Below are 57671 nucleotides of genomic sequence, written 5' to 3' on the forward strand. Positions count from 1 at the left end.
GGCCAACATCGCCAGCATGTACGCCGTCTACCATGGCCCGCGCGGCCTGACACAGATCGCCAAACGCGTTCACCAGTTGACCGCGATCCTTGCCGAAGGCTTGAGTACGCTGGGTCTGAAGGCCGAGCAGGCATTCTTCTTCGACAGCCTGACCCTGAACACCGGCAGCAGGACCGCGGCGCTGCACGCAGCGGCTCGCGCCAGGCACATCAACCTGCGTGAAATCGACGACCAGCACCTGGGTCTGTCACTGGACGAAACCACCTCGCAGTCGGCAGTTGAAACGCTGTGGGAAATCTTCGCCAGCGACGGTCAGAACCTGCCCGACTTCACCGCACTGGCAGCCAGCGTCCCGTCGCGCCTGCCCGCTGCACTGCTGCGCCAGTCGGCAATCCTCAGCCACCCGGTGTTCAACCGCTACCACTCTGAAACCGAACTGATGCGCTACCTGCGCAAGCTGGCTGACAAGGACCTGGCGCTGGACCGCACCATGATTCCACTGGGCTCGTGCACCATGAAGCTCAACGCCGCCAGTGAAATGATCCCGGTGACCTGGGCCGAATTCGGCAACCTGCACCCGTTCGCCCCGGCCGAGCAGAGCGCCGGGTATCAACAATTGACCGACGAGCTGGAGGCCATGCTCTGTGCGGCCACCGGCTATGACGCAATCTCGCTGCAACCGAACGCCGGCTCCCAGGGTGAATATGCCGGCCTGCTGGCCATCCGCGCTTATCACCAGAGCCGTGGCGATGAGCATCGCGATATCTGCCTGATCCCTTCATCGGCACACGGCACCAACCCGGCCACAGCCAACATGGCCGGTATGCGTGTCGTGGTCACCGCCTGCGATGCACGTGGCAACGTCGATATCGAAGACCTGCGCGCCAAGGCCGTTCAACACCGCGACCAGCTTGCGGCGATCATGATCACCTACCCGTCAACCCACGGCGTGTTCGAAGAAGGCATCCGTGAAATCTGCGGTATCGTTCACGACAACGGTGGCCAGGTCTACATTGACGGCGCCAACATGAACGCCATGGTCGGCCTGTGCGCTCCGGGCAAATTCGGTGGCGATGTATCGCACCTCAACCTGCACAAGACCTTCTGCATTCCGCACGGCGGCGGTGGCCCAGGCGTTGGTCCGATCGGCGTCAAATCCCATCTCGCCCCGTTCATGCCGGGCCATGCACGCATGGAGCGCAAGGAAGGCGCAGTCTGCGCAGCCCCGTTCGGCAGCGCCAGCATCCTGCCAATCACCTGGATGTACATCCGCATGATGGGCGGCGAAGGCCTGAAACGCGCTTCGCAACTGGCGATCCTCAACGCCAACTACATTTCGCGCCGCCTGGAAGAGCACTACCCGGTGCTGTACACCGGCACCAACGGGCTGGTTGCCCACGAATGCATCCTTGACCTGCGCCCTATCAAGGACAGCAGCGGCATCAGCGTCGATGACGTGGCCAAGCGTCTGATCGACTTTGGCTTCCATGCCCCGACCATGTCGTTCCCGGTTGCCGGGACCTTGATGATCGAGCCGACCGAGAGCGAGTCCAGAGAAGAACTGGACCGTTTCTGCGACGCCATGATCAAGATCCGTGAAGAAATACGCGCGGTTGAAAACGGCACACTGGACAAAGACGACAACCCGTTGAAAAACGCACCGCACACCGCTGCGGAAATCGTCGGCCAGTGGAGCCATCCTTACAGCCGCGAACAGGCGGTGTATCCGGTTGATTCGTTGATCGAGAACAAGTACTGGCCTCCGGTCGGCCGTGTCGACAACGTCTTCGGCGACCGCAATCTGGTCTGTGCCTGCCCGTCCATCGAGAGCTATCAGGAAGCCTGATAGCCCGTGCTTTGGCATGCCTGTGCGCAGCTCGATGGTGAGTGCGCACAGGCGATGCCGTTCTGCATGGCCCGCTCAACAAGGAATTGAACATGTCCACAGAAACCCTGCTGACCACTCCTCTGCACGCCCTTCACCGCGAACTCGGCGCGAAGATGGTGCCCTTCGCCGGTTACGACATGCCCGTGCAATACCCGGCTGGCGTAATGAAAGAACATTTGCACACTCGCGCGCAGGCCGGCCTGTTCGATGTCTCGCACATGGGCCAGATTCGTCTTACCGGTACAGATGCTGCCAAGGCCCTTGAGGCCCTGGTGCCAGTGGACATCATTGACCTGCCAGTCGGCATGCAACGCTATGCGATGTTCACCAACGATGCTGGCGGCATTCTCGATGACCTGATGGTTGCCAATCTCGGCAGTGATCAACTGATGCTGGTGGTCAACGCGGCCTGCAAGAATCAGGACCTGGCGCACTTGCGCAAGCACCTGGCGGGGCATTGCACTATCGAACCGTTGTTCGAAGAGCGCGCCCTGCTCGCCCTGCAAGGTCCGGCCGCTGTCACGGTGCTGGCGCGCCTTGCGCCGGAAGTGGCGAAGATGACCTTCATGCAGTTCGCCAGCGTCAAGCTGCTGGACGTTCAATGCTATGTCAGCCGCTCGGGCTATACCGGCGAAGACGGCTATGAAATTTCAGTACCGGCCGAACAGGCTGAAGCCCTGGCGCGCCGCCTGCTGGAAGAACCGGAAGTTGCCCCGATCGGTTTGGGCGCACGTGATTCGCTGCGACTGGAAGCAGGTCTGTGCCTGTACGGTCATGACATGGACACCGACACCTCACCGGTGGAGGCCAGCCTGTTATGGGCTATTTCCAAAGTGCGTCGCGCCGACGGTGCACGTGCAGGCGGCTTCCCGGGAGCAGAGCAGGTCTTTGCCCAGCAACAGAACGGTGTCGCCAAAAAACGTGTCGGCCTGCTTCCCGAAGAACGCACGCCAGTGCGTGAGGGCACAGAAATCGTCAATGAACAGGGCGCTGTCATCGGCACTGTCTGCAGCGGCGGTTTTGGCCCGAGCCTGGCTGGCCCGCTGGCCATGGGTTATTTGAACAACGCTTACACCGCGCTGGATACACAGGTCTGGGCAATGGTGCGCGGCAAGAAAGTGCCCATGCGTGTTGCAAAAATGCCTTTCGTTGCACAACGTTACTTTCGCGGCTAAACAACGGCGTCAAAAAAACAGCAACACTTCGCTGTTGCGCAGGTGCTGTTACACATTACTGTTTCGGCCGTGTTTCAACCGAGTGAACAGTCTGTTGTATATGCCAAAAACGCACCTATAAAGTGCAAAATGTTATGACAGACCAGACACCGTGCACAGCAGGCAAACACGCCGGGCATAAGGCTCTCCCCCCCCGGAAACAGGGTACAAGGCAGGGGGGTTGTATTTGTAACGAGAGTTGGCGTAGAGTTTCCGGACTGTGTTTGCATGGGTCGCCGAATCTGGACCTGGGCAGTAGCTCTAGGTTTGCTACAACCCGTTCTACGTTTCTTACTTCCTGCAACCAGCCCCAGTGCTCTTTCGTGTGAAAGAGGCTGTAACCAATTCAAGTCAAGCGTCAAGGAAATAAGAAAATGGCTGATCGTCAGAGCGGTACCGTCAAGTGGTTCAACGATGAAAAAGGTTTTGGTTTTATCACTCCTGAGAGCGGGCCGGATCTGTTCGTACACTTCCGCGCCATTCAGGGTAACGGCTTCAAAAGCCTGAAAGAAGGCCAGAAAGTTACTTTCGTTGCCGTGCAGGGCCAAAAAGGCATGCAGGCTGACGAAGTTCAAGCCGAAGCCTGATACGACACACTCTCGTACGTACAGAAAGCCTCTGACAGCAATGTCAGAGGCTTTTTTATATGTGCGATTCCGCTCGGCAAGTACATGAGTACGCCCATGAAAAAGCCGACTCAAGGTCGGCTTTTTCACTGCGGCTACACGACGCTATCCGGCGCGGCGCAGCAGATACACACCGGCCAGCGCACAGGCTGCAGCAGGCATCAGCACGGCCAGCAACGGCGGGAAACCGAACAGCAGGCTGGACGGGCCGAGCAGGTCCTGAATGATGCGGAAGGTAAAGCCGACCACCACCCCCGTGAACACGCGCTGCCCCAGCGTAACCGAACGCAGCGGGCCGAAGATGAACGAGATTGCCATCAGCACCAGCGCTACTGTCACAGCCGGTTGCAATACCTTGGTCCAGAACGCCAGCCAGTAGCGGCCATTGCTCAAGCCCTGATCAGCCAGATAATGCGCGTAGTTCCAGAGACCGCTGATCGAAAGCGACTCGGGCGGCATGATCACTGTGCTCAGCAATTGCGGGCTCAACGCTACATCCCAGCGCTCGACCGGCGTATTGATGACCTCGGTACGGCCGTCATTGAAATGCGTGGTACTGACGTCCTTCAACTCCCAGTAATCGGTCTTGAAATTGGCCTCTTTGGCAAAGCTGGACGTCAGCATGTGGCGTTGATCGTCGAAACGGTAACGTGTCACGCCAAGCATCAGACCATTGGGCTGGACGGTGTTGATGTGGATGAATTCGTCACCCTGACGGTGCCAAAGACCATGCCTGGCGCTCTGCGCATCACCCGAGCCCTGAGCCAGCGAGCGAGCGGCCTGAGCCTGGTTCTCGGCGTAGGGAGCCACGTACTCGCCGACCAGTACACCAGCAACCATCAATAGCAGCATCGGCTTCATGACCGCCCAGACGATGCGCCCGATGGACACACCCGCTGCACGCATGATGGTCAGTTCGCTGCTGCTGGCCAGCGTACCCAGACCAATGAGGCAACCGATCAGGGCAGCCATTGGCAGCGTGTCGTAGACACGCCGCGGCGCGGTCAGCATGACGTAGCTGAGGGCATCCGCCAGTGTGTAGGTGTCACTGATATCACCCATCTCGTCGATGAACGCGAACAATGAAACCAGCCCCAGAATGATTCCCAGAACCGCAAGAATCGCCAGCAATACGCTTTTACCGATGTATCGATCAAGCTTGACCACGAGTCACCTCCGTGACGCTGCGACGACTCGCCATCTTCAGACGCAGAGGCTCCCAATAGAACAACAGCAGGCCAATGGACAGGTAGATGCCATGCACCCACCACATGCCAAGGCTTAGCGGCAGCTTGCCCTTCTCCAGCGAACTGCGCACCGAGATCAGAATGGCCAGATAAGACATGTACAGAAGGATCGCCGGCAAAAGTTTCAGGTAACGGCCCTGACGCGGATTGACGCGCGACAACGGAATAGCCATCAACGTGACGATGAACACCGACAGCGGCAGCGAAATACGCCATTGCAGCTCGGCGACAGAGCGCGGTGCCGGGTTGCCGATCAGTTCGCTGGTCGGAATGGCCTCACGGTCGGTGATTTCTTCACTGATTTCCGGTTTGGGCAGCATCGCCCCGTAGGTGTCGTACTTGATCACACGGTAATCAGCCGCACCAGGATTGCCATCGTAGCGGTAGCCGTTTTCGAGAATCAGGAAGCGACTGCCATTGGGCCTTACCTCCTGATGGCCCTTCTCTGCCACCAGCACGGTAATACCGTTGTCCTTGCTCTTGTCGCCGGACATGCGTTTTTCAGAGATGAACACACCAGCCAGTTGCGAGCGGTCTTCCGACAGTTCCTTGGTGTAAGTGATACGCGTACCGTCACGCAGCGCCTGAAAACGGCCCGGCACCAGCGTGTCGAACTCGGTCATGGCGTCTTGCTTGTTGATCAGCAGCGAAAACTGGGTAGCGCCCTGTGGAGCCAGACTGAAACTCAGCCAGGCGACCAACAGCCCGACCAGCGTGGCAGGCCCCATGGTGATGGCAAGCAGCCGCTGCTGACTCATGCCGGTGGCGGCCAGCACGGTCATTTCACTTTCCAGGTACAGGCGCCCGTAAGCCATGAGAATGCCGAGGAACAGGCCCAACGGCAGAATTACCTGCAGAAAGCCTGGCAGGCGGAAACCCATGATCAGGAACAGCACGCCCGGATCGAGCGCACCGGACGCGGCCTGCGCCAGGTACTTGATGAAGCGTCCGCTCATGATGAACACCAGCAGCACGGCGCTGACCGCGCTCAAGGTAAGCAGCACTTCTCGGGACAGATAACGGAAGACAATCAAACCAGACACTCCAGAGTTGTCAGGCTCAGGCAGCCAAACAGGGAAAAATTGTGAGCCACGGCAACCAGAGATTCACGCCGGCAAAAGGCGTGGGCATCAAAAAATATGCGGCATTATCCTGTGATTGTGTGTTTCTGTCACTGCGCACCGGGGATAGTTCGCACATACACGCAAAGCAGGCGGCTCTACGGGGTTGTCAGCAGTCGTGCAGCGGGGTCAAACTGCAAGGCTTACCGCGGGCATCTTCCTTGAAAACACTCAGGCCATCCCGCGTACATCATTCATATTGCGACTCTCATCGTCTACTCGGGGACCCCACATGGAATTGGTTGTTAAAAGCGTAAGCCCAGAAACCTTGAAAACCGCAACGCTGGTGGTCACCGTCGGCGAAAGCCGTGTACTGGTTGGTGCTGCCCAGGCTGTCGATATCCTCAGCGGCGGAGCCATCTCCCTCATTCTCAAGCGCGGTGATCTGGCGGGCAAGGTCGGTCAGAGCCTGCTGCTGCACAACCTGCCCAACATCAAGGCAGAGCGCGTTCTGCTGATCGGTACCGGCAAGGAAGGTGAACTGTCGGACCGCCAGCTGAAAAAAATCGTCGGTGCAACACTGACCTGCCTCAAAGGCTTGGGCGGCAGCGACGCTGCGATTGCGCTCGATGACCTGTCAGTGAAAAACCGCGACACCTACGGCACGGCTCGCTTGCTGGTCGAGGCCCTGGCGGATGGCGAATACGTCTTCGACCGCTTCAAGACCCAGAAAGCCGAAGTTCGCGCCCTGAAAAAAATCACCCTGCTGACCGACAAGGTACGCATAGCTGACATCGAGCGCGCTTCCACTCACGCCAAGGCTATCGCCACCGGCATGGCACTGACCCGCGACCTGGGCAATCTGCCACCTAACATCTGCCACCCGACCTACCTGGGCGAAGAAGCCAAGGCGCTGGGCAAGGCACACAAGAATCTGAAAGTGGAAGTTCACGACGAGAAGAAACTGGCCGAACTGGGCATGGGCTCTTTCCTCGCGGTGGCTCAGGGCAGCGCCCAGCCACCTCGCCTGATAGTCATGAACTATCAGGGTGCCAAAAAAGGTGATCAGCCCTTCGTGCTGGTCGGTAAAGGCATCACGTTCGACACCGGCGGCATCAGTATCAAGCCTGCCTCGGGCATGGACGAGATGAAGTTCGACATGTGCGGCGCTGCCAGCGTATTCGGTACCCTGCGCGCCGTACTGGAACTGAAACTGCCGATCAATCTGGTGTGTATTCTGGCCTGCGCCGAAAACATGCCGAGCGGCACCGCGACACGTCCCGGCGACATCGTCACTACCATGAGTGGCCAGACGGTCGAAATTCTCAACACCGACGCTGAAGGCCGTCTGGTGCTGTGCGATGCACTGACCTACGCCGAACGCTTCAAGCCACAGGCAGTCATCGACATCGCCACTCTCACCGGCGCGTGCGTGGTTGCGCTGGGCGGCCACACTTCCGGCCTGCTGGGCAACAACGACGCGCTGATCAATCAGTTGCTCGACGCTGGCAAACAGGCGGATGACCGTGCCTGGCAATTGCCGTTGTTCGATGAGTACCAGGAGCAGCTCGACAGCCCGTTCGCCGACATCGCCAATATCGGTGGCCCGAAAGGCGGCACCATCACGGCGGCCTGCTTCCTGTCGCGCTTCACCAAGGCCTATGACTGGGCTCACCTGGACATCGCTGGCACTGCGTGGCTGAGCGGCGGCAAGGAAAAAGGCGCCACCGGACGTCCGGTTCCGCTGCTGACCCAGTACCTGCTCGACCGCGCTGGCGTATAAAAAGACACCCTGGCGTGTCGGCTTCACGGTCGATACGCCACTGGTTCTGGAACCTGTATGACCCAAGTCGATTTTTACATCCTGCCCAGCGCCGATCCTGCCGCGCGCCTGGACTTTGCCTGCAAACTCACGGAAAAAGCCTGGCGTTTGGGCCACAAGGTCTATCTGCATTGCAGCGATGCAGCGCAGCGTGAAGACCTTGATGCCCGGCTCTGGCGCTTCAGGGGCGAAGTGTTTCTGCCCCACGGCGACGCCGAGAGCGACTCCGATGCCCCCGTGGTACTGGGCCTGGGTGACGACTCGGGCGCTCACGAGGACCTGTTGGTCAACCTCGACCTGAGCATTCCGACCTTCTTCAAACGCTTCGCCCGCGTGGCGGAAGTGGTTGTCGAAGACCCGGCCATACGTCTTGCTGCACGCGAGAGTTTCCGTTCCTACCGTGAACAGGGCTATCCTCCGCAAGGTCACCGACTGCAGCGCCTTTGAGGACATGATGGATACTTCAAAAAAAGCTGAATCCGCGCATTTGCTGAACGATCTGGAATCGATCCGCCAGTTGCTTGGCGATGACTCCGCACACTCCCCGCTGCCGAACGACCCGGCTCGTCCGGAAGGCCAGATTCCTCTGTTATTCGATGTGGTCGGCGCTCGCCCCGACGCGACTTATCAACAGGACTTCGACGAAGACGACATCCCGACGCTGACGCCTGATGTGCAAGCCGCACCTGTCGAGCAGCTTCAGACCGTTCAACAGCCTGCCCGGCCTCAAGCACTGCCGAACCCGGATGCCCTGCTGCATCTGGACAACGAATTGCGTGCCGCCGCGCAGTTGATCCTGCAGGACGTGATCGCCGACTTCGCCCCGCACATCGAGGCTGAAATCAAGCGTCGGCTGGAAGCGAGGCTGGAGCGGTTATTGGCGCAGCAGCAGAAGTGAACGTGTGATCAGGAGTCCGGAGTACACAGGCATACAGACGCTGTCAGGGAGAATTCAATAGGGAGCGAATATCTGCTACGTGCTGCTCCATTTTCCCCTTGAGATTAAGTTGGGTATACCAGGCTGCCATGAGCGTCTTGCGTCTAGCCTCATCCTTTTTTATATTTAGCAGTATTTCGGGAGACCCTTCGTGCTCCTTGAGCTTAATAGCCAATGCCTTCTTGAAATCGTCGTAATCGGTATTGGGTTTACCCGTGAATTTGTCAGAGAATGATTGCTCTGCACGCCAGGCCTCCTTGATTCGATCGATCGTTTTTTGACTGGCGTTCGCCGTGACTTTTTCAAACTGTACTTTGAAGTCTGCACTCTTGAATACACTCGGCAGAAAACCCGGTTCGTTTTCTATAGCGCTGCGAAGGTCCGACAGTACGTCTGGGTTACTGGCGTCTACAAAACGCTTATTTAACTGCGAGGCTATCAGCCCGGCTCCTCTCTCATTCAACGTATTAGACGCTCCACTCACTGCGGCCATATTTTTGAAAGACAGGTGCCTGAATATTCTGTCAAGCGCCAGGTCTGGTAACTTGTCGAGAAAAAGTATGTGGACCCCGACGTGTCCACCAGAATCACTTCTATTAACCGGGTCCCCCTGACAATACGCATATGCATTCAAGCCTCCCGGCCCAAATGGACTTAACGAGTCTGGCCGGTTGAAACGCATCAGCACCGGGTTGAACGCGCGGTAGCCGTTACCCAGCAGGTAATGCCCGGTCACAGGGTCCGCGCGCTCGCCGTTGAAGCCGGAAAAGGGGCCGCCCGGCAAGCGATGTCCGTAAGGGCTATAGCCCAGCGGCTGGTGCCCCTCCAAACTCAAAGCATGCAATACACTGCTTTGCAGGTCGGTGGCCAGAAGGTCCGTCCGGGCGACAGAGCCTTCAGTCTCATACTCCGCTAACAAAAGGTTTTCACCGTGAAATACACGACGGCGCGTTTCACCCTGTATCTCGACCGTCAAACGGTTCTTTTGATAGAACCGCGACACCGCCTCCTGCACCTCGGGATCGACGACGGCAACACGATCCAGCGCGTCATAGCGATATCGGCACAGTACGCGCCTGCTTCCCGAAGTCTTGTCCATGGCCGCATCCGTCCTGTGATCAATGCTTGAACACCGGATCATGCCCCTCTCCCCCCTCGCCGCCTACTGACAGATCTGCCAGTTGTGGCCCGGCACTTATGGCTTGTCGCTGGCCGTCAGGTCTATACTTACCGGTTTCCGAATCAATGCCACAGGTTCCCGCCGCGCATGGACAAGACTTACCAGCCGCACGCCATCGAAACTTCCTGGTACCAGACCTGGGAGTCCGAGAACTACTTCGCTCCGCAAGGCGTGGGTGACTCGTACACCATCATGATCCCGCCGCCGAACGTCACCGGCAGCCTGCACATGGGCCACGGTTTCAATAACGCGATCATGGACGCCCTGATCCGTTTCCGTCGCATGCAGGGCCGCAACACGCTGTGGCAACCGGGCACCGACCACGCCGGTATCGCCACGCAGATGCTGGTGGAGCGTCGTCTTGAAGCGCAAGGCGTGAGCCGTCATGAGCTGGGCCGCGAGAAGTTTCTCGACAAGATCTGGGAATGGAAAGCCGAGTCCGGCGGCAACATCAGCCGTCAGATCCGCCGTCTGGGCTCGTCCGTCGACTGGAGCCGCGAGCGCTTCACCATGGACGACGGCCTGTCCGACGCCGTGAAGGAAGCCTTCGTGCGCCTGCATGAAGACGGCCTCATTTACCGTGGCAAACGCTTGGTCAACTGGGACACCAAGCTGCACACCGCGATTTCCGACCTTGAAGTGGAGAACCACGACGAGAAAGGCCATCTGTGGAACCTGCGCTATCCGCTGGCCGACGGTGCAAAAACCGCCGAAGGTCTGAATTACCTGATCGTTGCCACCACTCGCCCGGAAACCATGCTCGGTGACGCCGCCGTTGCGGTGAACCCACAGGACGAGCGCTATAAGGCATTGATCGGCAAGTTCGTTGAATTGCCTCTGGTAGGCCGCCGCATCCCGATCATCGCGGATGATTACTGCGATCCCGAATTCGGCACCGGCTGCGTAAAAATCACCCCGGCCCACGATTTCAACGACTATGAAGTCGGCAAACGCCACAACCTGCCGCTGCTGAACATTTTCGACAAGAATGCCAACGTTCTCGCTGCTGCTCAGGTTTTCAACCTTGATGGCACGCTGAACAAAAGCGTCGACGGCAGCCTGCCTGCGGCCTACGCCGGGCTGGACCGTTTTGAAGCGCGCAAGCAGATCGTTGCTGCGTTCGACGCCGCCGGACTGCTGGTCAGCGTCGATGATCACGCCCTGAAGGTGCCGAAAGGCGACCGTTCCGGCACCATCATCGAGCCGTGGCTGACCGATCAGTGGTACGTCTCCACCAAGCCATTGGCCGAGCCTGCGATTGCCGCTGTCGAAGACGGCCGTATCGCGTTCGTGCCCAAGCAATACGAAAACATGTACTTCTCGTGGATGCGCGACATCCAGGACTGGTGCATCAGCCGTCAGCTCTGGTGGGGCCACCGCATTCCAGCCTGGTACGACGAATCCGGCAAGGTCTACGTCGGCCGCGACGAAGCCGAAGTTCGCGCGAAGAACAACCTTGGCCCGGAAGTCGCGCTGCAGCAGGACAATGACGTACTGGACACCTGGTTCAGCTCGGGCCTGTGGACCTTCTCCACGCTCGGCTGGCCGGAAAAGACCAAGGCACTGGAAACCTTCCACTCCACCGACGTGCTGGTCACCGGTTTCGACATCATTTTCTTCTGGGTCGCCCGGATGATCATGCTCACCATGCACTTGGTGAAGAACGAGGACGGCACGCCGCAGGTCCCGTTCAAGACTGTTTACGTGCACGGTCTGGTGCGTGACGGCCAAGGCCAGAAGATGTCCAAGTCCAAGGGCAACGTGCTTGACCCGCTGGACATCGTCGACGGTATCGACCTCGAAACGCTGGTAGAGAAACGCACCAGTGGTTTGATGCAGCCGCAACTGGCGAAAAAGATCGAGAAGCAGACCCGTCAGGAATTCGCCGAAGGCATCGCCAGCTATGGCACCGATGCCCTGCGCTTTACCTTCTGCTCGCTGGCGTCCACAGGTCGCGACATCAAGTTCGACATGGGCCGCGTCGAAGGCTATCGCAACTTCTGCAACAAGATCTGGAACGCTGCGCGCTACGTGCTGGACAAGGGCGAAGACTGCGGCCAGAACGGCGAAGCGGTCGAACTGTCGCTGGCTGATCGCTGGATAATCTCGCAGTTGCAACGCACCGAAGCCGAAGTGACCCGCCAACTGGATCAGTTCCGCTTCGACCTCGCTGCCCAAGCATTGTACGAGTTCATCTGGAACCAGTATTGCGACTGGTATCTGGAGCTGTCCAAGCCTGTGCTGTGGGATGAAACCGCACCGGTCGAACGTCAGCGTGGCACACGCCGTACACTGGTACGCGTGCTCGAAGTCGCGCTGCGCCTTGCGCACCCGTTCATGCCGTTCATCACCGAAGAAATCTGGCAGCGCCTCGCACCGCTGGCGGGCGCAGAAGGCAAGACCATCATGCTGCAGCCGTGGCCAGTGGCCAACGAAGCACGCATTGACCAGGCTGCCGAAGACGACATCGAATGGCTCAAGGGTCTGATGCTTGCCGTGCGCAACATCCGTGGCGAAATGAACATCGGCCCGGGCAAGCCGCTGCAACTGTTCCTCAAGAACGTCAGCGCCGAAGACCAGCGCCGCCTGAGCGAAAACGATTACCTGCTCAAGAAGCTCGCCAAGCTGGAATCGATGACCGTACTGACCGAGGGTGCAGAAGCGCCACTGTCGGCCACCGCGCTGGTAGGTGACATGGAAGTGCTGGTGCCGATGGCCGGGCTGATCGACAAAGGGGCCGAACTGGCGCGTCTGGACAAGGAAATCCAGCGCCTGCAAGGCGAAGTGCAACGCGTCGGCGGCAAGCTGTCCAACGCCGCCTTCGTCGACAAGGCACCGCCTGAAGTCATCGCTAAGGAACGCGCCAAGCTGACCGAAGCCGAACAGGCACTGGGCAAGCTGGCCGAGCAACACGCCCGCATCGCCAGCCTGTAAGGTGGCCAGAAAAGCCAGCCCGATTATGGGCTGGCTTTTTGTTATCTGAATTTCTGTACTCGACATCACGGCTGACCATCGAACCCATGACCGATACCCGCAAACCTCCGCGCAAAAAGCCTCAGCGGCCAGCCAAACCTGCTGCGCCGCGTGAAAAGGCCACCTTGCACCCGCGCAATCGTCATCAGGGTCGTTACGATTTTCCGAAGCTGATCAAATCCAGCCCCGAGCTGGCAGCGTTCGTGATCCTCAATCCGTATGGCAAGGAAAGCATCGACTTTGCCAATCCACAGGCGGTGCGGGTGTTCAATCGCGCGCTGCTCAAAGCGTTCTATGGCATCGCCCATTGGGACATTCCGGCCGATTACCTGTGCCCGCCCATTCCAGGGCGTGCGGACTACCTGCACTTCCTCGCCGACTTGCTGGCCGAGGACAATGAAGGCGTGATCCCACGCGGCGCATCCATCAAGGCGCTGGATATCGGCACCGGAGCCAATTGCATCTACCCGCTGCTGGGGCATAGCGACTATGGCTGGCAGTTCGTTGGGTCGGACATCGACAGCACGGCCATCGCGGCGGCTACCACGGTCATAAAAGCCAATGGCCTCAGCAAGGCCATCAGCGTGCGTCAGCAGGACAACCGCAAGCAGATCCTGCTCGGGTTACTCGACAGCAGCGAACGCTTCCACGTGAGCCTCTGCAACCCTCCTTTCCATGCCTCGCTGGATGAGGCGCAGCGTGGCAGCCAACGAAAATGGCGCGCACTGGGCAAGGCTGATCCCAAGCGCAAGCTGCCGGTTCTCAACTTCGGTGGGCAATCTCAGGAGCTGTGGTGCGAAGGCGGCGAGATCGGCTTCGTGACCCAATTGATCCAGGAAAGCGCCACATTGCCAAGCCAGGTGGTGTGGTTCAGCACCCTGGTGTCCAAGGCATCCAACCTGCCGCCGATCCAGAGCGCCCTGAAAAAAGCCGGCGCGCTTGAGGTGAAAGTGATCGAGATGGGCCAGGGCCAGAAACAAAGCCGCTTCGTGGCCTGGACCTTCCTCGACAAGTCACAGCGCACACCCCACTGATAGGGCTATCGTGCCGCATCGACTATCGTGCGGCGCCACGCCGACATGCCGTAATCTCGACTATCGTGCGACGCTCCGCGTCGGCATGCCGTTCTGGACGCTCTGCGTCCTCTCTTGAGTATGCAGTGCGGAACAGATCTGTGACGCGGAGCGTCACGCAAGGCATTCCCACGCTGGAGCGTGAGGAACGATAATCTCAACTATCGTACGACGCTCCGCCGACATGCCTTAACCTCGACTATCGTGCGACGCCGCGTCGGCAGGCCTTAGCCTCGACTATCGTGCGACGCTCCGCGTCGGCATGCCGTTCTGGACGCTCTGCGTCCTCTCTTGAGTATGCAGTGCAGCACAGATCTGTGACGCGGAGCGTCACGCAAGGCATTCCCACGCTGGAGCGTGAGGAACGATAATCTCAACTATCGTGCGACGCCGCGTCGGCAGGCCGTAAACTCGACTATCGTGCGACGCTCTGCGTCGGCATGCCGTTCTGGACGCTCTGCGTCCTCTCTTGAGTGTGCCGTGCAGCACAGATCTGTGATCAGACGCCCACAAAAAAGCCGTGCCCGGTTAACCGGTGCACGGCTTTTTCACAGCAAGCGGTTGCTTACTTGTTGATCGAGTCGGTCAGCACTTTGGCTGGAACGAACTTGATAACTTTCTTGGCAGCGATTTCGATGGCAGCGCCAGTCGAAGGGTTGCGGCCAGTGCGAGCCGGACGCTCTGCAACTTTCAGTTTGCCGATACCTGGCAAAGTGATTTCCACGCCGTTTTCCAATTGGTCGGCAACAATTTGGCCCAATTGCTCAAGAGCATTACGCGCGGTAGTTTTTGGCGCGTCGATAGCTTCAGCGATATCGGCGATCAATTGGTCTTTAGTAAGAGCCATGGTGGTGTTCCTTCCCTATCAAATTCATTTGGATTGCAGAGTGCAACGTCGGCCCGTGGCCAGGCAATGAACCTGGCCACCCGCTAGCAGCCACGATTAATCGCGAAAGTGTAGATACTGAAACCGGGCAATGGTTCGACCTACGTGTGCGCTAACTGCATGCTTGACGCGCTAAGTGCGCAAGACCGCGCAAAACTAGCACAGAGCCGGACAAATATCCGCCTCTACCTATCCTTTTGGTCAGGTTTTAATGCCAATTGCACAAAAAACATCCAGCAAACACGCCCTGCTGGCGAAAACCAGCCTGCCCGGGGCCAAGTGGCGCACGCGTGCGTTACACTTGCCGTCTTGCAACGAGCTGCACGCTCTTCACCTTTTTCAGCCGAGAAGCCCATGCCGATCCGTCATTGCATCGTCCACCTGATCGATAAAAAACCCGACGGTACGCCCGCTGTTCTCCATGCACGCGACTCCGAACTCGCTGAGTCCCAGGCCATCGAGAACATGCTGGCCGACCTCAACGAGAGCTACAACGCCAAACAAGGCAAGGCATGGGGCCTGTTCCATCCAGAATCCGGCGCACACCCGTTCAGCGGCTGGCTGAAAGAGTATCTGGACGGTGGCAACGACTTCACCGCGTTCTCGCGCACGGCGGTCGAGCATCTGCAGAAGCTGATGGAAGAATCCAATCTTTCCGTCGGTGGCCATGTGTTGTTCGCCCATTATCAGCAAGGCATGACCGACTACCTGGCCATCGCCCTGCTGCACCACAGCGAAGGTGTGGCAGTGAATGCCGAACTGGACGTCACCCCTTCGCGCCACCTGGACCTGGGCCAGTTGCACCTTGCTGCGCGGATCAACCTGTCGGAATGGCAGAACAACAAACAGTCCAAGCAATACATTTCGTTCATCAAGGGCAAGAACGGCAAGAAGGTTTCCGAGTACTTCCGAGACTTCATCGGTTGCCAGGAAGGCGTTGATGGCCCCGGCGAAACCCGCACCCTGCTCAAGGCCTTCAGTGACTTTGTTGAAAGTGAAGACCTGCCGGAGGAGTCAGCCCGCGAGAAGACCAAGACCCTGGTCGATTACGCCAGCAGCCAGAGCAAGATGGGCGAGCCGATGGGCCTGGAAGAACTGTCCGAACTGATCGACGAAGAGCGGCCACGGGCGTTTTACGATCACATCCGCAACAAGGATTACGGCCTGTCCCCGGAAATACCGGCGGATAAGCGCACCCTCAACCAGTTCCGCCGTTTCACGGGACGCGCCGAAGGACTGTCGATCAGCTTCGAGGCTCACCTGCTGGGTGACAAGATCGAGTACGACGAAACTGCAGGCACCCTGATCATCAAGGGGCTGCCGACCCAACTGACCGATCAGTTGAAGCGACGGTAACCGACATGCTGATACGCACCCTCAAGAAGTTCGCGCTGATCATGCTGGTTGTGGTGGTTTATCAGAACTGGGGCAAGATCGAGAACTTCGTCAACCCGCCGCCAGCAAGCGTTGCGCAGAGCTACAGCCAGGCGAAAGTGGTGATGTACGCCACTGACTGGTGTGGCTACTGCAAACAGACGCGGCGCTTTCTCGACAGCAAAGGGATTGCGTATCAAGAGTTCGACATCGAGAAGTCCGAAGAAGGCCGCAAGGCCTACGAAGCACTGGGTGGCAGAGGCATACCGCTGATCGACGTCAACGGCACCTTGATCCGGGGATTCGACCCGGATCAGATATTGGCAGCATTGAAATAGCCTGGAATACCGTGCCAAAGCTCCGCGTCACAGACCTTTGCCACACTGCACACTCAAGAGAGGACGCAGAGCGTCCAGAACGGCGTGCGACGCAGAGCGTCGCACGATAATCGAGATTACGGCCTGCCGACGCGGCGTCGCACGATAGTCGAGATTACGGCATGTCGGCGTGGCGCCGCACGATAGTCGAGATTATCGTTCCTCACGCTCCAGCGTGGGAATGCCTTGCGTGACGCTCCGCGTCACAGATCTTTGCCGCACTGCACACTCAAGAGAGGACGCAGAGCGTCCAGAACGGCATGCGACGCAGAGCTTCGTAAACTTCAGCGCTTCTCGACCCGAAATCCCATTCTCGGGAAGTGCACATGCACGTCGCCAGCGCGTTCATCTTCGCGGCGCAGGATCAACTCTTCGCGCCCGGTAAAGATCAACTCACCCTCAACCGCCTCAACGCCATAGTCGACTGCCGAGACAGCGACCTGGTCGCCCGCCTTGAAGCCATTCGGATCAACAAAGACTTCGTCGGGCAGTGGCGCAGGCGTTGCATTTCTGGCGATTTCAATGGCATCAGCCGAACTCAGGTCGCTGAACGTGCCGTGCCCAAACCCCAGAACGCGATCAAGCCAGGCACTGACACCCGGATAATCATCGACAAAGTGCGCAGTCACTGGCGTTTGCTTGAGAAACCACAGCGTATGAGCAACCGAAAAATCGGCAATCGAAGGTACGCCAAACAGAAAATCACCACCGCGCGACAGCTGCAACTCCAGGCGTGACATCAGCGTGGGCCATTGATGCTTGACGTGCTCGACAGGCGGGCGTGAAGCCGTGCCACCGTTGAACAGCGTGGATCGGTCGGCAATGAACGCCTTGGCAGCGTCTGGCGGCACCTTGGCAAACCTTACAGCCATCGACTCAGGCTGAAACACCAGGCTCACGGCATGCAGGAACAGCACCGAATCAGCCCAGGCGGCCAGACCGGCAACCGAAAACTCCTGACCTTGCGGGTAAAACGCTGGCGAAGCCTTTTCCTGCTCAAGGCGGCGCGCCATCAGTGCCGTGTCACAGTAGATATCTGCGCCAGCCTGCAACACCGGCGTCCTGCGATAACCGCCTGTCAGCGCGGTCAGGTCGGGCTTGGGCATGATCGACGGGATCGTCACCGAGCGCCATGTGAGGCCTTTGAAACCCAGCATCAGGCGGGCTTTTTCGGCAAACAGTGACGTGGGGTAATGGTGAAGAATCAACTCGGACATGTTCAGCCTCTGCGCACTCGGGAAGCACACAGCTTAACCCGCAGCACCCTGCCCGCCCACAGACTCAAGCTGATGGCACGACATCACGCTCATGGATCGGTGATCAGGCGTAACTGGCTGCCAGTGCCTCTTTGGCGCTTTTTCTGAGTTTCTTGATCAGCCGCTCCTGACGCAACGCCTCCCCCTTGCTGGGCCACTGTTCTACGTAGACGAGGGCCATTGCCGGGCTCGAAGAGAAAAAGCGCGCACCCTTGCCGCTCTGGTGCATAGCGAATCTGCGCTGCGGATCATCACTGATGCCGCAGTACAGCGAACCATTGGCAGCGCGCACAAGATAGACAAACCAGGGTTTGCCGACCGCCTGTTCGGCGTCAGCAGACCCGGTAGAGACTTGAGCTTCAGGCACGGCGACTCTCGGTAAAGGCCTGGAGCCCCTTGAGTGCCTGAGCCCGCACGGCGTTGCGTACCAGCGGTGTCCAGCCCAGCAGCAAACCTTTCAAACCCAGCGCCTGTCGCGACCAGCGCCACATATCGAAATTATCGCGATGCTCGCAGATCTTGCCATCGCGGAACACGAATCGGGCCTCAATATCGTTGACCACCGTGCGCCCGGTCTGACTGAACAGATAGGTCGCCACCCAATGCGCAGTGCCCGCCCGATCATCGGCACGCACCTGATCGAAGACCACCGAGAAATTTTTCGCCCGGGAAGTCAGCATGCGCCACATGTCGCCTACCTGAGGCCCGCGCAATTCACCAAATGCCGGGTCACTGAACAGCACGTCATCGGTATAACAGGCACTCATCGCCTCGGCATCCAGCTGCGCAAACGCCTCATAAAAGCGGGTGATCAGTGCGCTGTTGGCCTGACTTTGTTCCTCGTAGTTCATGCGTGCACATCCCTTGGCGAATTATCCGTGCACGATAAGCGGCGCCGCTGAAAATGGCGAGGGTTGATGGCGCATCAGCCATCACTTTTACCTGTCCGGATAACGATTTCGCGCTGCACTGAACGCCTCTGAATTTTCAATCACCCAAGTCCACAGCGGAATCATTTGTACCAGCAGCCCCATGCCCAGGTCGGTCAACGAATATTCCACCCTGAGCGGCTTCTCGCAGTAGTCATGGCGGGTGATCAACCCGTCCTGTTCAAGCTGGCGCAAGGTATGAGTGAGCATGCGCTGGGTGACGCCGTGCAGCTTTCGGCGCAATTGGGCATGGCGCAAAGGGCTGCTGACGCCGAGCGCATGTACCACGCCCAATGACCAGCGGTTTCCGGCGTGGCCGAGAATATCGCGCTTGAGACCATCCTCATCATCGCTGAGCGCAGCACAGGCCGCTTCGGAGCGTCTGACCACTTCCTGCGCGTCCAGCCCGCCCGGTATCACCGATGTGCCTACTTTTTGTATGTCGACAGGCATGCCAGCATCTCTCCCGCCTGAATTGAAAGACTGTCCAAAGGGGTCACCATGCAAGCCGATAACGCAAACGTCAAACAACGCATTCTGGTCATAGGCGCAGGAGAGCTTGGGCTCGCTGTGCTGCGAGGGCTGGTCGAGAAAGCCGGAGCATATGATTTGAGCATTGCCGTGCTGCTACGCCAGAGCAGCTTGAGCACTCAAGCGCCCGCCAAGCGTGTGGAAATCGAAGAAATCCGCGCGCTGAACATTGCCATCGAAACCGCCGATCTGGCCGATGCCACCGTGGACGAACTAGCCACTGTCATGAAGCGCTACGACACGGTAATCAGTTGTGCGGGTTTTGCCGCTGGCCGGGGCACTCAACGCAAACTGACCGATGCGGCGCTCAAGGCCGGCATAAAACGCTACCTGCCCTGGCAGTTCGGCGTTGACTACGACCTTATCGGCCGGGGCAGCCCTCAGGATCTGTTCGATGAGCAACTCGATGTACGAGAAAAGCTGCGCGCCCAGCAGCAAACCGAGTGGGTAATCGTTTCGACCGGTATGTTTACAAGCTTTCTGTTCGAACCCGCGTTCGGTGTCGTCGATCTGCAAGGCGGTCGGATCAATGCGCTGGGCAGCCTCGATACGGCCGTGACAGTCACCACCGCAGAGGACATTGGCAGGCTGACTGCTGCCATCGTGATGCACGAGCCGCGCATAGTGAATCAGGTGGTGTACACCGCTGGCGACACATTGACGTACGCCGGGCTGGCCGATCTTGTGGAGCGTGTCACGGGGCGCGACATCGAGCGGCACGTATGGAGTGTTGCGCAGTTGCAGGCCGATCTGACGGAAATGCCGGATGACAATCTGCGCAAATACCGGGCAGTCTTTGCCATGGGCCGAGGCGTGGCATGGGACGTCGCCCGTACCTACAACGCGAAATCAGGGCTGAGCGTCACCAGTGCCGAAAAATGGGCCCTGGCCAATCTGGCTCAGACCTGAAGCAGCTCAAGCCCGGTCCGAACGATCAACAATCATCGAAAATCAAACCTTCTCGCTACTGACCTGCACCTGCAGCGCCCGACCGGCGCCCATGCCAGCGATGATGGCGCCCAGCCCGAGTACCGCGAAGATCCAGCCAATCGCGCTCCAGCTGCCGGTCATGTCATGCACCACGCCCACGGCAAACGGGCCGGTCGAGGCGATGGTGTAGCCAAAGCCTTGCGCCATGCTCGACAGATTGGCGGCGACATGTGAATCGCGCGAGCGCAGGACGATCAAGGCCAGCGCCAGGCTGAACGTGCCGCCCTGCCCGATCCCCAGCAGGATAGCCCAGCCCCACAGCCCGCCGAGCGGAGCGTACAGGCAGCCGAACAGCCCGGTCAGTGTGAGCGACATGACCAGCATGATCGCCAGACGCTGATCCTTGCCGCGTGTGGCCAGATAGGGCACCGCCAGGGCGCTGATGACTTGCGCAATGATCGAGCCGGACAGCAGCAGACCGGCCTGAGTCGGCGTCAGGCCGCGACCGATGAGAATCGAGGGCAGCCAGCCGAATACAATGTACGACAGCGACGATTGCAGGCCCATATACAGCGTGACCTGCCACGCCAGCGGGTCACGCAACAGACCGCGAACTCGATAGACATCGCGATGTGAGCCATGCATTTCACGTGCTTGTGGAAACCAGAACAGCGCCGCAATCAACGCCGGGACCAGCCAGAAACCCAGACCTATTTGCCAGCTGTCACCGACGTACTGGCTCAGCGGCACCGTCGAACCGGCTGCAATCGCAGCGCCCAGGCACAGCGCCATGGTGTAGACACCGGTCATGGCCCCGGCCTTGTGCGGGAAATCGCGCTTGACGATACCGGGCAACAATACGCCGATGATCCCGATGCTCGCGCCCGCCAGCAGGCTGCCGGTAAACAGGCCGACTTCGCCGAACAGGCTGCGTACTGCCAGACCCGACGCCAGTGTCAGGAGCACCACCAAAACCACCCGTTCACTGCCAAAACGCCGGGCAAGAATCGGTGCCAATGGCGCGAACAGGCCCAGACACAACACCGGCAAGGTGGTCAGCAGACCAGCTTCGGCAGCCGACATCCCAAGGCTTGCGGACACCTCGTTAAGCAACGGCGCAACGCTGGATAACGCGGGGCGCAGGTTGAGGGCGACCAGCACCAGACCCAGCAGCAACAGCCAGGGGCGCTTTAGAACAGGATGGGCTTGATCGGTAATCGGTTGGGGGCTGGATTGAGCCTTGGCAGTCATCGGTTTCTCGGTAATCAGGTATGTCGACCCTTTTCAGGGGGGCGGTATCCTGTTGGAGAATCATCGCGAATACAAGGTTCAGCTAGAATTGCATACAAGATGCATGGCAAATGCAGGCAAAAAAACCGGGCACATGGCCCGGTTTTCCGTTTGGCAGCTACTGACTCAGTGAATGATCTGACTGAGGAACAGCTTGGTACGATCGCTTTGCGGGTTGTCGAAGAAGTCGTTCGGCGCGGCCTGTTCGACGATTTCGCCTTTGTCCATGAAGATAACCCGGTTCGCCACGGTACGGGCAAAGCCCATCTCGTGAGTCACGCACAACATGGTCATGCCTTCTTCAGCCAGGCCAACCATGGTGTCGAGCACTTCCTTGACCATTTCCGGGTCAAGCGCCGAAGTCGGTTCATCGAACAGCATGATTTTCGGCTTCATGCACAAGGCACGGGCAATCGCCACACGCTGCTGCTGACCACCGGAAAGCTGACCCGGGAACTTGTGGGCCTGCTCCGGAATACGCACACGCTCCAGATAATGCATGGCGATTTCTTCGGCTTTCTTTTTCGGCATGTTGCGTACCCACATCGGTGCCAGCGTGCAGTTCTGCAGGATGGTCAGGTGCGGGAACAGGTTGAAATGCTGAAACACCATGCCGACTTCACGGCGGATGGTCTCGATCTGCTTCAAGTCGGAAGTCAGTTCGGTGCCGTCGACGATGATACGGCCCTGCTGGTGCTCTTCCAGACGGTTGAGGCAACGAATGGTGGTCGATTTGCCCGAACCCGATGGGCCGCACAGCACGATACGTTCGCCCTGACGCACGTTCAGGTTGATGTCCTTGAGTACATGGAACTGGCCGTACCACTTGTGGACGCCCTCCATGCGGATCATGCCTTCAGCGCCCAGAGGCTTATTGATAACTTCACTCATCACAAAACTCCTAACGCTTGTGGCCTGTGTCCAGCTTACGTTCCAAATGCATGGAATAGCGGGACATGCCGAAACAGAAGATCCAGAACACCAAGGCCGCGAAGACATAGCCTTCAGTGGCCATACCCAGCCATGCCGGGTCGGCGGTAGCTTGCTTGACGCTGTTGAGCAGGTCGAACAGGCCGATAATGATCACCAGACTGGTGTCTTTGAACAAGGCAATGAAGGTGTTGACGATGCCGGGAATGACCATCTTCAACGCCTGCGGCAAAATCACCAGACCCATGCTGCGCCAGTAACCCAGGCCCATGGCCGAGGCGGCTTCATACTGGCCCTTGGGGATGGCCTGCATGCCGCCGCGTACCACTTCGGCGATGTACGCCGACTGGAACAGAATCACGCCGATCAACGCCCGCAGCAGTTTGTCGAAGTTCATCCCTTCGGGCATGAAAAGCGGCAGCATCACCGACGACATGAACAGCACGGTGATCAGCGGCACGCCGCGCCAGAACTCGATAAACGTTACGCACACCACACGCACAGCCGGCATGTTGGAGCGACGGCCGAGCGCCAGCAAAATACCCAGCGGCAAGGCACCGACGATACCCACGGTGGCAATCACCAGGGTCAGCATCAGGCCGCCCCACTGGCTGGTGGGTACGTTGGTCAGACCAAAAGCACCGCCGTGCAGCAGGTAGAAGGCAACAATCGGGTAAATCACCAGAAAAGCGATACCGTAGACAGCCTTGCGCTGAAACTTCGAGATGAACAGCGGCGCAGCACCGACAATCGCCAGGATGGCGGTCAGGTCGACCCGCCAGCGCAGTTCATTGGGGAAGTAGCCGTACATGAACTGGCCGAAGCGCTGCTCGATGAACACCCAGCAGGCGCCCGCCTTGGTGCAGTCTTCCTTGGTCGTGCCGACCCAGTTGGCGTCCAGCAGCGCCCAACTGATGATCGGCGGAACGACCAGATAGATCAGGTAGAGCGAGAACAGGGTCAGCAGGGTGTTGATCCAGCTGGAGAACAGGTTCTGCCGCATCCACGCCATCGGGCCGAACACTTTGCCCGGTGGTGGCATATCAGGTTTGAAAGTATGAGTCGTCATGCGCGTTTCCTCACCGCTCGATCAGCGCAATGCGCTTGTTGTACCAGTTCATCAGCAGAGAAATGCTGATACTGATCGCCAGGTACACACTCATGGTGATGGCAATGACTTCAATAGCCTGCCCGGTCTGGTTGAGCACCGTACCGGCGAACAGGGAAACCATTTCCGGATAACCTATGGCTGCTGCCAGCGAAGAGTTCTTCGCCAGGTTCAGGAACTGACTGGTCAACGGCGGAATGATCACTCGCAGCGCCTGCGGAATGATGACCTTGCGCAGCGTTGGCCCGGGGCGCAGCCCCAGCGAGCGGGCAGCTTCGGTCTGACCGTGACTGACCGACTTGATGCCCGAACGCACGATTTCAGCGATGAACGCCGCCGTGTAGATGGTCAGTGCCAGGGTCAGGGAGATCAGTTCCGGGATCAGCACCCAGCCACCGGTGAAGTTGAAGCCCTTCAGTTGCGGCAGTTCCCAATGCACCGGGCTGCCGAAGACCAGCATGCTCAGGCCCGGGATCACCAGCAACAACGCCAGACCGACCCAGAACTTGTGAAACGGCTGGCCAGTGGCTTCGAAGCGCTTGTTGGCCCAGCGCACCATCATCACGATCGCTATCACGGCAACCACGATGCTGATCAGAAACGCCCATGCACCTTCGGCTGGCAACGCTCTGGGCATATTGAGCCCGCGGCTGCTCACGAAGAACATGTCCAGATAACCATGCGCCTGACGCGGACCAGGCAGAGTGAGGAATACGGCGGTGTACCAGAAGAGGATCTGCAGCAGTGGCGGAATGTTGCGGAAGACTTCGACATAAACGGTTGCCAGCTTGCTGATCATCCAGTTCGGAGACAGGCGAGCGACACCAATGACAAAGCCCAGCAAGGTCGCCAGGACAATACCGATGACCGACACCAGCAAGGTATTCAGCAGGCCGATGACGAATACGCGGGCATAACTGTCCGCTTCGCTGTAGTCGATCAGGTGTTGAGCAATACCGAAACCGGCACTGTTCTCAAGAAAACCGAAACCCGAGGTAATACCACGGTGTTGCAGGTTGGTCTGGGTATTGTCGAAGATGAACCAGCCCAACGCGATCACCGCCACGACAGTGATGATCTGAAATAACCACGCGCGCACTTTCGGATCGCTCAGAGAGAGCTTTTGCTTGGGTGCGACGATTTGCTTTTCCATGAAATGCCCCAGGAAAAATCCAACAGAACAACGCCCGACAGGCTGGGAAGCCTGCCGGGCGCCGGGTCAATCAACGAATAGGTGGAGCGTACTGAATGCCGCCAGCATTCCACAGAGCGTTCTGGCCGCGCTTGATTTTCAGCGGGGTGCCTTCGCCCAGGTTGCGTTCGAACACTTCGCCGTAGTTACCGACCTGCTTGACGATCTGCACGACCCAGTCTTTCGGCAGCTTGAGGTCCTTGCCGTAAGTGCCGTCGGCACCCAGCATACGGGCTACGTCAGGGTTCTTGGTCGACTTGGCTTCAGCTTCAACGTTCTTGGAAGTGATTTTGGCTTCCTCGGCGTTGAGCATGGCGAACAGGGTCCAGCGAACGATCGAGAACCAGTCTTCGTCGCCTTTACGCACGACAGGACCCAGCGGCTCCTTGGAGATCACTTCAGGCAGAACGATGTAATCGTCCGGCTTGGCCAGCTTGCTGCGCTGTGCGTAGAGTTGCGACTGGTCGGAAGTCAGTACGTCGCAACGACCGCCTTCCAGCGACTTGGCGCTTTCGTCGGAGGTGTCGAAGGTGATCGGGGTGTATTTCAGGCCGTTCGAACGGAAGTAGTCGGAGACGTTCAGCTCGGTAGTGGTACCGGCCTGGATGCAGATGGTTGCACCGTCCAGTTCCTTGGCGCTTTTGACGCCTAGTTTGTTGTTTACCAGGAAGCCGATACCGTCGTAGTAAGTCACGCCGGTGAACACCAGGCCCATACCCGCATCACGGGAGCTGGTCCAGGTGGTGTTACGCGAAAGGATGTCGATCTCGCCGGATTGCAGTGCAGTGAAACGCTCCTTGGCGTTCAACTGGCTGAACTTGACCTTGGTGGCGTCGCCGAATACTGCGGCGGCTACTGCGCGGCAGACATCAGCGTCAATACCGGTGATCTTGCCGGTGGAGTCCGGAACGGAGAACCCTGGCAGGCCATCGCTGACGCCGCACTGAACAAAACCTTTCTTCTGAATAGCGTCAAGGGTGGCGCCGGCGTTGGCAGCCCCGGTTACACCAAATGCGGCCAGGGCGGTGACGACAGCCAGGGTGGATTTCAACATCTTCATTCAAAAACCTCCAGTTTGCTCTTTGTTGTGTAGGTGCCTCAGTCGCGTCGCACCTTTGTGAGGCGCTAATGACCCGTGCTGGCTTATTTTTGGGTCATGCAACGCTGGGCCTGAATCACGAATCGTCTGCAGGATCATCCCGTCATTCGTCTTCATCATTCAGAATCGGCCCCGTGGACTGAAACCCCATGATTTTCCTGGACCGGAGCGGTACAGGTTGAATCGTGCCGCGAATCCTGACGCATGGACTCCCGAGCTGCTTTTCGATCGCTATAAGTAATAGCCTTATAGTGTTACCGAACGATGTGAGCGCCTCGACTCCAGTCCTGCTGTAGCAAAGCCCGTACCAGCATGCTGGCTATGTCGAATTAGCGACAGGTCAAGACAAAAACTTGTAACCTTGCGACATCTTCTTTCATTTTTAATCTAACCGCGCACCCTATTAATGCGCTCTAAATGAGCCAGCGCACACAAATGGAGCAGACATGAGCGAACCTTTGATCATCCAACCTTCAGGCACCGCGGATGCCTGCGTTATCTGGCTGCACGGGTTGGGCGCCGACCGCTATGATTTTCTTCCGGTCGCCGAGATGCTGCAGGAGTCGCTGACGACTACACGTTTCGTCCTGCCTCAGGCACCGACACGCGCCGTAACGGTCAACGGCGGCTATGAAATGCCAAGCTGGTACGACATCAAGGCCATGAGTTCCGAGGCACGCGCCATTGATCACGATCAGATGGAAGCCTCGGCACAAAAGGTGCTGGACCTGATCGAGCAACAACGCGATAGCGGCATCGACCCGTCACGGATATTTCTGGCAGGCTTTTCCCAAGGCGGCGCGGTGGTGTTACACGCGGGCTATAGACGCTGGCAGGGTCCGCTGGGCGGCGTCCTCGCGCTGTCCACTTATGCCCCGACATTCAGCAATGAGATGACGCTGTCTGCCAGCCAACAGCGCATCCCTGCCTACTGCCTGCATGGCCAGCACGACGAAGTGGTGCACAACCCCATGGGCCGGACGGTGTACGAGCACCTCAAGGCTCAGGGTGTAACCGCTCAATGGCAAGAGTACCCAATGGGGCACCAAGTGTTACCGCAGGAAATCCATGACATCGGCGTCTGGCTGGCTGACAAGCTGCGCTAAAGCGCCCTGGGCCCGCCTGCAACTGACCGCTTTTGTAGCTCGCCACGGATGGCACTACGCCGAGCACGGTTCTTGCTTTACACTGCTCGGCGTACATTCCTTAACCAATTGATGAGATGACCGTGCTCAAAGCACTTAAAAAGATGTTCGGTAAAAGTGAGGCTGAGCAGCGCGCGCCTGGTCCGACAGCCTTTATTCCCGCCTCCCCCGCTGCCGCAGGCGACATACCGGATCATGCCCAGACTCAGCTTTCGGACACCGTCAACGAGCCCTCCAAAGCCAGAGCACCGCGCACCGACAAGCCAAGGGCCGAGCGCCCGCGTCGTGAGCGCGTGGTAAAACCGCCTGCGCCAGCATGGAAACTCGAAGATTTCGTCGTCGAACCACAGGAAGGCAAGACCCGCTTCCACGATTTCAACCTTGCGCCTGAACTGATGCACGCGATTCAGGACCTTGGTTTCCCGTACTGCACACCGATTCAGGCGGGCGTACTGGGCTTCACGCTCAAAGGCAAGGACGCAATCGGTCGCGCCCAGACCGGTACCGGCAAGACCGCTGCGTTCCTGATCTCGATCATCGAGCAACTGACCCAGACGCCACCGCCAGCCGAACGTTACATGGGTGAGCCCCGAGCGCTGATCATTGCGCCCACTCGCGAACTGGTGGTGCAGATCGCCAAGGACGCTGCCGACCTGACCAAATACACCAACCTGAACGTCATGACGTTCGTCGGTGGCATGGATTTCGACAAGCAGCTCAAACAACTTGAAGCACGGCACTGCGATATTCTGGTGGCCACGCCTGGCCGCCTGCTGGACTTCAACCAGCGCGGCGAAGTGCATCTGGACATGGTCGAAGTGATGGTCCTGGACGAAGCCGACCGCATGCTCGACATGGGTTTCATCCCGCAGGTGCGTCAGATCATTCGCCAAACCCCGCACAAGGGTGAACGCCAGACCCTGCTGTTCTCCGCGACCTTCACCGAAGACGTGATGAACCTCGCCAAACAATGGACGACAGACCCTTCCATCGTCGAAATCGAATCGTTGAACGTCGCCAGTGACAACGTCGAGCAGCATATCTATGCCGTTGCCGGTGCCGACAAGTACAAGCTGCTCTATAACCTGGTCACCGACAACGGCTGGGAACGGGTGATGGTCTTTGCCAACCGCAAGGACGAGGTGCGACGCATCGAAGAGCGCTTGGTACGCGATGGCGTCAATGCCGCGCAACTGTCGGGCGATGTGCCGCAGCACAAGCGCATCAAGACCCTTGAAGGCTTCCGCGAAGGCAAGATCCGCGTTCTGGTCGCCACCGATGTGGCCGGTCGCGGTATCCACATTGATGGCATCAGCCACGTGATCAACTTCACCCTGCCAGAGGTACCGGACGACTACGTGCACCGCATCGGCCGTACCGGTCGCGCAGGTGCCGATGGCGTCTCCATCAGCTTCGCTGGCGAAGATGACTCCTACCAGCTGCCCGCCATCGAAGAGAAACTGGGTCGCAAGATCAGTTGTGAAACACCACCGACCCACCTGCTCAGGGCAGTGGTGCGGCAAACGACCTGACACGTGCGACCAACAAAAAAGCGCAGCCTTTACGGGGCTGCGCTTTTTTGTGCCTTCCGGAAATCAGCAGCGTGAGGGTCAGTCAGTACCGTACTTCGGCGAACGTGGACCGTAAAGCAGACCCGCCGGCCGACCAGCAGTGAGCAGTCGGTTGCTGGCTATCCCGGCGATGGGATGACCGGCATCGGTCGAACTGTTGATGATCTGCTTGACCGCCGCTGTAATCAGCATACCCACCAGACCGCCACCGCTGTTGTTGCCGCCCTCTTCACTGGACGCCGACGCGGTACCCGTCCACAGCGCAGTACCGGTGCGCAGATCAACCAGCTTTGCCGTGACCGTCACGACGGTCTGGCTACTGATGACCACGTAACTGGTGCCGTATTGCTTGACCGTGATGTACATCGCAGCATCGGCGCCGAATATCTCGCGTAGCTTGGCGGGCGATGTCGCCTGAATATCGTTGGCATTGGTCAGGCCGTTATTGCGAAATGTCTCGTCAACCAGCGCCACTGGCAACACGTAGTAGCCCGACTCGGCCAGCGGGTAGGTCACCTGCGAGAAGGTGCTGTACGTCGCCTTGACGTCAGGCGATTCGTTGACCGGCGGCAGTACCAGAATCGAACGCGGTTTGCTTTCCTTGAAGGCCGAGTAGTCCACCGTTGGCGGGGTAACGCAACCCGACAGCAGGGCAACGGCAAACAGGCTTACAGCAACTTTCAGATGAGCGAGGTTCATTTGACGACTCCTGCGTGGGCGTTCTGGAGCAGGAAGTCCATATAAGTGGCCGACTCGGGAAACAGTGCCTTTTCCGTGCGCAACTCCTGAACCATCTGGTCATCCTTGCCAATACTGCCGTATAGCATGCCCAACTGAGCATGGTAGCCCGGTGGCGGCGTTGCGTTGGTAGAGCGGATTTTCTGCAGGTCTTCTTCGAGCTTGGCGACCTGGGCTTCCTTGGACTCGCCTTTGAAATACTCGTACACCTCAGGCTGGTAACTGCCCCACTGGTACAAGGTTTTCGGCTGTTGGACGCAGCCCGTGAGGCACGCGCCGGCGACTAAAAGCATTGCGACATTGCGCAACGAAACATTAAAACGATTCATGAACACAACAAATTCCCTTTTGAAATATCAGTTGGCAGTCGGTTTCCAGGCACCGCTGTCGAGCGCACGCACCATGTTGTTGACGGCTTCGCGCATGGCCAGGTCGAGAACCTTGCCGTTGAGTGTCGAGTCATAACTGGCGGTGCCGCCAAAGCCGACGACTTCACGGTTGGAAAGCTCGAACTCGCCCGCGCCCTGAGTCGAGTACACCACTTCCGAAGTGCTGATATTGACGATGTTCAACGCGACTTTCGCGTAGGCAATCTGGGATTTGCCGCGGCCCAGCAGGCCGAACAGTTGCTGATCGCCGACTTCCTTGCGACCGAACTCGGTCACGTCGCCGGTCACCACGTAGTCAGCACCCTTCAGACGCTGGGCGGTAGATTTAATAGCGGCTTCCTGCTTGATCTCCTCCATGTTGTCGCGATCCAGCACATTGAACCGGTTGGTTTGCTGCATGTGGGTGATCAGGATGGTCTTGGCTTGACCACCAAGACGATCGACGCCATCGGAAAAGATCCCGCGCATATAGCTGGAGCGGTTATCGAACTTGCCGACCGCAACCGGATAGCGCACACCGGCATAGGCAACTCCAGCACTTTCAACCTTTGTCACAGGCAGCGCCCGCGAGCTTTCCGTTGCACAACCAGCAACCAGCACTAAAGCCGCTGTCGTCATCCCTGAAACCAAAACCTGCTGAAGTTTCTTCACATTCTGCTCCGAGCGTTTACGAAAAACTGCCCGCAACGTGGCTCGCAAAACGCGATCACGTTCGGACAGTTATTGAATAGGATTGGGCAAAGCCAACAGGCCGCTTTTTCGCGGCTGCGCATGATAGCCCGAAGCCATCTTTCTGTACCGAGAAAGATGCAAATAGACGATATAAAAAGCGGAAGGTCGGACTTTCAGGCAAAAAAGATGGACGCAACGACCAACCACTACCAGCGCCGGGCTGCTGCCTGATCGCTATCGCGGCCTTCAACCCACTGCGGTCCCTCGGAAGTCTTTTCCTTCTTCCAGAACGGCGCGCGGGTCTTGAGGTAGTCCATGACGAAATCGCAGGCTTCGAACGCTGCCTGCCGGTGAGCGCTGGCAACACCCACGAAGACTATCGGCTCGCCGGGCTCCAGCGCCCCTACCCGATGCAGCACATCGACACGCAGCAACGGCCAGCGCTGTTCGGCCTCGGCAACGATTTTTGCCAGTGCCTTTTCGGTCATGCCCGGATAGTGCTCCAGAAACATGCCCGACACTTCACGCCCTTCGTTGAAGTCCCGCACATAGCCGACAAAACTGACCACCGCGCCGATGCCGAGGTTGGCCGCATGCAACGCGTTGACTTCATTGCCGGGGTCGAACGCCGCAGCCTGAACGCGAATGGTCATGTTCAGCCTCCGGTCACGGGCGGAAAGAATGCGACTTCATCACCATCAGACAGCGGCTCGGTCGGCTTGCACAGTTCCTGGTTGCGGGCACACATCAGGTTCTGCTCGGCAAGGACCTGCCAGGCCTCGCCACGCTGCAGCAGCGCTTGGCGCAGTGCGTCCAGCGTGTCGAACGTGCCTTCGACAGACTCGCTGTCCAGGCCAAGGACTTCACGGTAGCGGGCAAAATACTGAACCTGGATCTTCATGACGAGACCTGTGCCTGATCGGCAATGAAGTGACCGCTCTTGCCGCCGAGCTTTTCCAGCAGCCGAACCGACTCGATGACCATGCCGCGATCGACCGCCTTGCACATATCGTAAATTGTCAGCGCCGCAATGCTGGCGGCAGTCAGGGCTTCCATTTCCACACCGGTCTGCCCGGCCAGCTTGCAGCTCGCGGTAATACGCACCGCATCATCGCCGTCAGCGGCGAGGTGAACCTTGATGCTGGTGAGCATCAATGGATGGCAGAGCGGGATCAGATCACTGGTTTTCTTTGCCGCCTGAATACCGGCGATACGCGCGACGGCAAATACATCACCCTTGGGATGACCGCCGCTGACAATCATTTGCAGCGTGGTGGGCAGCATACGCACCACTGCTTCGGCCACCGCCTCACGGGACGTCACGGCTTTATCCGTAACATCGACCATATTGGCGCGACCCTGGGAATCGAGATGAGTGAGCACAACGTTACTCCTTGGCAGAAGCAAGAAGTGTAGAGGGAGTGGCAGTTACACGCTACAAGCCGTGAGCTGCAAGCAAGGAACCCACTTACACATGGGCTCCCCGCTTGCATCTGATTTACAAATGACTCTCCGCGTATTCGGCCAGTATCGAGCGTGGCACGCCTTGCAAGGTGATATGCACACCGTTCGGGAAGTCCTTGAAGCGCTCCGTCAGGTAGGTCAGCCCGGAACTGGTGGCTGACAGGTAAGGGGTGTCGATCTGCGCCAGGTTGCCCAGGCAGACCACTTTGGAACCGGCACCGGCACGGGTGATGATGGTTTTCATCTGGTGCGGGGTCAGGTTCTGGCATTCATCGATCAGAATCAGGCTTTGCTGGAAGCTGCGACCTCGAATGTAGTTGAGGGACTTGAACTGCAACGGCACCTTGCTGAGGATGTAGTCGACACTGCCATGAGTGTTTTCATCATCCATGTGCAGGGCTTCAAGGTTGTCGGTGATCGCGCCAAGCCAAGGCTCCATCTTTTCCGCCTCGGTGCCGGGCAGGAAGCCAATCTCCTGATCCAGGCCCTGAACGCTACGGGTAGCGATGATGCGCCGATAACGCTTGGTGACCATGGTCTGCTCGATGGCAGCCGCCAACGCCAGAATGGTTTTACCCGAACCAGCGGCACCTGACAGGTTGACCAGGTGAATATCCGGGTCGAGCAGTGCGAACAACGCCAGCCCCTGATAGATATCACGCGGTTTCAGGCCCCAGGCCTCCTGATGCAGCAGTGGCTCCTGATGCATATCCAGAATCAGCAGTTCGTCGTTCTTGACGCCCTTGATCCAGCCTACGAAGCCCTGTTCATCGACAATAAACTCGTTGATATGAACCGCAGGCAGCATTTCATTGAGCTGCACGCGGTGCCAGGTACGGCCACGCTCCTGACGGGTGTCGACCTTGTTGACCCGGTCCCAGAACGAACCGGTCATGTCGTGGTAGCCACGCGACAACAGCGAAACGTCGTCGACCAGCTGGTCGGTGCTGTAATCTTCGGCCGCAATGCCGCAGGCGCGCGCCTTGAGGCGCATGTTAATGTCTTTGGTCACCAGCACAACGCTCAAGTCCTTGTTGCGCGCATGCAGGTCGATCAATTGGTTGATGATGATGTTGTCGTTGAGGTGCTCGGGCAGCAGGCTGTTGGGTTCCTCGCGCTTGCTCATCAAAATCGACAGAAAACCTTTGAAAATACCGGTCCCGCGGTCAATCGGCACGCCCTTTTCAACTTCTTCAGGGTTAGCCTCGCCGAGGGTCTTGTCGATCAGGCGGATGGCCTGGCGGCACTCGGCAGCAACCGAATGTTTACCGGCCTTGAGTTTGTCCAGTTCCTCCAGAACCGTCATGGGGATGGCGACGTGGTGTTCTTCGAAATTCAGCAGTGCGTTTGGATCATGGATCAATACGTTGGTATCGAGCACGTAAAGGATTGGCTGGTTGGTGGAAGGGGTGCGTCCGTGGTCATCCATACTCGCTCACCTTTGTAGAAGCCGGGCGACGCAGAACCACGACAGTACTGCGCCACGAAAAGGCCGCCGGATTCTTCCCTTCAGGCAGGGGAGAAATGTCGCTCAAGGTGGGTCTTGGAAGACGCCACCTGTGTTGCAGGTTTCGGCGGTCTGTATTCGTAATACAGCAAAAGGGATGACAGAAAAAAGCTCTTTGACAGTTTTTTGAAGTTTATTTCACAGCCTGACGAATAGAGCTTGGCGGACGTACACAGCACGTTTAAAGTCGGAAGTCCGCCCACGCCGAATCTGCCTTCATTCCCCCTCGGGCGCAGCCTCTTCACTGCTCTGCAGCCCTTGTTCTACGGGGCTTTCAGAGATATTTCGGCAATCGTCCCAGATCAACTCGCTTTGCGCGGTATTGGCCAGCAGCAATGGCAGTGCAGACTGCGCCTTGTTGGCCACGTCGTGGAAGACCACCGTGCCCTTGCGCCAGAGCAGCATGAGGGTTAGTACGCGGTCGCCAACCTGCTCTGCCGAAAGCCGCCCGGTATTGTCCTCGGCATCGATGTTCCACAATGACACGCGTAAATGCTCGGCGCGGAAGAAGTCGCCGCTGTCGGCCCGCCGATGGCCGTAAGGCGGGCGAAACAGCGGCACGAAATTATCCGGCAGCACACGCTGAACCAGTGCCGCACTGCGTTGCACTGAATCCTGCCAGTCCAGCCACTGGCTATGCGAACGATACTCCCACCCTTGAATGCCCACGCACTGCTGGCGATACAGCGCCTGCAAGCTTGTGGTCGATGTGCTGTCGAGGCGTTCCTGAAGGCTTTTGCCCAGCACAAAGAAGGTGGCGGTCATCTTCTGCTGACGCATGAAGTCGGCCAGCCAGTCGGTTCCGCCATCGACCGGGCTCGGGCCGCTTTCGAAATTGAGCATGAAGGTGCGGTCCGGCATCTCGTCGCCACTCATCTCATCAGAGTTGTAGCGCTCGATCTCGCTGCTGGTCTGCGGGAACAAGGCAGCCATGAATAGCAGCTCGTTCAAATAACGCTGATGGAACACGGCGCCGGGTCTGGCCCAGTTGGCGTAGAACGAGTCGTTCGACACCTGAAACTCTTCAGCGCGCTGACGCAGCTGGTCCATGTCCTCGACCAGCACGCAGAAGTTGGCATCCTGCTCGCAGCTCTTTTGAGCATTCTGATAGTTTTCCAGCAAGCGCAGCCACAGACGATGGCGGACCACGTTCAACGAAGGCACGTTGACGAAGCGCAGGCCGAGGCGCTGCTTGAGCCCCTCCTCGTCCAGCTTCTCGCTGAGGTACAGTTCGTGGGCAAAGGCGAGGATTTCCGCGCGCGACGCGACGTCGAACAACCCCGGCGTTTCAAGGCGCTCGGGCCACACACTGCGGTCTATGGTGGCAGTGACCGGCACTGCCGCCTGCGCCTGGAGCCAGAACAGACCTGCACACACTGCTAAAACAATACGCAAACCCGATGCCCTCTCGATCAACCATTAACATCATGACCAGCGCGCCACTATAGCTGATATGAGCCTGGCTTCTTATGTCGGAGCGCATACAAAGCCGCATGGCATGCTGACGTTGCACACACGGCCTGACTCTATCGCCACCATAGCTGGAGTCGTGGGCCATCAGCCCATAGAATCCCCGGACGATCAAAGGAGACGACTTCATGCTGATGGTGATTTCCCCGGCAAAAACCCTCGATTTCGAGACCCCGCCCACTACCGGACGCTTCACTCAGCCGCAGTATCTGGATCACTCTCAGGAGTTGATCACCCAACTGCGTGAACTGACGCCAGCGCAGATCAGCGAACTGATGCACCTGTCCGACAAGCTTGCCGGGCTGAACGCGGCACGCTTCGGAAGCTGGAACCCGGCCTTCACGCTCGACAATGCCAAGCAGGCGCTGCTGGCCTTCAAGGGCGATGTGTATACCGGCCTGCAAGCCGAAACACTAAGCGACGCGCAGCTCGACTATGCACAGGATCACCTGCGCATGCTGTCCGGCCTTTATGGGCTGCTGCGCCCGCTGGACCTGATGCAGCCCTATCGCCTGGAAATGGGTACGCGACTGGCAAACGCTCGCGGCAAGGATCTCTACGCGTTCTGGGGCACGCAGATCAGCGAATGGTTGAATGAAGCGCTGGCAGCCCAGGGCGACGACCTGCTGCTCAATCTTGCGTCTACCGAGTACTTCTCTGCGGTCAAACGTTCAGCGCTCAACGCCCGGATCATTGACACCGAGTTCAAGGACTTCAAGAACGGTCAGTACAAGATCATCAGCTTCTATGCCAAGAAAGCGCGCGGCATGATGAGCCGTTTCGTCATTGAGGAACGTATCAACAGCCCCGAAGCGTTACAGGCGTTCGATGTTCAGGGCTATCGTTATAACCGTGAGCAATCGACGCCCGACAAGTTGGTGTTTTTGCGCAACGTCGTAGAAGACTAGACACTGTAACCGTCGTGTAACGCATCGCTGTTACACGACCTGTCCTACGATCCAACAGCAAATGCCAACATCGTGACGCCAGATAAACGTCAACTTTTCGACGACGCAATCTCGCCTGATTTTTTCATTAAAAAAAATCCACTTTTTTACGTAGTGGCTTTTTGGCTTTTTGCAGTAGTAGCACTTTCATATCTACCCCGCTGAAATCCCCGCGCAATAAGGCTTTTAAGAAAAACGCCATCACCGCGATACTGCCCCTGTCACAAACTGGATACAGCAAAATCCGCAAATCAGGACGAGTGGCCCGGAACTAAATGCGAATTCCTACGCTCCTACATCCCGTAACAATTCTGGGCTGACGTGTAAGAGATCACTTACAGGTCGACTGGAAAAATGGGAAGTTACCGACAGGGAAGCCAGGTTCATGTAACGCTGGCGTCAGGTACCAGAACTAAACTCACATCACTAGTTGATGTTGTAGACAGGCGAAGCGCCCAACAGGTGTGATGCGCAGGATTCGACAAGGTCAGCCAAGGCTCTAGTCAGAGGCTTTCCGAACGAGGTCCGCCGTCGATCGTCAAACAGGAGTGGTTTACTGCATCCAAGGAGAGCAGGGCCCTGCCCACCGGACAGGTCACTTGCCGCTTGTACTTAGTGTCATTTGAGTTCGCCTCACCTATTTGGGCACTCACTCATTAAATATGCCTGCGTTAGTTCCACGGCGTTGTTAGCCGTAAAGGATGGCGCGTGACATCTGCTGGCCAAAATTAATATCCAGCCAATTTATGGCGTGAAAAATCGAGGAGAATACGATGCGTATCAGCATATTTGGTTTGGGTTATGTCGGTGCAGTCTGTGCCGGTTGCCTGTCTGCCCGCGGTCACGATGTAGTTGGTGTGGATATTTCCAGCACCAAGATCGATCTGATCAACAACGGCAAATCACCTATCGTTGAACCGGGTCTGGAAGAACTGCTGCAGAAAGGTATCAGTACCGGAAAACTGCGCGGCACTACCGACTTCGCCGAAGCCATTCGCGCCACTGACCTGTCGATGATCTGTGTCGGTACGCCGAGCAAGAAGAACGGCGATCTGGAACTCGATTACATCGAGTCGGTGTGCCGCGAAATCGGCTATGTCCTGCGTGACAAAGCCACCCGCCACACCATCGTTGTTCGCAGTACTGTGTTGCCAGGCACGGTTGCCAACGTGGTCATCCCGATTCTGGAAGACTGCTCCGGCAAAAAAGCCGGTGTTGATTTCGGTGTCGCCGTAAACCCTGAGTTCCTGCGTGAAAGTACCGCAATCAAGGACTACGACCTGCCGCCAATGACCGTGATCGGCGAGTTCGATAAAGCCTCGGGCGACGTACTGCAATCGCTGTACGAAGAACTCGACGCACCGATCATCCGCAAGGACATCGCCGTTGCCGAAATGATCAAGTACACCTGCAACGTGTGGCACGCCACCAAGGTTACTTTCGCCAACGAAATCGGCAACATTGCCAAGGCCGTCGGCGTCGATGGTCGTGAAGTGATGGACGTGGTCTGCCAGGACAAGGCGCTGAACCTGTCCCAGTACTACATGCGCCCAGGCTTCGCATTCGGCGGCTCCTGCCTGCCAAAAGACGTTCGCGCCCTGACCTACCGCGCCAGCAGCCTTGACGTAGAAGCGCCGTTGCTCAACTCGCTGATGCGCAGCAACACCTCGCAAGTGCAGAACGCTTTCGACATGGTTGCCAGCTATGACACCCGCAAGGTTGCACTGTTGGGCCTGAGCTTCAAGGCAGGTACTGACGACCTGCGCGAAAGCCCGCTGGTAGAACTGGCCGAAATGCTGATCGGTAAGGGCTTCGACCTGAGCATCTTCGACAGCAACGTCGAATATGCACGCGTTCACGGTGCCAACAAGGACTACATCGAATCCAAGATTCCGCACGTATCGTCGCTGCTGAATTCGGACTTCGATCAGGTCATCAACGACTCTGACGTGATCATCCTTGGCAACCGCGATGAGCGTTTCCGCGCCCTCGCCAACAAGACTCCCGAAGGCAAGCGCGTCATCGATCTGGTGGGTTTCATGACCAACGCCACCAGCGAAGACGGTCGCGCCGAAGGTATCTGCTGGTAAATCAGCCGCAAGCCACAAGCGCCAGGCTCCAGGCCACAGGCTCAAGCAATGTGCTTGCAGCCTGGGGCTTGAGGCTCGCAACTGACTTAGGGATACGATTATGCAGAGGCTCAAGCACGGCCTGTTACAGGCCGCAGGTTGGCTGTTCTATTTAAGTTTACTCATGGGCCTTGCCGCGGCATTGCCTACCAGTATCTTCGACTCACAGTCGAAGAACTTTATATTCCTGATTGGCGCCGTTGGTATCTGGCGCTACTCGATGGGAATCACGCACTTCGTACGCGGGATGATTTTCCTGTACATCGTCTACCCGCACTTGCGCCGCAAGGTTCGCAAGCTGGGCAGTGCAGCAGACCCGTCCCATGTGTTTCTGATGGTCACCAGTTTCCGCATCGACGCGCTGACCACCGCACAGGTCTACAACTCGGTTATCCGCGAAGCCATCGACTGCGGCCTGCCGACGACTATCGTCTGCTCGCTGGTGGAAATGTCCGATGAGCTGCTGGTCAAGAGCATGTGGGCGAAGTTCAACCCGCCGGAGCGCGTCAAGCTGGACTTCGTACGCATTCCGGGCACCGGCAAGCGCGATGGTCTGGCCTATGGCTTCCGCGCCATCTCGCGTCACTTGCCTGACAGCCGTGCCGTGGTTGCAGTGATCGACGGCGACACCGTGCTCAACGAAGGTGTGGTCGCCAAGACCGTGCCGTGGTTCCAGCTGTTCGACAATGTCGGCGGCCTGACCACCAACGAGTTCTGCGAAGTACGTGGCGGCTACATCATGAGCGAGTGGCACAAGCTGCGTTTCGCTCAGCGTCACATCAACATGTGCTCGATGGCCCTGTCCAAACGCGTATTGACCATGACCGGTCGCATGTCGGTGTTCCGCGCAACCGTGGTAACCGACCCCGAGTTCATTGCCGACGTGGAAAGCGACTCGCTCAATCACTGGCGTCTGGGCACCTTCCGCTTCCTGACCGGCGACGACAAGTCCAGCTGGTTCAGCCTGATGCGCCTGGGGTACGACACGTTCTACGTGCCGGACGCAGCGATCAACACCGTGGAACACCCGCCCGAAAAGAGCTTCCTGAAGGCCAGCCGCAAGCTGATGTATCGCTGGTACGGCAACAACCTTCGTCAGAACTCGCGTGCACTGGGTCTGGGCGTACGTCGCCTGGGGATTTTCACCAGCATCGTACTGTTCGACCAGCGGGTGTCGATGTGGACCTCCATCCTAGGTCTGACCGTCGCCCTGATCGCCAGCTTCAAGTATGGCGGCGCGTTCCTGTTGATGTATCTGCTGTGGATCGGCATGACCCGTCTGATCCTCACCCTGCTGCTGTCCCTCTCGGGACACAGAATCGGGCCTGCCTACCCGATCATTCTCTATTACAACCAGATCGTCGGCGCGCTGATGAAGATCTATGTCTTCTTCCGGCTGGACCGCCAGTCCTGGACACGCCAGGACACCAAACTGAGCCGCGACATGGCCAGCTTTCAAGGCTGGTTCAACACGTGGTCGTCCCGAACCATGACTTTCTCGGCTGGCACCATCTTCGTCGCTGTGCTGTTGACGATGGTTTGACCGGGCCAACGGATTAATCGCTTAAGTAGGAAAATTAGCCATGAATACAGCCGTGAATGCGAACGTCGTACATGAATCCGAAGCCCAGCGCCAACACGCGCGGATCAAGATCCCTGCCAAGCTGCGCCTGCTGAATGATCAGCCCAACGCGCCACTGGTACGTATCGAAGACCTGTCGGCCGGTGGCCTGAGCTTCGTTGCTCCGTCCGGGCAGAAATTCAGCGAAGGGCAGATCGTCAAGGGACGCCTGCAATTCATCATCGACAACCTTGGCCTGGCCATGGACGTCGATCTGCAGGTGCGCTCGATCGACAACGCCAGCAACCGCATCGGTTGCCAGTTCCAGAATCTGGAACCTCAGGACATCGCTACCCTGCGCCACCTGATCACCTCGCACCTGTCCGGCGAAGTCGTCACCCTGGGCGAAGTGCTGGCCACGCTGCAGCGCGACAACTTCACCAAGGCACGCAAGGTCAAGGGCAAAGACAGCGGCATGAGCGCCATGGGTCGCCTGCGCGCCGTGACCTTCAGCCTGGGCGTGTTCATTGTCGGTCTGGCCGCTTTCGGCTTCATCTTCAAGACAATCTACGGCCTGTACTTCGTCAGCCATGCGTCGGCCGGTCTGGTCACCATTCCAAGCATGGACGTGACCATGCCACGTGAAGGTACCGTACAAAGCCTGGTCGCCCAGAATGGCGAAGCCGCCAAAGGTGCGCCACTGGCAACCTTCAATACCAGCATGCTGGAAATGCTCAAAGGCAGCCTGACCGGTGAAGACCTGCAGCCCGCCAAGATCGAAGAGCTGTATGGCAAGCAGATGAGCGGCACAATGACTAGCCCGTGCGATTGCGTCGTGGCTCGCCAACTGGTTGCCGACGGTCAGTTCGCGTCCAAGGGTCAGGTGATCTTCCAACTGGTGCCACGCAACGCGCCGGCCACTGTTGAAGCTCGCTTCACCTATCGCCAGTTCAACGACGTCAAGCCAGGCACACGTGTCAGCTTCCAGATCGCTGGCGAAGACAAACTGCGCACCGGTCAGATCGTCAGCAGCACCAACCTCAGCGACGCCGACCTGTCCACTGACATCCGCGTGCAGATCAAGCCTGACGAAAGCCTGAGCAGCTCGCTTGCCGGTCGCCCTGTCGAAGTGGTCAGCGATCGCGGCCCGTCCGTGAACTGGCTGATCGATAAAGCAATGGCTGCGGGTCTGTAACCATGAACAGCCCACTACGACGCCTGTCGACCCCCACGCTACTGAGCCTCGCCGTCGCGCTCGGCCTGAGCGGCTGTGCCGGCCTGCCTGATCAACGCCTTGCCAATGAAGCCCTGAAAAACGGCGACACTGCATTGGCGGAGCAGAACTATCGGCAGCTGGCGGACCTGGGCTACAGCGACGCGCAAGTCGGCCTTGCTGATATTCAGGTCGCGACTCGCGACCCGGCTCAGCTCAAGCAGGCCGAGGCTACCTACCGCGCTGCCGCGCAGACCTCCCCTCGGGCGCAGTCGCGCCTGGGCCGTCTGCTGGCTGCCAAGCCCGACGCTACCGAAGCCGAACATCGCGAAGCCGAAGGCCTGCTGAAAAAGGCGTTCGCCAATGGCGAATCCGGCACCCTGATCCCGCTGGCGATGCTGTATCTGCAATACCCGCACACCTTCCCTGAAGTGAATGCTCAGCAAAAGATCAGTGAGTGGCGCGCTGCCGGTTATCCGGAGGCAGGTCTGGCTCAGGTGCTGCTGTATCGCACGCAAGGTACTTATGCTCAACACCTCGATGAGGTCGAGAGCATCTGCAAACAGGCACTGTCAGCCACGGATATCTGCTACGTCGAGCTGGCTACTGTCTACCAGACACGCGGCCAGGCCGAGCAGCGCACGGCCTTGATCGAAAAGCTCAAGAGCGACTACGCCGCTGGCCGCGTCAATGCTCAACGAGTGGACAGCGTCGCGCGCGTACTGGGTGACTCCACCATCGGTACGCCAGACGAAAAGACCGCTCAGCAATTGCTGGAAAGCGTTGCGCCTGGCTACCCGGTCTCGTGGGTCACGCTGGCCAAACTGCTTTACGACTTCCCCGAACTGGGCGACGTCAACAAGATGATGGAATACCTGAACAACGGCCGCGCGGCCGATCAGCCTCGCGCCGAGCTGCTGCTTGGACGCCTGTACTACGAAGGCAAATGGGTCACGCCCGATGCCTTCAAGGCCGAGGAGCACCTGAAGAAAGCCACAGCAACGGAGATTTCCGCCCATTACTACCTGGGTCAGATCTACCGCCGTGGCTACCTTGGTCAGGTGTACTCGCAAAAAGCCGTGGACGAGTTGCTGACCGCAGCCCGTGGTGGCCAGAACAGCGCAGATTTCGCCCTCGCGCAACTGTTCTCGCAGGGCAAGGGCACGATGCCCGACCCGGTCAACGCCTGGGTGTTCGCGCAACTGGCGCTGGCCAGTCAGACCCCGCAAGCGACCGAGCTTGCCGAGGCCCTCAATACACAACTGCCGCCTGAAAAGCTCGCCACCGCCAAAGACCTGTTGGCACGCGAGCAAAAAGTCCGGGGCGCTACCGCTACTCAGAACGCGATGGCGATGCAGGCCCTGCAAGAAGAAAAAGACGGTGAGGAAGCATTATGAAGTTGAATCCCCTGATGGCTGCTGGCATGGGCCTTGGCTTCACCCTGTTGTGGGCCTGCCCGACGCTGGCAGCGCTGACCGAAGAACAGAATTTCGGTATCGAAGTGAAAGCCACGGCACAGGCCGAGGATGATCGCGATCTGGGCACCCGTTCGGGCGGCGACGTCAACGGTGTGGGCCTGGACCTGCGCCCTTGGGTCTATGGTGAGCGCGGCAACTGGAGCGGTTATGCCATGGGCCAGGTGGTCACCGCCACCGACACCATTCAGACCGACCCGCTGGAGCAGAGCAACAGCGACGGCAGCGGCACGCAAACCTCCCGTGGCACTGCCAGCGAACGCGAAGTCGACAAGTCCTATGCTGCGCTGCGTGAATTCTGGATCGGCTACAGTGGCTTCACGCCCTACCCCGGCGAAATCCTCAAAGTGGGTCGTCAGCGTCTGCGCAACGACGATGGTCAGTGGCATGACACCAATATCGAGGCCATCAACTGGAACTTCGATACCACCTTGCTGCGTGCCGAACTGGGTGCCGCCCAGCGCTTCAGCGAATACCGCACCGACCTGACCGAACTGGCACCCGACGACGAAGACCGCAAGCACCTGTTCGGTTCCGCCAGCTACCAGTGGACCCCCGGCCATTGGGCAGGCGTGCGCGCTCATTACAGCCATGACGACGGCAAGCTCAAGTCTCAGGGCGAGCAACTGGATGATCTGGACAAGACGTCCAACGGCAATCTGACCTGGCTGGGTCTGCAGGCCGACAGCGATGCCTACAACTATCGCAACACCAACCCGCTCAATTACTGGGGCAGCCTGACCTGGCTGAACGGTACACGCGACGAAATCGGCGTGACTTCCGCAGGCAACGATCAGTTCATCGCCGGCGAGAAAAACGACCGCGACATGAATGGCTGGGCCACTGACCTGGGTCTGCGTCTGCGTCTTGACCCGCAATGGCAAGTCGGTGCGGCTTACTCGCGCGCCAGCAAGGATTACGTCCAGAACGGTCTGGAGAGCAACCGCTCGAACTGGACCGGCACGCGTTCGCGCATCCATCGTTTCGGCGAAGCGTTCCAGGGCGAAATGGCCAACGTGGAAAGCGGCTCGCTGTTCGCCTCCTGGCAGATGAACGAGGAATACGATGCGTCGCTGATCTACCACAAGTTCCGTCGAGTGGACGGTAACACCGGTATTGGCGGCTCGGGTATCAATGCAGTGCGTGAAAACGGCAACAGCAACACGTTCAGTTCGCTGCCGCTGGAAGACGGGCGCAAGGACCTGGGTCAGGAAATGGACCTGGTCGTGACCAAGTACTTCAAACAAGGCCTGCTGCCCGCCTCGCTCAGCCAGTCGTTCGACGAACCTTCGGCACTGGTGCGCTTGCGCGCAGGTGTCTTCAAGCCCGGCGATGCGTATCACAACGGCGTGGATGAATACATGCACCGCGCTGTTGTCGACGTCATCTGGCGCTTTTGATGCGAACCGCCAAAGGAGTGCCAGAGATGAACAGTCATACAAGCAATGGGCGTAGCCGAAGCTGGCCGCATGCCCTGCTCGAAAGCGCACTGCTGACCAGCGCTCTGCTGATGGCCAGCGGTGTGGCGCTGGCTAACGCCCCTGTCGTAACCGATGCACAGAAGGCGGTGGTCAAGGAGTTGCACCAGGCCAAGACCTACACCATCACCAGCCCGCCGACCGAGCCCTTGGAAATGTCCAAGCCGGTGTTGCCCGACCTCAAGGGCTATACCGCAGAAGCCGCCTTGAAAAAGATCGTGCGCAACAAGCCGGGCAAGGTCACTGTCTCGCGGATGATGGAAGAAACCGGCCTGAAGGAATTCATCGGCGGTGACAACAAGATGGCCGAATGGGTCAACCGTCAGCGCGGCATCCCGCAGGCCATCATGATTTCCGACGGCTACGTGAACCTGCAGGACCTGGCCAAAAAGGTCCCCAAGCAGTTCCTCAATGAAGTGTCGCCGGGTGTCTATGTGGCGCGCCTGCCGATTCTGATCAAGGAGACCGGGATCTTCGAGATCGACAGCAAGACCAAGGAATTGCGTCTGTCTCAGGAAAAAGGTTCGTTCATCGTCAGCGAAGGCAAGATGCTGATCACCCACACTCAGGTCAACGCCTGGAGTGAAACCCGCAACAGCCTGGCGACCTATCGCAAGCCTGACGAGTTTCGTCCGTTTCTGTTGACCTGGGGTGGCTCGGAAACCTGGATCGCCAATACCAAAATGGCGAGCATGGGTTACGACCAGAGCAAGTCCTACGGCATCAGTATTTCCCAGTACACGCCCAACACCGCGAAGATTCTCAAGCGTGCCGAGCCAACCGGCTGGATCATCGATTCAGAGTTCTCGGACATGTGGTACGGCTTCTACTGCTATGAAACCCGCGACTTCGTGGTCAAGGGCAATACTTACCGCGACAACATCATTTACGGCATTGACCCGCACGACCGCTCGCACGGGCTGATCATCGCCGAAAACGACGTTTACGGGACCAAGAAGAAGCACGGGATCATTATTTCCCGGGAAGTGGACAACAGCTTCATCTTCCGCAACAAGAGCCACGACAACAAACTGTCTGGCGTGGTTCTGGACCGTAACAGTGTGGGCAATATCGTCGCCTACAACGAGATCTATCAGAACCACACTGACGGCATCACCCTGTACGAAAGCGGTAATAACCTGCTGTGGGGCAATCGCGTGATCGCCAACCGTCGCCACGGTATCCGCGTGCGTAACAGCGTGAACATCAAGCTGTACGAAAACGTCGCCATAGGCAACGGCCTGATGGGCGTCTACGGCCACATCAAGGACTTGAGCGACACCGACCGCGACATCGAGCTCGACCCGTTCGACGCTCAGGTATCGCTGATCATGGTCGGCGGCGAACTGTCCAGCAATGGTTCCGGCCCGCTGTCCATCGACTCGCCATTGAGTGTCGAGCTGTATCGCGTCTCGATGCTGATGCCTACCAAAGAAGTCGGCATCAGCCTCAACGGCGTCCTCGGTGAGCGCCAGGACGAAATCCTCGACCTGCTGGTACGCCAGAAGAAAGCCGTATTGATCGACCCCGTCGAAAGCCAGACCGAGCTGCGGGAATGAGGAAGGGTATTGTTATGCATGCACATCTGATCAAGCTGTTGAGCCTGTCCAGCCTCACCGCCGCCTTGATGGCCGCCGCTGGTGTCGCTCGGGCGGACGACTCGCAAGCGCCGACGTTCAAGGCCGAGCCTTGCTGCTCTCTGTGCCCGGCCGCGCATGACGCGAAAAACTACACCACGCGTTATCAGCAGAACTTCACCACACTGGTCCAGGCTCAGGGCGACTGGCTGTTCCGGACTCAGGAAGACCTGCGCACCGAATTCGACACCACGCCTGCCGGCTACCGCCGCATGAAAGAACTGCACGATGCGTTCAAAAGCAAAGGCGTCGAACTGGTAGTGGTCTATCAACCGACCCGTGGTCTGGTAGATCGCAACAAGCTGTTTCCAGCCGAGCGCGACAAGTTCGACTACGACAAGGCACTGAAAAACTATCAGGCCATGCTCGGCCGCTTCAGCAAGATGGGTTACTGGGTCCCGGACCTGTCGCCGTTGACCAACGAGCAGCAGGCGCATGACTTCTACTTCCGCGGTGACCAGCACTGGACGCCTTACGGCGCACAACGCACGGCGAAGATTGTCGCTGAAACCGTGAAGAAGGTTCCGGGTTACAGCGACATCCCCAAGCGTGAGTTCGAAAGCCATATTTCCGGACGCATGGGCAAAACGGGCACTTTGCACAATATGGCGGGTCAATTGTGCGGCACCAGCTACGCGATCCAGTACATGGATCAGTTCACCACCGAACCCAAGGGTGAGGCGGGCGACGGTGACCTGTTCGGCGATTCCGGCAACCCGGAGATCACGCTGGTCGGCACCAGTCACAGCGGCAAGAACTACAACTTCGCTGGCTTCCTGCAGGAATACATGGGTGCCGACGTGTTGAACGTAGCGTTCCCTGGTGGTGGTCTGGAAGGTTCGATGCTGCAGTACCTGGGCAGTGAAGACTTCCAGAAGCGTCCGCCGAAAATTCTCATCTGGGAATTCTCGCCGCTGTATCGCCTGGATCAGGAAACCATCTATCGCCAGATGATGGCGCTGCTGGACAACGGTTGCGAAGGCAAGCCTGCGGTAATGAGCGCCAGCACCACCCTCAAGCCGGGCACCAACGAAGTGTTGGTCAATGGCAAGAATGGCATCAAGGATATCCGCAACGGCAGCAATCAGATCGATATCAAGTTTGACGATACTTCGGTGAAAGTCCTTCAAGCCAGGCTCTGGTACATGAACGGGCGTCACGAAGACCTGAAAATCGAAAAACCGGAAACGTCCGATACTGACGGACGCTTCGCGTTCGAACTGCGCGAAGACGAGGACTGGGCTAACCAGCAATTGCTGGCGCTGGAGATCCAGGGACCGGAAGCAGGCACGGCACCACAGAAAGTCGAAGCCAAAGTATGCAAACGCAACGTGTTCCCGAGCGCTGCGACACACACAGCTCAAGCCGGACTATGAGGTGACTTATGCAGACTCCTAAACTGATACGCCCTACCCTGCTGTCGATGGCAATTCTGTCATCGATGGCCTGGGCTACGGGTGCGTCCGCCGCACTGGTTCCACCCAAGGGCTATGACGCCCCGATCGAAAAAATGAAGACGGGCGATCACAATTTCAGCTGTGAAGCCATTCCAAAGCCGTACACCGACAAGCTGGTTTTCCGCAGCAAGTACGAAGGTTCGGACAAGGCACGTGCGACCCTCAACGCCGTGTCGGAAGAAGCCTTTCGCGATGCGACCAAGGACATCACCGACCTTGAGCGCGGCGTCAGCAAAGTCGTGATGCAGTACATGCGCGACGGTCGTCCGGAACAGCTCGATTGCGCGCTGAACATGATGACTACCTGGGCCAAGGCTGATGCACTGGAATCTCGCGAGTTCAACCACACCGGCAAGTCCATGCGCAAATGGGCACTGGGCAGCATGTCCTCCGCCTACCTGCGTCTGAAGTTCTCCGAGTCGCATCCGCTGGCCAATCGTCAGCAGGACGCGAAGATCATCGAAGCATGGTTCAGCAAGCTGGCCGACCAGGTGGTCAGCGACTGGAGCAACCTGCCGCTGGAAAAAATCAACAACCACTCGTACTGGGCCGCCTGGTCAGTGATGGCAACCGCCGTCGCAACCAATCGACAGGACCTCTTCGACTGGGCTGTGAAGGAATACAAGGTCGCCGCCAATCAGGTGGACAAGGACGGTTTCCTGCCTAACGAGATGAAGCGTCGTCAACGCGCGCTGTCGTATCACAACTACGCACTGCCGCCGCTCGCGATGATCGCCAGTTTCGCCCAGGCCAACGGTGTCGATCTGCGTCCGGAAAACAATGGTGCCTTGAAGCGTCTGGGTGACCGTGTGCTGGCTGGCGTCAAAGACCCTTCGATTTTCGCTGAACACAACGGCGAGAAACAGGACATGACGGACTTGAAGAAAGATCCGAAATTCGCCTGGCTCGAACCGTACTGCTCGCTCTACACCTGCAGCCCGGATGTGCTGGAAGAGAAACACGAAAAGCAGCCGTTCAAGACTTTCCGCCTCGGCGGTGACCTGACCAAGGTCTACGACCCGACGCACGAGAAAGGCGACAAGGGCGACAACGACGGCTCCTGATTCACTGTTGTTATTTGTAGGAGCGGACTTGTCCGCGAAGCCCCACGCCCAGGCGATGCATCCATGAGACCGGACCTCGCCTGAGCTGCTTCACCGACAAGCCGTAACGCGACGTGTTTTACCCCCCAATTTCAACGGGGGGTTTGGGGGGGCTTTGAGCCCTTGAATGTTGGACAAACGGAGAGATAAGGATGGTTTTCTCATCCAACGTGTTCCTGTTCCTGTTCATGCCGATCTTCCTCGGCTTGTACTACCTGAGCGGGCAACGCTATCGCAATCTGCTGTTGCTGATTGCCAGCTATATCTTCTACGCCTGGTGGCGTGTGGACTTTCTGGCGTTGTTCATCGGCGTGACCGTCTGGAACTACTGGATCGGTCTCAAGGTAGGCGCAGCAGGTGTGCGGACCAAACCGGCACAGCGCTGGCTGCTGCTCGGCGTAATCGTGGACCTGTGTATTCTGGGCTACTTCAAATACGCCAACTTCGGTGTGGACAGCATCAACGCAGCCATGACCTCGATGGGTCTTGAACCGTTCATCCTGACCCACGTGCTGTTGCCGATCGGTATCTCGTTCTATGTCTTCGAGTCCATCAGCTACATCATCGACGTTTACCGCGGCGACACCCCGGCCACGCGCAACCTGATCGACTTCGCTGCATTCGTCGCGATCTTCCCGCACTTGATCGCCGGCCCCGTGCTGCGTTTCCGCGACCTGGCCGACCAGTTCAACAACCGCACTCACACGCTGGACAAGTTCTCTGAAGGTGCAACGCGCTTCATGCAGGGCTTCATCAAGAAAGTGTTCATCGCCGACACCCTGGCGGTGGTCGCCGACCACTGCTTCGCTCTGCAGAACCCGACCACCGGCGATGCCTGGCTGGGCGCCCTGGCCTACACCGCGCAGCTGTACTTCGACTTCTCCGGTTACAGCGACATGGCCATCGGTCTGGGTCTGATGATGGGTTTCCGCTTCATGGAAAACTTCAAACAGCCCTACATCAGCCAGTCGATCACAGAGTTCTGGCGTCGCTGGCACATCAGCCTGTCCACCTGGCTGCGTGACTACCTGTACATCACCCTGGGCGGCAACCGTGGCGGCAAGTTCGCGACTTATCGCAACCTGTTCCTGACCATGCTGCTGGGCGGTCTGTGGCACGGTGCCAACGTCACCTACATCATCTGGGGTGCCTGGCACGGCATGTGGCTGGCCATCGAGAAAGCGGTCGGCATCAACACCAAGCCTTACAGCTTCAACCCGATTCGCTGGGCACTGACCTTCTTGCTGGTGGTCATAGGCTGGGTCATCTTCCGCGCCGAAAACCTGCATGTCGCCGGTCGTATGTACAGCGCCATGTTCAGCTTCGGCGAGTGGCAGCTGTCGGAACTTAACCGTGCCAGCCTGACCGGTCTGCAAGTTGCAACACTGGTGGTGGCTTATCTGACGCTGGCGTTCTTCGGTCTGCGCGACTTCTACCAGAACCGCGAAAAAGACACCGGCAAGAGCGCCAAGGCTGACGGTCCTGCGACCGCACAACCGGGCACCATCAAGGCCGTTCCCGGCGATGCTCCCGGCAGTCTGCACCTGCCAAGCTACACCGTGGGCAGCGAAGCCCAGGTGCAGCCCGCGTACTGGGTTGCCGACTGGCCACGTTATGCCATGCGTGCACTGATCCTGCTGCTGTTCGTGGCTTCGATTCTCAAACTCTCGGCGCAAAGCTTCTCGCCGTTCCTTTACTTCCAGTTCTGAGGAGCCTGACATGACCCGTTCATTACGAATCCTCTATATCGCCATCTTCCTGGCCATTCTGCTAGTCCTGGGCATCTGGTCGCTGCGCAGTTTCAGCACGTTCTCGACCTCGGCCGAGACCACCGTGCTCAACGGCAAGTGGACCAAGGCGGCGGAAACTCATTACGACGATGAGTTCCCGATCAAGCGCCTGGGCACCAACCTCTGGGCAGCGCTGGACTTCAAACTGTTCAACGAAGGTCGTCCGGGTGTTGTGCTCGGCAAGGACCAGTGGTTGTACACCGACGAAGAGTTCGACGCGGTTGCCAACGGCGAGCAGAACGAAGCCGACAACCTGGCGATCATTCAGGGTGTGCGTGACGCGCTGGAAAAACAGGGCACCAAACTGGTCCTGGCGATCGTTCCGGCGAAGACCCGTCTGTACCCGGAACATATCGGTGACAGCAAGCCTGCCAGCCTGCACACCGACCTGTATCAGCAGTTCCACGCGCAGGTCGCCAAGGCCGGGATCTTTGCCCCGGACCTGCTGGCACCGCTGCAAGCTGCCAAGCAACAGGGCCAGGTTTTCCTGCGCACCGACACCCACTGGACGCCAATGGGTGCCGAAGTCGCCGCGCAGCAACTGAGCGCCGCGATTGCCCAGAAAACGCCACTGGAAGGTGAACCTGAGCAGTTCGTCACACAAGCCAAGGGAACCGAAGCCTACAAAGGTGACCTGACTACATTCCTGCCGCTCGATCCGCTGTTCAGCAACATGCTGCCCAAGCCGGACGAGTTGCAGAAACGCAGTACCGATCCGGTAGCAGGCGAAGCGGCAGGCGGTGACGCACTGTTCGCAGACAGCGACATCCCGGTTGGCCTGGTCGGCACCAGCTACAGCGCCAACCCTAACTGGAACTTCGTCGGGGCCTTGAAAGAAGCGCTGCGCAGCGATGTCGTCAACTACGCCGAAGACGGCCATGGCCCGATTCTGCCGATGCTCAAGTACCTGCAGACCGATGCTTTCAAGAACACCCCGCCGCAAGTGGTGATCTGGGAATTCCCGGAGCGCTACCTGCCGGCACACAACGATCTTGGCGAGTTCGATCCGAAGTGGATCGCCGAGCTGAAGAAATCGCGTGACACCCAAGAAAACGTGGCGCTCAACGCCAAACAATCCGAGTCGCCCAACCGGGCGCAAAACTGAGAGGACTGACTCATGACTTTTAACACTACTGCCAACCGTTCGGCCGCAAAACGCATTTTCAAAACCTGCGCAATGGCCGCAGGTCTGGGCCTGATGTCCCTGCAAGCTTTCGCCGGTGACTCCGCCCTGTACGGCCCGACCGCACCAAAAGGCTCGACCTTCGTGCGTGTCTACAACGCCAGCAACGCCGAAATCAGCGCCACCGTTGGCAACACCAACCTCAACGAAGTGGCGCCACTGGGCAGCACTGCGTTCAGCTTCATGCCACAGGGCGACTACACCGCCAAGCTGGGCAGCCAGAGCCTGCCGGTGAAACTGGCGGGTGATCACTACTACACCATCGTCAACAACGCCAGCGGCAAACCGCAGCTGGTTGAAGAGCCGCCGTTCAAGAACAAGCAGAAATCCCTGGTTCGCGTTCAGAACCTCAGCGACAAGTCCCTGACTCTGAAAACCGCCGACGGCAAGACCGAAGTGGTCAACGCCGTAGCGGCCAAAGGCACCGGCGAGCGTGAGATCAACCCGGTCAAAGTCAGCCTGGCGCTGTACGACGGCGACAAGAAAGTCACCGATTTGAAACCTGTGGCACTGGAGCGTGGCGAAGCCGCTGTGCTCTACATCACCGGCAGTGGCAGCAGCCTCTCGCCAGTGTGGGTCAAGCCACCGGTCGCTACCCGCTAAACGGATTATGCCGGTCGGTTCAGGGCATCAGCGTTGAACCGACCCGCGCGGAACAAGAACAAGACAGAAACGACAGACACCTCGTACGGCCCTAATTGAATGCTTTTGGAGAAACAAAATGATTCCAGTTATCTTGTCAGGCGGTAGTGGTTCACGACTCTGGCCGCTTTCGCGTAAACAATTCCCTAAACAGTTCCTGGCACTGACCGGCGAGCACACCCTGTTCCAGCAAACCCTGGAGCGTCTGGTGTTCGAGGGCATGCAGGAGCCTATCGTGGTCTGCAACAAGGACCACCGTTTCATCGTCAACGAGCAACTCGCTGCGCTGAACCTGGAAACCCAGGCGATCCTCATGGAACCGTTCGGCCGCAACACGGCGCCAGCCGTTGCCCTGACCGCCATGAAGCTGGTCAACGAAGGCAACGACGGCCTGATGCTGGTGCTGCCAGCCGACCACGTCATCGAAGACCAGAAAGCCCTGCAACGCGCACTGGCACTGGCAACCGTAGCCGCAGAACGCGGCGAAATGGTGCTGTTCGGCGTACCGGCCAACAAGCCTGAAACCGGCTATGGCTACATCAAGTCCACCGCCGATGCCCTGCTGCCCGAAGGCGTCAGCCGCGTATCGCAATTCGTCGAAAAACCTGACGAAAAACGCGCCAGGGAATTCGTCGAAGCCGGTGGTTACTACTGGAACAGCGGCATGTTCCTGTTCCGCGCCAGCCGCTTCCTGGAAGAGCTGAAAAAGCACGATCCGGACATCTACGACACCTGCCTGCTGACCCTTGAGCGCAGCGTGCAGGACGGCGATGCGCTGGAAATCGACGCTTCCACCTTCGCTTGCTGCCCGGACAACTCCATCGACTACGCGGTCATGGAAAAAACCCAGCGCGCCTGCGTTGTGCCGCTGTCGGCTGGCTGGAGCGATGTCGGCTGCTGGTCATCGCTGTGGGAAGTCAACGCCAAGGACGCCAATGGCAACGTCACCAAGGGCGACGTGGTTATTCAGGACAGCCGCAACTGCATGATCCACGGCAACGGCAAACTGGTATCCGTGATCGGTCTGGACAACATCGTGGTCGTCGAAACCAAGGACGCGATGATGATTGCCCACAAGGACAAGGTCCAGGGCGTCAAGCAGATGGTCGCCACCCTCAACGAACAGGGCCGCACCGAGACCCAGAACCACCTCGAAGTGTACCGTCCGTGGGGCTCCTACGATTCGGTGGACATGGGCGGTCGTTTCCAGGTCAAGCGTATCTCCGTCAAGCCGGGTGCCTGCCTGTCGCTGCAGATGCACCACCACCGCGCCGAACACTGGATCGTGGTATCCGGTACTGCGCAGGTGACCTGTGACGAGAACGTGTTCCTGCTCACCGAGAACCAGTCCACCTACATCCCGATCGCCTCGGTGCATCGCCTGCGCAACCCAGGCAAGATCCCGTTGGAAATCATCGAAGTGCAATCGGGCAGCTACCTGGGCGAAGACGATATCGAGCGTTTCGAAGATATCTATGGTCGTTCGAACGCGCTTGAAGCGGGTGTGAAGACGCAAACTATCGCTCGCTGATAGGATTTTAGCTGCACGTTACAGGTAACACAGCCCTCGACAACTCTTTGCGCAGATTTATACGCAGAGAGTTGTCGGGGGCTTTTCATTTGCGCGACGTCCCCCTCCCAGGTTCTGTAGGATGTCCAGCATTACCTTTGCTGGAGACCTGCATGTTTATCGGCATCCTGTTGATCCTGACCTGGCTCATCCTTCTGCTCCGCTACCCGGCGAAAGCCTTGCCGGTCTCGTTGGCTGCGGCGGTCGGGCTTGGGGTCGTGGCGGCTGTGGTGATCTGGCAGGACAGCCAGGAAACGCGTCAGCTTGAGCGTCTGGATATCCGCCTGAGTTACGATCCGCAAAACTGCCCGGCAGATCGTCCGTTGCAGGTCAGCATCACCAATACCAACCAGGTTGCATTGCAGGAGCTGCGCTGGCGGATCGCGGCCTATGCGCCCGGCGACTCGGTGAATCTGGCGGATAACACCTACACCTCTGCACGCTACCGCGGCCCCGGCGAACTTCAGGCCAAAGGTACGTGGCAGGATTGCGTGCCACTGCCCGCATTGCGCAATGGCTATCGCCCGCAAACCCTGGAATTTCGCGCAGAACATCTGCAAGGCAGCTTCTCGGATTGACCACAAGGACTTCACCCATGCCTATCGCTCTGATTACAGGCTGCTCCAGCGGAATCGGTCGTGCACTGGCCGATGCATTCAAGGCCACTGGCTATGAAGTCTGGGCGACGGCGCGCAAGGCCGAGGATGTCGCTGCACTCAGTGCCGCGGGCTTTATTGCCGTGCAGTTGGATGTCAACGACGGACTGGCGCTGGAGCAACTGGCCGCCGGGCTGGAGCACAGCGGTCTGGATGTGTTGATCAATAACGCTGGCTATGGCGCGATGGGGCCGCTGCTCGATGGCGGCGTGGAGGCCTTGCAGCGGCAGTTTGAAACCAATGTGTTTTCCGTCATCGGCGTTACCCGCGCGCTGTTTGCGGCGCTGCGTCGCAACAAAGGCCTGGTAGTCAATATCGGTAGCGTTTCAGGTGTATTGGTCACCCCGTTTGCAGGTGCTTACTGTGCTTCCAAAGCCGCGGTACATGCCCTCAGCGATGCGCTACGTCTGGAGCTGGCACCATTTGGCGTACAGGTAATGGAAGTCCAGCCCGGTGCCATTGCGTCAAGCTTCGCAAAAAATGCCAGTCATGAAGCCGAACAGTTGATCAGTGAACAATCACCCTGGTGGCCTATCCGCGAAGGCATTCGCGCACGTGCAAAGGCTTCACTGGACAACCCTACTCCTGCTACAGAATTCGCCCGCGACCTGCTCAAAGCCGTGCAACAAACCCATCCGCCACGCCTGCTGCGCCTGGGCAACGGCTCACGCCTGCTGCCGCTGATGGCGTGGTTGCTGCCCAAAGGGCTACTGGATATGGGCCTGAGAAAACGCTTTGGATTGAACACCGACTTGTGACGCAGAGCGTCACGAACTGCATTCCCACGCTGGAGCGTGCGGAACGACCACCTGCCTATCGTGCGACGCTCCGATTCGTCAATCCCAATGCTGGAGCGTAGGGAGCGATCATCGCAATTATCGTGCGACGCTCCGCGTCGCATGCCGTTCTGGACGCTCTGCGTCCTCAAGCATCAGCCGTCTATTGGCCTGACAATCACCGTGCAGGTCATTCCCGCCGCCAGCAATACGCCTTCCGGTACCGCGTCCAGATGAATGCGCACCGGTACGCGCTGGGCCAGACGCACCCAGTTGAAGGTCGGGTTCACGTCAGCGATCAATTCGCGACTTTGCGGGTTGTCGCGGTCGTAGATACCGCGTGCGATGCTTTCGACATGGCCTTTTAGCACTTCGCCACTCATCAACTGCATATCGGCAGGATCGCCCACGTTAAGGTGCGGCAGCTTGGTTTCCTCGAAAAAACCGTAAACCCAGAACGAGTTCATATCGACCACGGCCATCTTCGCTTCGCCGATACGCGCATAGTCGCCGCGATGCACGTTCAGGTTGGTGACATAACCGTCCACCGCCGCCAGCACACGTGTGCGGGACAGGTTCAGTTCGGCCGCCTCCAGCTGCGCTTGCGCCAATTGGTAATCGGCCAGCGCCGAGGTGGCAACATTGCTCGCGTCGTCACGGTTCTCTGCCGAGATGACCAGTTCATCCATGTCGGCACGGCGCTTCGCGTTGAGCTTGCGCATCTCCCACGTCGCCTTGCGTGAGGCCAGCAACGCCTGCGCCTGTTTGACTGCGATCCGGTAGTGCTCCGGATCGATCTGCATCAACAAATCGCCGCGTTTTACCCGTTGATTGTCGTGCACCGGCACATCGACCACGGTGCCGGACACATCGGCGGCTACATTGATGATATCGGCGCGTACCCGACCATCACGGGTCCACGGCGTATCCATGTAGTCGACCCACAGCGTACGACCGACCCAGAGCGCGATCGCCAGCACCAGCAACGTGGCAAGCAGGCTATAGAACTTTTTCATGCGGATATTTCTCGACTCAGGCGTCAACGATAAAGGGGCAGCGCCAAAGCGCCGAAGATGCAGATAAACATGCACAAGCGCAGCAACGCCGGGTGCCAGAAATGCCGGTACAGGTCAAAACCGGCCAGCAGACGATCCAGCGCCCACGCCAGAACGACAGCCAGCAGAAACATCAGCGTCAGGCTTGGCATGTAAAGACCGTGGAAAGCTATCTCACGCGGCATGAGCCATTCCTGAAGCGGTGCGCTCGACGCCATAGGCGGCAAGCGGCGATTGCGGGTCCAACAGCGAGGTGCGGATAAAGTGCAGATAGCTTTTCACCCGACGCAGCACCGACGTATCGAAATGCGAGGCGAACGGCTCATCAGCGTCCTGTACCCGCTTGATCGCCTGATCGACCGCCGACAGGCAGCGCTGCAGATTGACCGCATCGGGCTGGATGAACAGGCGTACCAAGGCGCGCCCCATGACGCGCAACGCGATGCGCCAGGGCTGGTATTCGGCGTAGGCAGGATGAATCGGCAGAATTGCCTGTTCGCGGCGCAGCTCGATAATAGCGTGGCCGATTTCCAGCACCACGAACATCCAGCGCAACAACTCGCGCTGAACCAGCGGTTTGCCAATCGCCAGGCCGTACGCCTGATGCATCAGGTCGCGGGTCTGGCTTTCGAAGCTTGAACCCAGACGCTTGAGCGGTGCGCCAATCGCAAACACCACCTGATTGCGCAAGGCCTGCTCCAGACGCTGCCACATCCAGCGGCTGTTGGGTGGCAGGATGATCGCCCCCGCTGCGGCACAGATGAGCATGCCAAAGACCATCGCGAGGTAATCGTTGATGAAGGTGTAAGGGTTGTAGACCGTCAGGTTGTCCGGCACCGAGCCCAGGCTGAAAAAAATCAGCAGCCCCAGGCCGTATCCCGTCCACTGCGGACGTGAGCCCAGAAAAGCGCCGAGCACAAACACAGGGGCCAATAACAGGCACAGCAGCGGGAAGCCGTCGATGTGCGGGAACAGAAAAAAGGTTTCGACAAAACCCAGCAGCGCGCCGAGCAACGTACCGCCGGCCATCTGCAAAGACATGCGCCTGGGGTTGTGGGTGGTCGATGAAAGCGCAACGGTCGCCGCTGAAGCCAGAACCATGCTCGCGCCGCTGGGCCAGGCCGTCAGCACCCAATAGGCACTCATCAGGCCGACTACGCAGGTCGCGCGGGCTCCAGACGCAAGGGCTGTCATCCAGTGGGTACGCGGCACGAATGACGCTTTCCACTGTTCACGCGCATGGGTGTGATCGGCCAGCGATGCATGGGTCAACGCGTAATCATGCAGCTCGCTGACCAGCCGGTACAGCAGCTCGAACGCCGTATGAAAATCGAGTCGTTCGGCGTCGCTCGGCAGGGTTTTCTCCAGCTCGGCGCGCAGGCTTCTGACCCGCTCAGGCAACTGCGCCCTGCAGGCCTCAAGGCGCGTGACCAGCACCGCGGCATCATCGTTGGTCAATGCGCGGTCGGCGAAGCCATCAAGTAATTCTGCGAGGGTTTCAAGGCCGGGTCCGATGTGCTCTAACACGGTATCGGCGCATTCCAGACGCAGTCGTTCAAGCAACTGATGCAGTGCATTGAAGCGCGTCGTAACGGCCATGAACTCGCTGTTCAGGCGATTGAGCCGCCCATTGCGTCGGCGCATGTGCGGGTCTTCGAATACCGTGACGCTGCGCAGTCCTTCCAGTCCGATGGCCTCGGCGACGAAGCGCACGTTTCCGGTTTCAAATGCCGTGCGTGAAATGTCCCCGCGCAAACCCTCGGCCATGAAGCGAGCGAATATGCCGAAGCGCTGGTACAGCGCATTGCGCATGGCGGCACTGGAGCTCTGCGGCAGGATCGCCGCACTCACCGCAGTGGAACAGAGGATACCCAGAGTGATTTCCAGTACCCGCCACACCGCCGACATGAATGAACCTTCGGGGTGCGCCAGGGCGGGCAGCCCTACCATCGCAGCCGTATACCCCGCCAGCACAAAGCCGTAAGCGCGAAAGTTGCGATAACGCGCCGCACCTGCGGAGCAAATCCCGACCCAGAGCGCCAGGCTGCCGAGAAACGGCAGCGGGTTCTGCGCAAACAGGGCCATCAACAGCACCATCATGGCCGACCCGGCCAGCGTGC

The 57671-nt window shown here is 58.6% G+C and carries 52 protein-coding genes (2 of these 52 cut by a window edge); 28 read left to right on the forward strand and 24 right to left on the reverse strand.

Translation table 11 applies throughout. From position 1 onward, the window contains the following. From gcvP to RYB66_RS01405, 3 genes are all read left to right on the forward strand, one after another. Positions 1-1846: the 3' portion of an aminomethyl-transferring glycine dehydrogenase gene (gene gcvP / locus RYB66_RS01395; protein WP_057405370.1), read on the forward strand. The gene continues 1019 nt to the left of window position 1, outside the view; only the last 1846 of its 2865 coding nucleotides appear in the window; its start codon lies beyond the left edge, outside the window; the stop codon is at positions 1844-1846. A 92-nt stretch (positions 1847-1938) separates the two neighbouring features. Beyond that, on the forward strand, positions 1939-3063 hold the full coding sequence (gcvT, locus tag RYB66_RS01400; protein ID WP_316893566.1) for a glycine cleavage system aminomethyltransferase GcvT: 1125 nt from the start codon (positions 1939-1941) through the stop codon (positions 3061-3063). Positions 3064-3476: 413 nt separating this feature from the next. Next, positions 3477-3689 carry a cold-shock protein gene (locus RYB66_RS01405; protein ID WP_002552288.1) on the forward strand — a complete coding sequence of 71 codons (213 nt, stop codon included), beginning with the start codon at positions 3477-3479 and terminating at the stop codon, positions 3687-3689. 144 nt (positions 3690-3833) lie between these two features. Here RYB66_RS01405 and lptG read toward each other — a convergent pair whose 3' ends face one another. Both lptG and lptF read right to left on the reverse strand, forming a co-directional pair. Further along, entirely contained in the window at positions 3834-4895 is a 1062-nt protein-coding gene (lptG, locus tag RYB66_RS01410) for an LPS export ABC transporter permease LptG (protein ID WP_002552287.1), read from the reverse strand. Further along, a complete protein-coding gene (gene lptF / locus RYB66_RS01415) occupies positions 4882-6009 on the reverse strand; it encodes an LPS export ABC transporter permease LptF (protein ID WP_002552286.1) in 1128 nt (375 codons plus the stop codon). Before lptF ends, lptG begins: the two co-directional genes overlap by 14 nt. A 319-nt stretch (positions 6010-6328) precedes the next feature. Here lptF and RYB66_RS01420 point away from each other — a divergent pair, with 319 nt between their 5' ends. The 3 genes from RYB66_RS01420 to RYB66_RS01430 are packed head-to-tail and all read left to right on the forward strand — an operon-like array spanning position 6329 to position 8756. Then, on the forward strand, positions 6329-7819 hold the full coding sequence (locus RYB66_RS01420) for a leucyl aminopeptidase (RefSeq protein WP_002552285.1): 1491 nt from the start codon (positions 6329-6331) through the stop codon (positions 7817-7819). Positions 7820-7876: 57 nt separating this feature from the next. Beyond that, positions 7877-8305, forward strand: a complete 429-nt coding sequence (locus tag RYB66_RS01425) for a DNA polymerase III subunit chi (RefSeq protein ID WP_316893568.1) — start codon at positions 7877-7879, stop codon at positions 8303-8305. Between the two features lie 7 nt (positions 8306-8312). Beyond that, complete coding sequence (locus RYB66_RS01430; RefSeq protein ID WP_117139518.1) at positions 8313-8756, forward strand: DNA polymerase III subunit chi; 444 nt, start codon at positions 8313-8315, stop codon at positions 8754-8756. A gap of 43 nt (positions 8757-8799) precedes the next feature. On the opposite strand, the gene RYB66_RS01435 is transcribed toward RYB66_RS01430, so the two are convergent. Further along, positions 8800-9894, reverse strand: coding sequence for an RHS repeat-associated core domain-containing protein (locus tag RYB66_RS01435; RefSeq protein WP_316893571.1), 1095 nt, complete (start codon positions 9892-9894; stop codon positions 8800-8802). Positions 9895-10062: 168 nt separating this feature from the next. Between RYB66_RS01435 and RYB66_RS01440 the strand changes: the two genes are divergently transcribed. Then, complete coding sequence (locus RYB66_RS01440; RefSeq protein WP_316893574.1) at positions 10063-12909, forward strand: valine--tRNA ligase; 2847 nt, start codon at positions 10063-10065, stop codon at positions 12907-12909. Between the two features lie 86 nt (positions 12910-12995). Continuing rightward, positions 12996-13982: a 23S rRNA (adenine(1618)-N(6))-methyltransferase RlmF gene (gene rlmF / locus RYB66_RS01445; RefSeq protein ID WP_316893718.1), complete on the forward strand. Its 987-nt coding sequence runs from the start codon at positions 12996-12998 to the stop codon at positions 13980-13982. A 604-nt stretch (positions 13983-14586) separates the two neighbouring features. Here rlmF and RYB66_RS01450 read toward each other — a convergent pair. Continuing rightward, positions 14587-14868: an HU family DNA-binding protein gene (locus RYB66_RS01450; protein WP_002552279.1), complete on the reverse strand. Its 282-nt coding sequence runs from the start codon at positions 14866-14868 to the stop codon at positions 14587-14589. A 393-nt stretch (positions 14869-15261) separates the two neighbouring features. On the opposite strand from RYB66_RS01450, the gene yejK reads away from it, so the two are divergent. Next, positions 15262-16263 (forward strand): nucleoid-associated protein YejK, encoded by a 1002-nt coding sequence (gene yejK / locus RYB66_RS01455; protein WP_002552278.1) that lies wholly within the window; start codon positions 15262-15264, stop codon positions 16261-16263. 5 nt (positions 16264-16268) lie between these two features. Further along, a complete protein-coding gene (locus RYB66_RS01460; protein WP_002552277.1) occupies positions 16269-16619 on the forward strand; it encodes a glutaredoxin family protein in 351 nt (116 codons plus the stop codon). Between the two features lie 323 nt (positions 16620-16942). On the opposite strand, the gene RYB66_RS01465 is transcribed toward RYB66_RS01460, so the two are convergent. The 4 genes from RYB66_RS01465 to RYB66_RS01480 form a co-directional block, all read right to left on the reverse strand. Continuing rightward, complete coding sequence (locus RYB66_RS01465) at positions 16943-17875, reverse strand: glutathione S-transferase family protein (protein WP_316893575.1); 933 nt, start codon at positions 17873-17875, stop codon at positions 16943-16945. 103 nt (positions 17876-17978) lie between these two features. Next, the gene (locus tag RYB66_RS01470; protein ID WP_011167915.1) at positions 17979-18281 is read right to left on the reverse strand and encodes a GIY-YIG nuclease family protein; all 303 of its coding nucleotides are present in this window, start codon (positions 18279-18281) and stop codon (positions 17979-17981) included. Further along, entirely contained in the window at positions 18274-18765 is a 492-nt protein-coding gene (locus RYB66_RS01475) for a nuclear transport factor 2 family protein (RefSeq protein WP_005746005.1), read from the reverse strand. The genes RYB66_RS01470 and RYB66_RS01475 overlap by 8 nt, the downstream gene beginning before the upstream one ends. Before the next feature lie 87 nt (positions 18766-18852). Continuing rightward, a complete protein-coding gene (locus tag RYB66_RS01480; RefSeq protein WP_005732705.1) occupies positions 18853-19296 on the reverse strand; it encodes a winged helix-turn-helix transcriptional regulator in 444 nt (147 codons plus the stop codon). A 48-nt stretch (positions 19297-19344) separates the two neighbouring features. Here RYB66_RS01480 and RYB66_RS01485 point away from each other — a divergent pair, with 48 nt between their 5' ends. Beyond that, positions 19345-20283 carry an aromatic alcohol reductase gene (locus tag RYB66_RS01485; RefSeq protein ID WP_316893577.1) on the forward strand — a complete coding sequence of 313 codons (939 nt, stop codon included), beginning with the start codon at positions 19345-19347 and terminating at the stop codon, positions 20281-20283. A gap of 42 nt (positions 20284-20325) precedes the next feature. On the opposite strand, the gene RYB66_RS01490 is transcribed toward RYB66_RS01485, so the two are convergent. The 5 genes from RYB66_RS01490 to RYB66_RS01510 all read right to left on the reverse strand — a co-directional run bounded on the left by RYB66_RS01490 (position 20326) and on the right by RYB66_RS01510 (position 25884). Further along, positions 20326-21555: a CynX/NimT family MFS transporter gene (locus tag RYB66_RS01490; protein ID WP_005732704.1), complete on the reverse strand. Its 1230-nt coding sequence runs from the start codon at positions 21553-21555 to the stop codon at positions 20326-20328. Between the two features lie 165 nt (positions 21556-21720). Further along, the gene (locus tag RYB66_RS01495) at positions 21721-22485 is read right to left on the reverse strand and encodes an amino acid ABC transporter ATP-binding protein (protein ID WP_003365366.1); all 765 of its coding nucleotides are present in this window, start codon (positions 22483-22485) and stop codon (positions 21721-21723) included. Positions 22486-22495: 10 nt separating this feature from the next. Further along, positions 22496-23593 carry an amino acid ABC transporter permease gene (locus RYB66_RS01500; protein ID WP_005752912.1) on the reverse strand — a complete coding sequence of 366 codons (1098 nt, stop codon included), beginning with the start codon at positions 23591-23593 and terminating at the stop codon, positions 22496-22498. 10 nt (positions 23594-23603) lie between these two features. After that, on the reverse strand, positions 23604-24785 hold the full coding sequence (locus tag RYB66_RS01505; protein ID WP_002552269.1) for an amino acid ABC transporter permease: 1182 nt from the start codon (positions 24783-24785) through the stop codon (positions 23604-23606). A 70-nt stretch (positions 24786-24855) separates the two neighbouring features. Further along, entirely contained in the window at positions 24856-25884 is a 1029-nt protein-coding gene (locus RYB66_RS01510) for an amino acid ABC transporter substrate-binding protein (protein WP_002552268.1), read from the reverse strand. Positions 25885-26369: 485 nt separating this feature from the next. On the opposite strand from RYB66_RS01510, the gene RYB66_RS01515 reads away from it, so the two are divergent. Both RYB66_RS01515 and rhlB read left to right on the forward strand, forming a co-directional pair. Beyond that, positions 26370-27029 (forward strand): alpha/beta hydrolase, encoded by a 660-nt coding sequence (locus RYB66_RS01515; protein WP_004663973.1) that lies wholly within the window; start codon positions 26370-26372, stop codon positions 27027-27029. Between the two features lie 116 nt (positions 27030-27145). Next, entirely contained in the window at positions 27146-28600 is a 1455-nt protein-coding gene (rhlB, locus tag RYB66_RS01520) for an ATP-dependent RNA helicase RhlB (protein ID WP_002552266.1), read from the forward strand. Between the two features lie 78 nt (positions 28601-28678). On the opposite strand, the gene RYB66_RS01525 is transcribed toward rhlB, so the two are convergent. The 8 genes from RYB66_RS01525 to RYB66_RS01560 form a co-directional block, all read right to left on the reverse strand. Then, complete coding sequence (locus RYB66_RS01525; RefSeq protein ID WP_005746009.1) at positions 28679-29338, reverse strand: DUF799 domain-containing protein; 660 nt, start codon at positions 29336-29338, stop codon at positions 28679-28681. After that, entirely contained in the window at positions 29335-29706 is a 372-nt protein-coding gene (locus tag RYB66_RS01530; RefSeq protein ID WP_316893580.1) for a DUF4810 domain-containing protein, read from the reverse strand. The genes RYB66_RS01525 and RYB66_RS01530 overlap by 4 nt, the downstream gene beginning before the upstream one ends. Before the next feature lie 27 nt (positions 29707-29733). Then, on the reverse strand, positions 29734-30384 hold the full coding sequence (locus tag RYB66_RS01535; protein WP_005746012.1) for a CsgG/HfaB family protein: 651 nt from the start codon (positions 30382-30384) through the stop codon (positions 29734-29736). Between the two features lie 260 nt (positions 30385-30644). Further along, entirely contained in the window at positions 30645-31091 is a 447-nt protein-coding gene (gene moaE, locus RYB66_RS01540; protein ID WP_005752917.1) for a molybdopterin synthase catalytic subunit MoaE, read from the reverse strand. Positions 31092-31093: 2 nt separating this feature from the next. Then, entirely contained in the window at positions 31094-31339 is a 246-nt protein-coding gene (gene moaD / locus RYB66_RS01545) for a molybdopterin converting factor subunit 1 (RefSeq protein WP_316893583.1), read from the reverse strand. Further along, a complete protein-coding gene (gene moaC / locus RYB66_RS01550) occupies positions 31336-31821 on the reverse strand; it encodes a cyclic pyranopterin monophosphate synthase MoaC (RefSeq protein WP_004658312.1) in 486 nt (161 codons plus the stop codon). The genes moaD and moaC overlap by 4 nt, the downstream gene beginning before the upstream one ends. A 115-nt stretch (positions 31822-31936) precedes the next feature. Beyond that, positions 31937-33331, reverse strand: coding sequence for a PhoH family protein (locus RYB66_RS01555; RefSeq protein ID WP_316893586.1), 1395 nt, complete (start codon positions 33329-33331; stop codon positions 31937-31939). Between the two features lie 294 nt (positions 33332-33625). Then, entirely contained in the window at positions 33626-34804 is a 1179-nt protein-coding gene (locus tag RYB66_RS01560) for a polysaccharide deacetylase family protein (RefSeq protein ID WP_316893588.1), read from the reverse strand. Between the two features lie 203 nt (positions 34805-35007). On the opposite strand from RYB66_RS01560, the gene yaaA reads away from it, so the two are divergent. The 15 genes from yaaA (at position 35008) to RYB66_RS01635 (ending at position 54478) form a co-directional block, all read left to right on the forward strand. After that, positions 35008-35787: a peroxide stress protein YaaA gene (gene yaaA / locus RYB66_RS01565; RefSeq protein ID WP_005746016.1), complete on the forward strand. Its 780-nt coding sequence runs from the start codon at positions 35008-35010 to the stop codon at positions 35785-35787. Positions 35788-36599: 812 nt separating this feature from the next. Then, positions 36600-37916, forward strand: coding sequence for a nucleotide sugar dehydrogenase (locus RYB66_RS01570; RefSeq protein ID WP_002552256.1), 1317 nt, complete (start codon positions 36600-36602; stop codon positions 37914-37916). Between the two features lie 100 nt (positions 37917-38016). Continuing rightward, positions 38017-39498: a mannuronan synthase gene (gene alg8, locus RYB66_RS01575; protein ID WP_002552255.1), complete on the forward strand. Its 1482-nt coding sequence runs from the start codon at positions 38017-38019 to the stop codon at positions 39496-39498. A 40-nt stretch (positions 39499-39538) separates the two neighbouring features. Next, on the forward strand, positions 39539-40711 hold the full coding sequence (locus RYB66_RS01580) for an alginate biosynthesis protein Alg44 (protein ID WP_002552254.1): 1173 nt from the start codon (positions 39539-39541) through the stop codon (positions 40709-40711). 2 nt (positions 40712-40713) lie between these two features. Next, complete coding sequence (gene algK / locus RYB66_RS01585) at positions 40714-42126, forward strand: alginate biosynthesis TPR repeat lipoprotein AlgK (protein ID WP_004663968.1); 1413 nt, start codon at positions 40714-40716, stop codon at positions 42124-42126. Then, positions 42123-43604 (forward strand): alginate export family protein, encoded by a 1482-nt coding sequence (locus tag RYB66_RS01590; protein WP_002552252.1) that lies wholly within the window; start codon positions 42123-42125, stop codon positions 43602-43604. The genes algK and RYB66_RS01590 overlap by 4 nt, the downstream gene beginning before the upstream one ends. A gap of 26 nt (positions 43605-43630) precedes the next feature. Beyond that, a complete protein-coding gene (algG, locus tag RYB66_RS01595; RefSeq protein WP_005778087.1) occupies positions 43631-45241 on the forward strand; it encodes a mannuronan 5-epimerase AlgG in 1611 nt (536 codons plus the stop codon). 14 nt (positions 45242-45255) lie between these two features. Beyond that, positions 45256-46695 (forward strand): alginate O-acetyltransferase AlgX-related protein, encoded by a 1440-nt coding sequence (locus RYB66_RS01600; protein ID WP_004663967.1) that lies wholly within the window; start codon positions 45256-45258, stop codon positions 46693-46695. An 8-nt stretch (positions 46696-46703) separates the two neighbouring features. After that, complete coding sequence (locus RYB66_RS01605) at positions 46704-47840, forward strand: mannuronate-specific alginate lyase (RefSeq protein WP_005752927.1); 1137 nt, start codon at positions 46704-46706, stop codon at positions 47838-47840. A gap of 191 nt (positions 47841-48031) precedes the next feature. Next, positions 48032-49588 carry an MBOAT family protein gene (locus RYB66_RS01610; protein WP_316893591.1) on the forward strand — a complete coding sequence of 519 codons (1557 nt, stop codon included), beginning with the start codon at positions 48032-48034 and terminating at the stop codon, positions 49586-49588. 10 nt (positions 49589-49598) lie between these two features. Further along, positions 49599-50774 carry an alginate O-acetyltransferase gene (locus RYB66_RS01615; RefSeq protein WP_005732683.1) on the forward strand — a complete coding sequence of 392 codons (1176 nt, stop codon included), beginning with the start codon at positions 49599-49601 and terminating at the stop codon, positions 50772-50774. A gap of 12 nt (positions 50775-50786) precedes the next feature. Continuing rightward, positions 50787-51455, forward strand: coding sequence for an alginate O-acetyltransferase AlgF (locus RYB66_RS01620; protein ID WP_004658322.1), 669 nt, complete (start codon positions 50787-50789; stop codon positions 51453-51455). 118 nt (positions 51456-51573) lie between these two features. Next, entirely contained in the window at positions 51574-53025 is a 1452-nt protein-coding gene (locus RYB66_RS01625) for a mannose-1-phosphate guanylyltransferase/mannose-6-phosphate isomerase (protein ID WP_004663964.1), read from the forward strand. 152 nt (positions 53026-53177) lie between these two features. Next, complete coding sequence (locus RYB66_RS01630) at positions 53178-53642, forward strand: hypothetical protein (RefSeq protein WP_016980911.1); 465 nt, start codon at positions 53178-53180, stop codon at positions 53640-53642. A 17-nt stretch (positions 53643-53659) separates the two neighbouring features. Next, positions 53660-54478: an SDR family oxidoreductase gene (locus tag RYB66_RS01635; RefSeq protein WP_002552245.1), complete on the forward strand. Its 819-nt coding sequence runs from the start codon at positions 53660-53662 to the stop codon at positions 54476-54478. A gap of 173 nt (positions 54479-54651) precedes the next feature. Here the strand turns inward: RYB66_RS01635 and RYB66_RS01640 are convergent, their stop codons facing one another. The 3 genes in view from RYB66_RS01640 to RYB66_RS01650 are tightly spaced (at most 23 nt apart) and all read right to left on the reverse strand, a layout consistent with a single transcriptional unit that may run on beyond the window. Continuing rightward, positions 54652-55512, reverse strand: a complete 861-nt coding sequence (locus RYB66_RS01640) for an HlyD family secretion protein (protein ID WP_005746024.1) — start codon at positions 55510-55512, stop codon at positions 54652-54654. 23 nt (positions 55513-55535) lie between these two features. After that, positions 55536-55736, reverse strand: a complete 201-nt coding sequence (locus RYB66_RS01645; protein ID WP_005746027.1) for a DUF1656 domain-containing protein — start codon at positions 55734-55736, stop codon at positions 55536-55538. Next, positions 55726-57671 carry the 3' portion of an FUSC family protein gene (locus RYB66_RS01650; RefSeq protein WP_005746028.1) on the reverse strand. The gene runs 241 nt beyond the window's last position, so the window shows 1946 of its 2187 coding nt (coding positions 242-2187); the start codon falls outside the window, past its right edge — the gene reads right to left on this strand; it ends in the stop codon at positions 55726-55728. The genes RYB66_RS01645 and RYB66_RS01650 overlap by 11 nt, the downstream gene beginning before the upstream one ends.

This window comes from Pseudomonas syringae group sp. 243L2 (assembly GCF_032587875.1).
In the GTDB taxonomy this organism is placed as follows: domain Bacteria; phylum Pseudomonadota; class Gammaproteobacteria; order Pseudomonadales; family Pseudomonadaceae; genus Aquipseudomonas; species Aquipseudomonas amygdali.

Bases quoted from the DNA above. Each gene is read 5' to 3' on its own strand.
- RYB66_RS01505 (WP_002552269.1), bottom strand. From the start codon at position 24,785: ATGGAAAAGCAAATCGTCGCACCCAAGCAAAAGCTCTCTCTGAGCGAT.
- RYB66_RS01460 (WP_002552277.1), top strand. From the start codon at position 16,269: ATGCTGATACGCACCCTCAAGAAGTTCGCGCTGATCATGCTGGTTGTG.
- gcvT (WP_316893566.1), top strand. From the start codon at position 1,939: ATGTCCACAGAAACCCTGCTGACCACTCCTCTGCACGCCCTTCACCGC.
- RYB66_RS01465 (WP_316893575.1), bottom strand. From the start codon at position 17,875: ATGTCCGAGTTGATTCTTCACCATTACCCCACGTCACTGTTTGCCGAA.
- RYB66_RS01495 (WP_003365366.1), bottom strand. From the start codon at position 22,485: ATGAGTGAAGTTATCAATAAGCCTCTGGGCGCTGAAGGCATGATCCGC.
- RYB66_RS01530 (WP_316893580.1), bottom strand. From the start codon at position 29,706: ATGAATCGTTTTAATGTTTCGTTGCGCAATGTCGCAATGCTTTTAGTC.
- RYB66_RS01405 (WP_002552288.1), top strand. From the start codon at position 3,477: ATGGCTGATCGTCAGAGCGGTACCGTCAAGTGGTTCAACGATGAAAAA.
- algG (WP_005778087.1), top strand. From the start codon at position 43,631: ATGAACAGTCATACAAGCAATGGGCGTAGCCGAAGCTGGCCGCATGCC.
- yejK (WP_002552278.1), top strand. From the start codon at position 15,262: ATGCCGATCCGTCATTGCATCGTCCACCTGATCGATAAAAAACCCGAC.
- algK (WP_004663968.1), top strand. From the start codon at position 40,714: ATGAACAGCCCACTACGACGCCTGTCGACCCCCACGCTACTGAGCCTC.
- RYB66_RS01625 (WP_004663964.1), top strand. From the start codon at position 51,574: ATGATTCCAGTTATCTTGTCAGGCGGTAGTGGTTCACGACTCTGGCCG.
- yaaA (WP_005746016.1), top strand. From the start codon at position 35,008: ATGCTGATGGTGATTTCCCCGGCAAAAACCCTCGATTTCGAGACCCCG.
- RYB66_RS01485 (WP_316893577.1), top strand. From the start codon at position 19,345: ATGCAAGCCGATAACGCAAACGTCAAACAACGCATTCTGGTCATAGGC.
- RYB66_RS01590 (WP_002552252.1), top strand. From the start codon at position 42,123: ATGAAGTTGAATCCCCTGATGGCTGCTGGCATGGGCCTTGGCTTCACC.
- RYB66_RS01640 (WP_005746024.1), bottom strand. From the start codon at position 55,512: ATGAAAAAGTTCTATAGCCTGCTTGCCACGTTGCTGGTGCTGGCGATC.
- RYB66_RS01450 (WP_002552279.1), bottom strand. From the start codon at position 14,868: ATGGCTCTTACTAAAGACCAATTGATCGCCGATATCGCTGAAGCTATC.
- RYB66_RS01515 (WP_004663973.1), top strand. From the start codon at position 26,370: ATGAGCGAACCTTTGATCATCCAACCTTCAGGCACCGCGGATGCCTGC.
- RYB66_RS01605 (WP_005752927.1), top strand. From the start codon at position 46,704: ATGCAGACTCCTAAACTGATACGCCCTACCCTGCTGTCGATGGCAATT.
- rlmF (WP_316893718.1), top strand. From the start codon at position 12,996: ATGACCGATACCCGCAAACCTCCGCGCAAAAAGCCTCAGCGGCCAGCC.
- RYB66_RS01580 (WP_002552254.1), top strand. From the start codon at position 39,539: ATGAATACAGCCGTGAATGCGAACGTCGTACATGAATCCGAAGCCCAG.
- RYB66_RS01425 (WP_316893568.1), top strand. From the start codon at position 7,877: ATGACCCAAGTCGATTTTTACATCCTGCCCAGCGCCGATCCTGCCGCG.
- moaD (WP_316893583.1), bottom strand. From the start codon at position 31,339: ATGAAGATCCAGGTTCAGTATTTTGCCCGCTACCGTGAAGTCCTTGGC.
- RYB66_RS01500 (WP_005752912.1), bottom strand. From the start codon at position 23,593: ATGACGACTCATACTTTCAAACCTGATATGCCACCACCGGGCAAAGTG.
- RYB66_RS01475 (WP_005746005.1), bottom strand. From the start codon at position 18,765: ATGAACTACGAGGAACAAAGTCAGGCCAACAGCGCACTGATCACCCGC.
- RYB66_RS01630 (WP_016980911.1), top strand. From the start codon at position 53,178: ATGTTTATCGGCATCCTGTTGATCCTGACCTGGCTCATCCTTCTGCTC.
- RYB66_RS01435 (WP_316893571.1), bottom strand. From the start codon at position 9,894: ATGGACAAGACTTCGGGAAGCAGGCGCGTACTGTGCCGATATCGCTAT.
- RYB66_RS01490 (WP_005732704.1), bottom strand. From the start codon at position 21,555: ATGACTGCCAAGGCTCAATCCAGCCCCCAACCGATTACCGATCAAGCC.
- moaE (WP_005752917.1), bottom strand. From the start codon at position 31,091: ATGACCATTCGCGTTCAGGCTGCGGCGTTCGACCCCGGCAATGAAGTC.
- RYB66_RS01570 (WP_002552256.1), top strand. From the start codon at position 36,600: ATGCGTATCAGCATATTTGGTTTGGGTTATGTCGGTGCAGTCTGTGCC.
- RYB66_RS01555 (WP_316893586.1), bottom strand. From the start codon at position 33,331: ATGGATGACCACGGACGCACCCCTTCCACCAACCAGCCAATCCTTTAC.
- RYB66_RS01645 (WP_005746027.1), bottom strand. From the start codon at position 55,736: ATGCCGCGTGAGATAGCTTTCCACGGTCTTTACATGCCAAGCCTGACG.
- RYB66_RS01480 (WP_005732705.1), bottom strand. From the start codon at position 19,296: ATGCCTGTCGACATACAAAAAGTAGGCACATCGGTGATACCGGGCGGG.
- RYB66_RS01635 (WP_002552245.1), top strand. From the start codon at position 53,660: ATGCCTATCGCTCTGATTACAGGCTGCTCCAGCGGAATCGGTCGTGCA.
- RYB66_RS01440 (WP_316893574.1), top strand. From the start codon at position 10,063: ATGGACAAGACTTACCAGCCGCACGCCATCGAAACTTCCTGGTACCAG.
- RYB66_RS01430 (WP_117139518.1), top strand. From the start codon at position 8,313: ATGGATACTTCAAAAAAAGCTGAATCCGCGCATTTGCTGAACGATCTG.
- RYB66_RS01535 (WP_005746012.1), bottom strand. From the start codon at position 30,384: ATGACGACAGCGGCTTTAGTGCTGGTTGCTGGTTGTGCAACGGAAAGC.
- alg8 (WP_002552255.1), top strand. From the start codon at position 38,017: ATGCAGAGGCTCAAGCACGGCCTGTTACAGGCCGCAGGTTGGCTGTTC.
- RYB66_RS01420 (WP_002552285.1), top strand. From the start codon at position 6,329: ATGGAATTGGTTGTTAAAAGCGTAAGCCCAGAAACCTTGAAAACCGCA.
- RYB66_RS01620 (WP_004658322.1), top strand. From the start codon at position 50,787: ATGACTTTTAACACTACTGCCAACCGTTCGGCCGCAAAACGCATTTTC.
- RYB66_RS01510 (WP_002552268.1), bottom strand. From the start codon at position 25,884: ATGAAGATGTTGAAATCCACCCTGGCTGTCGTCACCGCCCTGGCCGCA.
- RYB66_RS01600 (WP_004663967.1), top strand. From the start codon at position 45,256: ATGCATGCACATCTGATCAAGCTGTTGAGCCTGTCCAGCCTCACCGCC.
- RYB66_RS01525 (WP_005746009.1), bottom strand. From the start codon at position 29,338: ATGAACCTCGCTCATCTGAAAGTTGCTGTAAGCCTGTTTGCCGTTGCC.
- RYB66_RS01610 (WP_316893591.1), top strand. From the start codon at position 48,032: ATGGTTTTCTCATCCAACGTGTTCCTGTTCCTGTTCATGCCGATCTTC.
- RYB66_RS01615 (WP_005732683.1), top strand. From the start codon at position 49,599: ATGACCCGTTCATTACGAATCCTCTATATCGCCATCTTCCTGGCCATT.
- rhlB (WP_002552266.1), top strand. From the start codon at position 27,146: ATGACCGTGCTCAAAGCACTTAAAAAGATGTTCGGTAAAAGTGAGGCT.